Genomic DNA, 54,874 nt, shown 5'->3' on the forward strand with positions numbered 1-54,874 from the left:
GCGTTTCTTCTGTGGCTTGAAGACACCCTTAACAGCGAATTCATGCCGCACAAATGGCCGCAATTCGACATTCGGCCTGAGCATCTGCACACCCGCAGTGTCGAGCCCGGCCCAGTTCAAGTCACCGAGTTGAAACCTGAAATGCCCATCGCCATGCCCGGGTTGGGCGCTAACCTGGCGGCGCAGTTGCCGTCGATTATTTCGGACGAGTTGGCGGCGCGTGGTGGCTACCGTATGCCGGTGCATGCCTGTGGTTACAACTGGCTGGACTCCAACGAGGAGGCCGCTTCAAGGCTGGCTGTGCGTATTGATGAACTCATGCAGCAGTACGGTCGCAACTGCCAACAGGTGATTCTGGTTACCCACTCCATGGGCGGGCTGGTGGCACGTCGATGCGGGCAGCTACCGGGTATGGCCGACAAAATTGCCGGCGTCGTGCACGGCGTGATGCCCGCCATCGGGGCGCCGGTCGCTTACCGTCGATGCAAGGTCGGCATGCGCGACGAAGATCCCATTGCCGGCGCGGTCATTGGCCCCACCGGTCAGGAGGTCACCGCTGTATTCGCGCAGGCACCCGGTGCCTTGCAATTGCTGCCCACCCAGGATTACGCCCCGGGCTGGCTGCGGCTGATTGACGAACGTGGAGCCCCGGCTATGCCGCGTCAACCGGTAAAGGATCCTTACGAAGAGATTTATCTACGCCGTGACCGCTGGTGGGGATTGTTGCGTGAAGAGTGGTTGGCACCGAAGGATGGGGATCCGATTACGTGGGAAGATTTTGAGGAAAACATGTCGGAAGCGAAGCGGTTCCATCAGAAAATCGCTGGCTCCTACCACCCGCAAACCTATGTTTACTACGGCAACGACGATAAGCACCCCAGTTTCGAATCCATCACCTGGGAAATGCGTCGCGGGTCTCGCCTCAATGGCCCTTATGCCTCAAGCCCGGATGCTTTCACGGTGTCCAGCCTGCAAATGCATGAGGTGCGTGACGACGGGCGAAGCCCGTTGTACGTAGGCGGGCAAGCCGAAAGCGTAATGCCCCCGCGGGGTGACCCCAATGCACCAGTGAAGACCGTGCAGACCAGCTATTGGGAACTGCATTGCCGTATGCAGGACGGCGCTGGCGACGGCACCGTACCGGTGAGCTCCGGCCGCGCGCCGATCAGGCAGGTCCGCCAGGGTTCTGTCCGCCAGCAAGTGCAGTCCCCAGGGTTCGATCATGAAGCCTCCTACGCCAACCCGCTCACCCAACAATTCACCCTCTACTCCCTGATCAAGATCGCGGCGAAAGCCAAGAGGCCTCTATGCGCAGGCTGACCGTTTTTTTTACATGCCTGCTGCTTGGATCGCTTGCAGGGTGCACCACCTTCAAACAACCCAGTGAACAGGAGAAACAAACCGTGCACGAATTGACCAGCAACATGCGCACCTGGGCGCTGGGCCGTGGGCTGATAGATTTGCCCGCCAGCTGGACGGGGGGCGGGGATGTGAAGTTGTACTACGGGCTGGGGGCCGATCATGCATCCGTTGAAGTGCGGGTGTTAGGAGAGGGAGTGACGCGAGAGCGGTTTGATGCGGCTGTGTACGAGCGAGCGAGTCGGATTGCTTCCGTAAAAAACTACAATCATTCCGATGTGTCGATGCTGGTATCGGCGAAAGTCGTAACGGCACAACATAGGTTATTGCAGTACTACGAGAGCGTTGAAATTGCAGACTGGTTCGTGCATGAGTCCCATCTGTTGATTGGTGACGTTTACGTCATGGTCCGCGCTGACTCCTTCAATGGTAATACCGCCCCTGTTGAAGATCGTCTGTTAAAACTTTCAAAAGAGATCTTCAAAGTCACCCCTGAAACCGCAGGCGCAGGCTTTGCACTGGACTCCATTGTCATTCGCAGTCATCACGATCAGGAGATCGCTAGTTTCGACTTTAGCCCACCAGCCTCAGATGTCTCGCTGAGTATCTATATCAACGCTTTGTCGCCTGATGATGAAGAACGCTTGCACGTGCGCACTCCCAAAGACGGGCAAATTTTTCTCGCAGGGGATTACGAAAATTTGCGGGCAAGGAAAATTACGTTGGCCGGCATGCAAGCCGAAGAGTCCCTGATCGGCTTCAGCGATGACACTCACCGTCAAATACTCTTTGTGAGCGAAAACTACCGGGACAATCCTTCGCTGGCTCGGCCTGGCATGAGCATCCGTTTGTCGGCGGGTGGCATGAAAGGAGAGCCAGTTGATCCCAACGAACCCGAAGACCTAGTGCGCTGGACCCTTCCCCAATTCGCCAACAAAGGCTACGAACTGCCTCTCTGGCAACAACCCGCGTCACCAGAACCCGTCAACCCTTCCCTCACCGACTACGAAGCCATGGCCGTGTGGGACGCAATCCTCAAATCCGTACGCATCCGCTACGGCTCGGTCGCGCCCAAGCCGTACCCCTGGGCCAACATTCGCGGGCCCAGTGCCGAAGAAGCTGCCGAAAGCAAGCGCATCCTCGATGAGTTCATTGCCAGCTTGGAAAAACGTAAGCCGTGACAGGGAGAACAGCTAATAACATCGTGCGAATTTTAGCGTTCGCTCTGGGGCAGCAATTGGACGCCCAGGTACAAGGCAAGCATCCCATCGAGCGTCAGCGGGTCCACGCCGCTGAGTTCAGCGATTCGCTCCATGCGGTAGCGCAGGCTGTTGCGGTGAATGCCCAAGGCGTCGGCACACGCCTGGCTTTGCCCGTCGTGTTCACACCAACTGCGCAACGTGGCGAGCAGTTGCCCGTTGCTGTCCTTGGCCAACACTTTGCGCAACGGATTGAGCAGTTCGTCCAGGGCGTCGTCGTTGCGATGACGCCACAGCATCACCGGCAGGCGATAACGGTTGAGGGTCAACAGCCGTGATTGCGGCAGGATATCGCGGCCATAAGCGAGCAGATCACCGACCCGGCGGTAACAGCGGCGCAGCCCCGCCAAACCTTCCGCTTGCCCGCCGATGGCCACGCGCAGGACGTTCCAGCCCAGGCCGTCGAGCTTTTCCAACAAGCGGGGATTATCGACCTGCACCGCGGCGGGTCGGCACCACAGCAAGGAAAACTGCGCAGAACTGACGCACCAACTGTCCGGGTAACGGCTGGCGAGCCAGGCGCTCAAAGCCTCCGCCGTTTGGCCGGGGCCCAGTTCAAACAGGTACGGCGTGCGCGCCAGTTGTGGCTTGAGCCCCAGTTGCTGGGCTTCGTCCACCAAGCGTGGGGAGTCGCCGCTGTCGGCCAACAGCAGGGCCAGCAGATCATCGCAACGCTGGCGCCGCCATTGTTGCTCGGCTTGCTGGTGGCGTTGGCTGACCAGCATTTCAGCGGTCATGCGCACCAGTTCGGCATAGGTGCGCAGCCCATCCGGCTCGCCGGTGATACCCAGCACGCCGATCAGGCGTTGATCATGCAGCAGCGGCAGGTTAATGCCTGGTAGCACACCCTTGAGATGCTTGGCGGTCTGCCCGTCGATTTCCACCACCCGCCCATTGGCCAATACCAGTTGCGCCCCTTCGTGACGGGTATTGATCCGCTCCGGTTCACCGCTGCCCAGGATCAAGCCCTGGCTGTCCATGACATTGACGTTATACGGCAGGATCGCCATGGTGCGATCGACAATCTCCTGCGCCAGGGCATGATCCAGCTCGAACATGGGGCTAATTTCCTGAAAAAGGTTGTTCACCGGCACAGCGCAAAGATGGCTTGACTGTGCGCCAGCACAAAGACAGTTGCCCATCACGTCATCGAGACTGTTGGGGCGGTCAACGTTACCCTCGCACCGCGTAAAATCATAATAAAGAGAGAATCCCATGTCACAGAGCGCCACTGCCGCACTGGCCAGCGATGACGATAAAAACGCCATCTACAAGCGCGTTACCCTGCGCCTGATCCCCTTCATCTTTATCTGCTACCTGTTCAATTACCTTGACCGGGTAAATGTTGGCTTTGCCAAGTTGCAGATGCTCGATGCATTGAAATTCAGTGAAACCGTGTACGGCCTCGGGGCCGGGATTTTCTTTATCGGCTATGTGCTGTGCGGCGTACCGAGCAACCTGGCGCTGACCCGGTTTGGCCCGCGGCGCTGGATCGCGTTGATGATGATCGTGTGGGGTACGCTCTCCACATGCCTGCTGTTTGTAACCACGCCCACGCATTTCTACACCCTGCGCCTGCTCACCGGTGCCGCTGAAGCCGGCTTCTTCCCCGGTGTGGTGTTGTACCTTTCGCAGTGGTTTCCGACCTTCCGCCGTGGGCGGATCATGGCGCTGTTCATGTCGGCGATCCCGGTTTCAGGTTTGCTCGGCAGCCCGTTTTCCGGCTGGATTCTCAATCACTTCGCTGCCGGCCAAGGTGGCCTGGCAGGCTGGCAGTGGATGTTCTTGCTGCAAGGCATCCCCACCGTAATCCTCGGCGCCCTCGCCTACTTCCTGCTCAGTGACAGCTTCGCCAATGCCAAATGGCTCAAGCCCCATGAGCGCGCGGTGCTGGAAGCCGACCAGGCCACTGACCTGGCGAACAAGCCGAAAACCACCAGCGACTCCCTGGCCGAAGTGTTCAAGAACCCGGCGATCTGGGCATTCGGCCTGATCTACTTCTGCATCCAGAGTGGCGTGTATGCGATCAACTTCTGGCTGCCGTCGATCATCAAGAACATGGGCTTCAGCGACAACCTGGTGATTGGCTGGCTCAGCGCGATCCCGTATCTGTTGGCAGCGGTGTTCATGCTGCTGGTGGGCCGCTCCGCCGATTTGCGCAAGGAGCGCCGCTGGCATTTGGTGGTACCGATGTTGATGGGCGCCATTGGCCTGGTGATCGCCGTTAACTTCGCCACTACGCCCGCTATCGCCATTCTCGGCCTGACCATCGCCACCATGGGCGCCCTGACCGGCCTGCCGATGTTCTGGCCGGTGCCCACCGCGATGCTCAGCGCGGGCGCGGCGGCGGGTGGCTTGGCGTTGATCAACTCCATGGGCCAGATGGCGGGTTTTCTCAGCCCGTATATCGTGGGTTTTGTGAAGGATGCCACCGGGTCCACGGATATGGCGTTGTACCTGCTGGCGGCGGTGATTGTGGGTGGGAGTGTGCTGGCGTTGCGGATGACGCGTACGTTGAAAGCATGAGGACTATTTTGCGGTCATAAGGCTTGCCCTCGCCCGCAATCGGCAAGGCGCTCATCCTGATAACCAAGGATGGGCGCCTAAAGGGTCAAGCGCGCAGGCATAGCCGACTACGAATGATGGACATCGAAGGAGCCAACAGCGGAAAACTTATTGAGTTCATCGTTGAATTCGCACTCGAAGTTCCCCTTGGCATACCCCGTTTCAGGTACATGCTCTAAAACCACCTGACCACTGCGTGCCTCTAACAAGGCACGTTTTACGAACTGCGTGAACAACACTATTACCGCCGGATCGTCACCCCCCAACTGATAGGTGCCTGGCGGCGTTCCCTTGTTAACCACAATAGACAAAAGATCGTCTTGAGTCGGAATGGGGTCATAGTTATGAATGCGCCCTTTTATAGAATCGGCATCCTTGGGCAGCGGAAACAGGTCCAGATGATTTATCTCGACCGTTGTTGCTTCAAATGTCGGATACGGACGCGCTTCACCCCTAAAGTCCGCGTTGATAAAGCCAGTCCCGTTGCTGACCTCAAACGTGCCACTGGAGACCTCGATTTCATGAGAGGTACCGATTGCTTGTGCTTTGAAATTGAACGTTGCCGCCATCCGGTTATCTTTAAGCGATACCGTGATCTCCCCCGTCTGGGCAACGAAATTAAGCTGCTGCGTATAGAGCGAAATGACGGTGTTATGGCTGCCTATCAAGAAGGTTTGAGGTTTTCCGTCGTCACACAAGTTGCTAGGGACGTTGACGGTGAACACAATCAAACTACCGCCGGTTGAGGGGCGCCCGTAACTGATGAGTGTCCACACATCTTGATCCAGACGTAGTTCTTGGGTGGGATCGCCAACATAATCAAGCGCCAAGTAGCCGTTCAATGTGGCGGTGAAAGTGCCTTTCGACAACGGTAAAATAGGGACATGCAGTGACTGTTTCATGTTAACCAGCCTCGCCAATAAATAAGTTGATAAAAGAGTTTGTGGGAATGTTAGTACCCTGCTGGCTCGGGCGACACTGTCAACTTTGACAGGTATAAAAAATGATTCTCTTATAACAGAGTCCTATAGAAAGGTGCTCCTAGCGACTCTAGTAATCAATAAACGTTTTCTAGCCTGTAATTTCTAACAGTATCCAAACCTTATCCGTGCGCCTAGGCTGAGGGCTCAGTCACGCTTGGAGGGCTATCGAAATGAAAGGCAAAACAGCAGCTACTGAAGGTACTTTTAACGTTACGGTGACAGGCCAACATAACGTCGTTTTCATCGGCGACGCCGACAAGATGGAGCTATACCGTGAGACGAGTGGGTTATGGCATTTGGCTGCGACCCAGCGCTTATCGGACGTACCGAGTGATTTTCTAGGTATCGATATTTTGCTTCCTTCCGATTTACCTACGGACGGAAGTAAACACACCTACTCGTTTGCAGAAGGCGCAACCAGACTTCATTTCTCTACGTATGAAAACCAGGGAAATCCAACCTATGCCGCCACCGCAGGGAAAATAGAGGTGTCATTCGACGGTACGAATCTAAAGGCCTCTTTTGGGGCGAGCGCCGAATTTGGCAGCCAAAAAATAGAGCTGGTTGACGGCACGGCGGAACTGAGAGGCCTTTCAACTGGCCTGACTGCACAATACCCGGCAACGGGCGAACTGAAAGCGGTTTTCCAGGGTGGCCCATTACCGGATCCAAAGTTTGTCGCAACCGAATTCAGAATTGATAGCTCAGATTTCGGCGGCCACCGCCCTGATCACCGAATGTTTATCGGCGACCATTACGATGACGACCTATCGCGAACTCGAAATATTCTATCCATCGTGATCAATAAGGACACGAAAGGACTGACCCATGTTTTGGCCGGCAACAACAATGTCCGGGTTCAGTTTATGCGCCTCGACACGTACGGTGGGGTGACAGCCCATGCGGGTACGCTGAAACTGAACGAAGAAGTCACCGACGATCATGGCTCGGGGGAGTTTTCCTGCTCCTTTCGAAAAAATGACGGACCTGAGTTTACTGTCGAAGGGACGTTTCGACTGACCAGAGTCCGTCACTGAGCCAATCACCTTGCGGGCGGGGCGTTTACAGCAGTCCCCCGCCATCAATGTCGATGATGCTGCCAGTCAAGAAGCCATTTTCCATTGCCAACACATACCCCGCCGCCACCTCCTGAGCCTGCCCCACCCGCCCAACCGGCAATGCGCCGCCCGCCTTGGCAAACATCGCCATACGCTGCTCTTCTCCAAGCCCTGCATAGGCCGGCGTGTCAATTACCCCGGGGCTGATGACATTGACCCGACGCGGTGCCAGTTCCTTGGCCAACTGTTTGCCCAATGCCTCGGTCGCGGCGTTAATGCCCGTCTTGATGAACTGCCCTGCCGCCAACTTGCGCCCCAGTTGGCCCGAGGTCAGGCTGATGCTGCCCTGTTCATGCAAAAAGGGCAGTGCCTGCTGAATGGCACGTAGTGAGCCCCAGAGCTTCACATCGAAGTTGTCCTGAGCTTCATCCAGGTTGGTTTCACTCAAGGGTTTGGCCTGCACCGAAGGGCCCGAGGTGTAGACCAGATGGTCAAAGCGCCCTACGGTCTCGAACAGCCGCTGCAAGGAGGCGCTGTCAGTGACGTCCACCGGCTCACTGCGCAGGCCGTTGGCGGAGCTTGACGCCAAGCGGCGCCCGGCCACGACCACGTGCGCGCCGCGTGCCAAGGCTGCCTGGGCCACTGCCGCGCCGATACCGCTGCTGCCGCCGATGACGATGATGGTTTTACCGCTCAGAGAAGAGGTCATGAGAAAACTACCTGGGTCAGAAAGTGAGCGTTCATCTTCCCAGCTTGGTAATCGATGAAAAATCCGGGTAAAACGACAAGATCTTTAAAGGATTTTTATCAATGAGCTCGATTCTCGACCTTGAAGTCTTCGTGCGCAGCGCCGACACCGGCAGCCTCACGGCCGCCGCCCGTGGCCTGGGCCTCACGCCAGCAGCGGCGAGTATTGCGCTCAAGCGCCTTGAGACCCGCCTCGGCATCCGCCTGCTCGCCCGCTCCACCCGCAGCATGCGCCTGACCGAAGAAGGCCGGCGTTACCTGGACAGTGTGCGGGTGGCGCTGGAGGCGCTGTCGGAAGGCGAGCACGCCATCAAGCAACAGGGCCAGAGCCTCAGTGGTTTATTGCAGTTGGCCGCGCCCTCGGACTTTGGCCGCAATGTGCTGCTGGGCTGGCTGGATGAGTTCAAGCTGGAGCACCCTGATATCCGCTTGCAACTGTTGCTCAACGACAGCAATGCCGACTTGTTTCGCGACACAGTCGACATTGCCTTGCGCTTTGGCGTGCCGAGGGACTCCAGCCTCGTGGCCCTGCCGGTGGTACCCGATCACCATCGCATTGCCTGCGCCAGCCCTGAGTACCTGGCGCGCCACGGCACACCGCTTGAGCCCGAAGACTTGGCCCACCACAGCACGCTGCGCTATATGCGCCGGGGCCAGGCCAATAGCACCTGGTATTTCCGCCAGGGGGCGTTGCTTCAAGAAGTCGAGGTGAGCGGTGACTACCTCAGCGATGACGGCGAGATTGTCCGCCGCTGGGCGTTGGCGGGGCATGGCATTGCCTATAAGGCCAACCTGGATATGGCCCGTGATATCCAGGCTGGCCGGTTGGTACCCTTGCTACCCGACTGGCAAGGCGAACCCACGCCGTTCAACCTGATGTGCCCGCACCGCCTGCAAGTGTCGGAACGCGTGAAAGTGCTGCATCGTTTTTTACAGGCGCGCTGCGTGACTTTGCTACGCACATGAAGAAATGCGCTCAGGGCTTGTTCCAGAGCGCTCGGGTCTGGTATTGCATCACTTACATTTTGCCTGCCATGAGGAGCTTTGCATGATTTACCGCACATTGGGCCACTCCGGGTTGAAGGTCAGCGCTCTGACCCTCGGCACCATGATGTTTGGCGAACAGACCAGCACCGAAGATTCGCTGCGCATCATCGACAAGGCCTGGGACCAGGGCATCAATTTCATCGACACCGCTGACGTGTACACAGGCGGGCGCTCCGAGGAAATCGTCGGTGAGGCGATTGCACGCAACCGCCACGATTGGGTGGTGGCCTCCAAAGTCGGCTTCGGCCCTGCCGATGGCGTGCCCAACCGCAGCGGTTTGAGCCGCAAGCGTATGTTCACTGCGCTGGACGCCAGCCTGGCACGGCTGGACACCGACTACCTGGACATCTACTACCTGCACCGCGAAGACCACGACACGCCGTTGGAGGTCACCGTGTCCGCCATCGGTGACTTGATCCGCGAAGGCAAGGTTCGCTATTGGGGCCTGTCCAATTACCGGGGTTGGCGCATCGCTGAAGTGATTCGCGTGGCTGAACTCCTGGGGGTTGATAAACCCATCATCAGCCAACCGTTGTACAACATCGTCAATCGCCAGGCCGAGGTGGAACAGATCACCGCTGCAGCGGCTTATGGGCTGGGCGTGGTGCCTTACAGCCCGCTGGCCCGAGGGGTGCTCAGCGGCAAGTACGCACCGGACGTCACGCCTGAACCCGGCAGCCGTGCCGCGCGCCAGGACAAGCGCATCCTGGAAACCGAGTGGCGGGTTGAATCACTGCGCATTGCCCAGCAGATCCAGCAATACACCCAAGGGCGTGGCGTAGGGATCGTCGAGTTCGCAATCGCCTGGGTGCTGAACAATGCGGCGGTGAGCTCGGCGATCGTCGGGCCACGGACCGAGGCCCAGTGGGACGCCTACACCGGGGCGCTGGCGGTGCAGATCAGCGCCGAAGACGAGGCGTTCATTGATTCGTTGGTCACGCCGGGGCATTCGTCCTCGCCGGGGTTCAACGATGTCGGGCATTTTGTATCCGGTCGATTGGCACGCCTGTAGACTGCCGACGAAATAATCGGCTTTCGCGAGGACAGCGTGTCTAAAGGTGTGGTGTTATCGGTCTTGGCCTCGGTGTTGTTTGCGGTGATGTATTACTTCACATCGCTGCTTACCCCCCTGAGTGGCCTGGAAATTTTCGGCTGGCGCATGTTGCTCACCGTGCCCTGCATGACGGTGTTCATGATTGTCAGCGGTGAGTGGCGCAGGGTGTGGGAACTGCTGCGCAGGCTGGCGGCTAAGCCACGGCTGATTGGCGGCGTGCTGGTGTCTTCTGCCCTGCTCGGCGTGCAGTTGTGGCTGTTCATGTGGGCGCCGCTCAATGGGCGCAGCCTGGACGTGTCGGTGGGGTATTTCCTGCTGCCGTTGACCATGGTGCTCACCGGGCGCCTGGTCTACGGCGAGCGTCTGTCACGGTTACAACAGATCGCCGTGGTGTTTGCCGCGCTAGGCGTGTTGAACGAGTTGTACCAGGCCGGTGGTTTTTCCTGGGCAACGCTGGTGGTGATCATCGGCTACCCGGTGTACTTCGTGGTGCGTAAGTACCTGAGCACCGATCATCTGGGGGGGCTGTGGCTGGACATGGCGTTGATGCTGCCGGTGGCCTGGTGGTTTGTACAAAGCGGCGAACAAGGCTTTGCCGTGCTCGACGGCCATCCAAAGCTTTATGCATTGATTCCAATGCTGGGCCTTATCAGTGCCTCGGCGTTGGTGAGTTACATTATCGCCAGTCGCTTGCTCGCCTTCAGCCTGTTCGGGCTGCTGAGCTACGTGGAGCCGGTGCTGCTGCTGGCGGTGGCGTTGCTATTGGGTGAAGGCATCCAGGGTGGGCAATGGCTGACTTATATCCCGATCTGGCTGGCGGTGATGGTGCTGGTGTATGAGGGGTTCAAGCATTTGGTGCGCCAGCGTCGCGCTTGAATGGGAAGCTGGGAATGAACGGGTATTGCGGGGGTATCCGTACCCCTCTGTATGACAGCGAAGATTGATTCAGACCTTCACTTCGGGTGTCGCCTCTTCTGGGGTGCCCACCTTCCTTTCGATGACGTCAGCCACTGTGTTCAACCTATCCCGCCACTTGCCGTACTGGGGAATATTACTCTGGGCTTCATTGCCAAATTTCTCCAGCTGGGCATCCATCACTTCCTGGCTGACGCCAAATATCTTACCGAGCCGATTATCGTGATTCAACTGAAGCAGCGTGCCCTTTACGGGGTTTTTCAGCACCTCTTCGATGGAGGCCGCCACGTCGTCAGGAACTCCGAACTGTTGCAGTGCAGTCCCAAGACCGTCGCCCGGGTTTCTGAGCTGCTTGATGAGATAACCCCAAAAGTCGCTCAGATCATTAGGCCCCGTCTTGCTATAGGCTTGGGCTGCAACTTTCTGTTTGGTGAACTCAGCGATTGTGATGGGTTCGCCAAGCGGGTCCTTATTGTTCAGCCCGTTTCTGACGAAGTAATAACCGTCCTGACTGCCACCCCTGAAATTCCCATAAGCGTCGTAATCAAATAGGACGTTTTTTCCATCTTCCCGGGTACCGATATAGGTCGCTTGGCCATTGGACTCCAGCTTGTATAGCTTCACGTTGGATAGGCCATTGACCTCAACTGGCGGGACGGTCACGTCCTTGTTCAAACGCTCGAAAATATCGCCTCGCTCTCGACCAAAACTTCCCACCACCACGCTGGAGTCTTTTTCTGAGCCAAACTCGCTTAGTCGTGTCCTGACCCGTTCCTCCTGCTTGGGTGCTTCAGAATGAGAAAAGTGCCGCGCAAATCGGTCCAGCTCGGCAGGGTTTTTGGCTACAGCCTTAACCCATTCAGTTAGCTCTTCAACGGTGTTGAACTCATGAAACGACGTCACTTCATCTTCCGGCATATACACGATGACGTTAGGGCCTTCGGCCGTCGCGGGCACACGTTTGATTACCATCATGTCTTTGGATTGGACGCCATCGACGGCAAAAGTCGAAACGCTTACGTATGGCGCGCCGGGTTTGTCAGGTTTCACTGCCGCCTTCGTCATCTGATACCCCCCGGCGGTGAGTGTGCCGCCCAAGTATTCGGTTTCACCGTCATCGAGAAACTTTTTACGCGCCTGATCGACCGGGTCTGCATTGCCGGTTGAACGGACATTGCGCACAGGCCCTGCCTGCACCGTTGATACAGATGGGCCGATCGGGCGTTGAGGGGTAGGAGAATTTACATTCATAAGAGAGCCTCTGCATGGTTCAGACGCAGGCTTTTCCTGCGTCCTGCCCTCTATGTGATATGTGAAGAAACATCTGTTCCTATTTCACCGCCGTTCAATTGCGACAGAACGCAACGCACACGAAAAAGCCCGGTAAAAACCGGGCTTTTTCGTTATCCAGTCAATCAGTCGGCGGTCAAGACACCACGACGCACCTGGTCACGTTCGATCGACTCGAACAGCGCCTTGAAGTTGCCCTCGCCAAACCCATCGTCGCCTTTGCGCTGGATGAATTCGAAGAACACTGGGCCCATCAGGGTTTCCGAGAAGATCTGCAGCAGTAGACGCTTGTCACCGGCAACCGACGAGCCATCCAGCAGGATGCCGCGCGATTGCAACTGGTCCACCGGCTCACCGTGGTTCGGCAGGCGGCCTTCAAGCATTTCGTAGTAAGTGTCGGGCGGCGCGGTCATGAAGCGCATGCCGATCTTCTTCAGCGCGTCCCAGGTCTGGATCAGGTCGTCGGTGAGGAACGCGACGTGCTGGATGCCCTCGCCGTTGAATTGCATCAGGAACTCTTCGATCTGCCCGGCGCCCTTGGACGACTCTTCGTTCAAGGGAATACGGATCTTGCCATCCGGCGCGCTCATGGCCTTGGAGGTCAAGCCGGTGTATTCGCCCTTGATATCGAAGTACCGCGCTTCGCGGAAGTTGAATAGCTTCTCGTAGAAGTTGGCCCAATAAATCATGCGCCCGCGATAGACGTTGTGGGTCAGGTGGTCGATGACCTTGAGGCCCGCGCCTACCGGGTTGCGATCAACGCCTTCGAGGTACACGAAGTCGATGTCGTAGATCGAGTTGCCTTCGCCGAAACGGTCAATCAGGTACAACGGCGAACCGCCAATGCCTTTGATTGCCGGCAGGTTCAATTCCATCGGGCCGGTGTCGATGTGGATCGGCTGGGCCCCCAGCTCCAGGGCACGTTTGTAGGCCTGTTGCGAGTCCTTGACGCGGAACGCCATGCCGCACACCGACGGGCCGTGCTCGGCCGCGAAATAGGAAGCGAGGCTGTCGGGTTCGTTGTTGAGGATCAGGTTGATCTCGCCCTGGCGATACAGGTGCACGTTCTTGGAGCGATGGGTCGCCACTTTGGTGAAGCCCATGATCTCGAAGATCGGCTCCAGGGTGCCTGGGGTGGGCGCGGCAAATTCGATGAATTCAAAGCCCATCAGGCCCATTGGGTTTGCGAGTTGGTCGGTCATGTTCGGTGCCTCATCATTCTTGTAGGTAGCAATTGATTAGTTGCGAGCAAGGATGAGGCTGGAGGGTGGCGCACAAGAGAGGCCTCGCACGCTGCGGGCGAGGAAGTCACCAAAGATGAGGGGGGAGCCAAGTAGCTTCATGGTGTCATCAGTCTCTGACGGCCGAGGCTTGCGTGAGCGCAAGTCCATATTCTTGTATGCGTAAACTGATTCTACACAGCGTAACCAGGTTTGTCCGTACTCTTATCAAATCCCCATTGCCCTGCCCGGCGCAAGGGGTTTGTTGCACAGGTAGATACCCAGCAGGATGATTGCGCCGCCCGGTAACATCGGCATGCATATCGGTTCTGTGATGCTGGATCGGCGTCAGTCTTCCCCGGCTGCCCTGGCATTCATCGCGCTGGCACAAGGGCTGTACCCCTCGCCTACTTAGTTACCGGCCTATGCGCTGCGTGCTCTCATGCGTCGCGCCATAGTCATCCAATGTGGTGAAGCGCAGCGTCGGCGTACCTCGCCACGGTACAACCCAACCCGGCATGATCAACTCGGCCGTTGAGCGCGGTGCCAGCATCGGTGGGTTTTCATGGCGGTATTCGACGCCCTCAAGGTTGAGTGCCACGCTGGACAAGGTCACATGAAAGGCACTCGGGTTGCGCACCCGCAGCACCGGGCGGTCGTCTGCCAGTTGCCATTGCAACGCCGCCACGGCATCTTCCGCCCTGCCAGGCAACGCATTGGGGCGCAGGAACAGTTTGATACGCGTGCGAAACGCCAGTTGCAGTTGATGGCTTGCCGCGTCAGTAGGCCGTATCCCTAGCACATTCAGCCAATACACCACTTCCTGAGGATCGGTCATGGCTTGTCTGGGTACCGGGTGATAAATCACCCGCAACGCTTGAGCCTTGCCGGGGTCCATTCGCAGAATCGGTGGTGTGACAGTAAAGGGTACGTCACTCAATTCCGGCGCCATCTGGGGGTCGCCTTCATCGATCCATACCTGTACCAGCCGTGGGCTGTCCGCCTCGTTGCGCAGGGTGAGGGTTACCACCCGTGCCGCGGCCGGGTAAATAAGCCGGGTGCGATCAATGACGATTTCCGCTTGCACCATCGCCATAGATGCCGCCAGTGCCAGACCGGACACGCAGGTCAATAAGACTCGGATCATCACGCCGACTACCGATAGGCCAAAGTGAAGGTCGCCAGCCCGTTGGCCGTGCCCGGGCGGACGGTGGCGCCGGTTTGTATGTAGCGCGCGGTCAAGGGAATCTGGAAGGTGCCGTTGCCGGTGCTGCCTGCCAACCATTGATTCGGCGTGCCGATAGCGGCGGCGTCGGGGCCGTAGCTGATCAGGCGGTTGCCAAACAGCAGTTGCAGCGCCACGCCCTTGGCGGTGGAGTTGGCGGTCAATGTCAGTTGGTCACTGCGATTGGCCGGTTGGGTCTGGTCGGTCAAGGTCAACAGCACATCGCTCTCAGCGCCCCCGCCACCAGCGCACTGCAAGGTGATGGTGCGGGTGGCATTGCCGGCCACGCTGCCAATGCCCTTGAACGCCCTGCTCTCCACCGCCCCCAGCGGGATCGCCACGGAGGGCGTCGAGACCGTGCAGGTGGGTTTACTCGGCGGGCCGACTTCGACACTGCCGAAGTTGAACGCGTGGTGCGTGTCGCTGGTGTACAGGTACAAGCCCGCGAAGGTACGCGGCGTAATAGTGCCGCCCTGGATCGGGCCGGTTACCACGAAGAACAAGCGGCCGCGCAAGCCCCACGTAGGCAAACCGGGATGGATCGGTCCGCGCAGCACCGTGACTCCGGTGGTTACGGTTTGCATCGGCCCCACGTCACGGTCCTGCGCCATGAACGCAAACCCGACGCCTTGCACGCCGGTCAGATGAACCGGCATGACGACCCCTGAGTGGAAGAAGTTACGTCCTGTCCAGGGAATCTCCCGTGCAATCCGCGTGGACGACCAATAGCGAACAATAAGGTTGGGCGGATATGTGCACCTCAACCCGTGCGCTACCTCGACGGGGTAGCCACCCGGGTTGCCCAGGGCCTGGCCGACCACAGGGTTGGCGGGCACCGTAATGCGCGGCACCGACAGCACCGTCGGCGGCGCGGGCGTACACGTCGCCTTGGCCTGGGCATGGGGCGCGCTGGCGAGGGCGATGCAGGTCACCATTACAAGCCCTGCCAAACGTTGCGTACCAGGGCTGATCATCGGCTGCTGACCTCATCGTTGGCGGTGTTGGCGTGGCACCGGCTGACCAGTTGGTCGGCATTTTCCTGGCGGTGCCCCGGTGGCCGCGGTGGCAGACGGTATGGGATATAGCAGCGGTCACTTGCCGCCTCGGTCCAACGCACGGTCAGCGTGCCCTGGTCGGCCACGCCGCGCACAAACGCCTTGCCGGCTTGCCCAATCACCCCGACTTCCCTGCCCTGCTCGTCGAACACCTGAGCGGCAAAAGGCAGCGGCTGACCGTTGCGATGGGTCGCCTTGATCACCACCGCACGGCCACTGACGGTCTCGAACTTGACCAGCGACACTGCGCCCCCTGTCGGTACCACCGAGTGATTCGATTCCTTGAGATCCACATCCATGGGCATGCCTTCGGGGTCGATATCCACGTCATTGGGATGGTAGGCCCGCAAGCTCGGCAACACGCCATAGCCGTGTGAGTCGATGCGTACACCCCCACCGATCTGCGCGCCCTGGGCATCCGGTGCATACACCAGTGCCGACGCTTCACCGAGGCTTTGCGAGAGGGTCACGCCACCGCCATGGGCAATCAGCCCGCCGTCGGCGCCCATGGACACTTGTGCGTTGTTGCCACTCTGGCCGTAACCTGCGCGCAGGTTGGCCGTGCTGCTGCGATACCCGGCGTAGGCATTTAGGCTGGAACCTGCCTGGCTCCCCGTGCCCTGGCTGCCGGCCAGGCCGTAGTGCCCCTCTGACGCCTCGCCGAGCAAGCCATTGATGCCCACTTGCTGTTGACTGCCCTTTGATTCGCCGGTGTCGCGCGACAAAGCGCTGCTCAGGGTCGGCGCCGACGTGCCCTGGCCCAGCGGCATCGACAGGGTCAGCGCCAGACGATTATCGACGCGACCGGGTTGCAACGCGCGGCCGAAAAAGATCGCGTCACTGTGGTCACGATCGCTGGGTGGGTCGGCGTCGCTGACCCTTGAGCGCTGCGCCGAAATGTTCCAGTTGAGCTGCTTCCAGCGTGATCCATAGCTGAGGGTGAAGGATGTCTGGCGACCTTGCCGGCTCGCCCAGTAGTCAACAGAACTGCCGTACAGGCTCAAGGTGCCTTCCCCCAGTTGCTGGCTGATCGTCAGGTCGAGACGGCTTTTCTGGCGGGCATAGCCCTCGATGTTCCCATGCTGGCGGGCCAGCTCCTGCACATTCAAAGCATCCGGCAGGCTCAGATAGCCGGCCGTGGAGAAGCGGTAGGCGCCCAGCGCAAAATGGGTTCCGGAAAATGGCAGGTTTTTGTTGTAGGCCAGGCCCCAACTGTGTCCGCCAACCACCCCGTTGCCCTCAACGCGGGTGCGCGAGTGCGTGGTGTCCAGGGCAAACGCGCCGATGGGCGTACTCATCGCCAGCCCGGCCTTGCCCTGCAAGTATCCCCGGGAGACCGCGCTGCCGCCGTACAGGCTCAAGCCATCGGTAAGGCCATGCTGCAAGGTGCCCTGAAACACCATGGGGCTGGTCTTGCTGACCCCGCGTTGCTGCACTTGGCCCAACGTGGTGCTGTAGTGAGTGGCGCCCTGGCGCAATAATTGTGGGGCCACGGAATACGGCACGACAAAGGTGGTGCGGCGCCCGTCCACCTCGGTGACGCTGACATTAAGGTCACCACCGTAGCCCGTGGGATAGAGGTCGTCGATGACAAAAGGCCCCGGGGCAACCTGGGTTTCGTAGATCGTGTAGCCGTTCTGGCGCACCGTTACCGTGGCGTTGCTGTCGGCGATGCCGTGTATCTGCGGTGCATAGCCTTGTTGCGACGGCGCCAGCATGCGGTCATCGGTCGACAGAGTGATGCCCCGCACCCGCACGCCGTCGAGGACCTGGCGGTTACTGAAGCTGTCGCCAAGGGTCAGTTGCGAACGCCAGGCCGACAAGGGCCGTTGCAGGTACGTGGCGGTGTGTTGATAAGGCAACAGACCGCCACGGGAAGTCCAGGCCTGGCCGCCTTGGTGGCGCAGGCGCCAGTCGCCGAGGTTGACGCCGCCGTTGAGGCCCAGGTAACCCCGACCTTCCCCCGCCCCCGAAGTCACCGCTGCGGCGCTGAAGGTGTAATTGAGCAGCGCAACGTCGAGCCCCTTGTCCCAACGGGCCGGGTCAACGTAACCGCGCGCGGCTCGGCTGAGGTAAGCCTGCGGGATATTGACGTCGAGCGTCAGCGTCTCAATGTCGAGCTGGCTGCTGGCCAGGGGGATCCATTGGGTAAATTCACGGCACTGCGTGTCGGCGCTGCGTTCGTCAGGTGGCAGCACGACTCCGAGTTGGGCAAGTTCCAGGGCGCTCACGCAAGGCTGGACGTTGTCCTGGTCATCACGCGAGACAAAGCTGATTTCACGGCGCCCCGCGGATTGCCCATTGAGGAATACATCCACACGATAGACACCAGGCGCCAATGCATTGCCCGTATTGAAACGCGAAATATCCACCGCCGTGGACAAGCCGGTGGTAAACGCCTCGATATCAAACAATAGCGCCGCGGCTTCGGCCGGCAGGCATAAGGTCGTGAACACACCCAGCGACACCATCAGCCGCGAGTTGCACAACAGCCAGGCAAACACGGGATGCCCCGTAAATGGCAGGTAAACAGACATAATCAAAACTTCAGGGGGGCTCGCTGCGGCGCGGAGAATGCGCCGTAATCATTGATATATTTGAAATGCACCTGGGCGTCCGCGGGGATCGTCGGCAGGGTGCCGCGTACAGGCAGTTCAAGGCTGGCACCTGGCGGCACCATGCCTTCTTGTACCGGTATCAGGTGGGCGTCAGGCCGAGGGCCCAGCGCCAGTGCCACCTCGTTGAAGGTCACGTGAAAGGCCGTAGGGTTGTGTACGCGCAGTACGGCTGCGCGCTCGGTGCGCCTCAGACTCCAGCGCAGTTGCGCGGGGGCCTGGTCTGCACTGCCAGGCAAATGACGGGGGCGAAAAAACACTTTGGTGCGGATACGAAAAGCAAACTGCAGATGATTCCCTTCAGGGGCTTGTTCACCGAGTTCGGCCGCACTGATTTTCGGGGGGACCTCCAAGGCATTAAGCCAGAACAAGGACTCTCGATCTGGCGGCAACGGATCCTGGGTGTAGACCAGCCGCACACCCTGGCTTCTCCCTGGATCCAGGCGAAACACTGGGGGCGAGAGGCTGAACGGCACGTCGCTATGGGAGGGATCTGGAGTGGCATCGCCTTGATCCAGCCACACCTGGACCAGGCGCGGTGCCCGTTTATCGTCGTTGCTCAGGCGCAGGGTGATTTCACGGCGCTGCTGGGGGTAGATGTGCCGTGTGCCATCGATCACCACTCCCGCGTGGGCCGTGGACGGTAAGCCGGCGATGAGCGCAAAGGTAAGGCTCGCCAGTAATGTGCGAAAAAGCATGCGTCCTTCCTTCAAGGCAGGGCCTGGCAGGTCGCCAGGCCCACTGGCCTTGATCAGGGGAATGTCACGGAATACAGCACTTGCGTGCTGATCGGGCCGGCAGTCGCTGCCCCCGTGGCGAAGTACTGAGCTGCAAATGGCAGCGTCACCGCGCCGCCGTCAGGCACTGTCGAGGTACTCGAAGTCAGGCCCAGCCGCAGATCCAGGGGCTGGTTGGTGACGCCGTCTACAATCTGTACTTCCACGAACTTTGCCGGTTCGGGTGTGGCTGGCGCCTGATTGACCAGGTTACCGGTCGCCGGGTTGATGGCCGGGCTGCTGCTCTCGAATAACACCGCGACCACCGTGTCCTTCGGGCAACTGCCGACTTGGATAAAGAACGGCTTTACCCCCGCCGTCTGCCCGGCAGCCTTGAGTGCGCTGGCCTGGACCTTGTGCAGCGCAATGGCAAAGTCCGGCCCGGCGCCAGGCGCAGCGCCTGCCCCGCCACTGATGCTGCAGGTGGTGCCAGTGATCTCACCGGTCAGGGTGATAGTGCCGTCCGCCGCGAACGCCGGTAGAGCGACAACGCTGTTAGCCATCAACAAGGCAACGGCCAGTGCGATTTTTTTCATTGCTGCAAATTCCTGTGGAGTCGTTAAAAGGCTGCAAGGCGGCTTCCGACATTCGAAAGGCACGCGCCGACCGGCCCGCCAAAATTGGGCTAGCACGGCACTGAGAGAGGCTGGAGGGGTACGGTCCTGAGTCTCTTACTTCTTGCAACGATGTTTATGTTGCCTAGATGAAATCCCCGCCACAACTGACCGAACGGCTAGGTCAACCCGCTCAAAACAACTGAGCAGGCCTGCGTATTGCCATCTATCATCGGCTTATCTCACTCTTTTTCTCACGACTGACCGCCCCTATGCCCCTGACCGTCAAAGGCCCACGAAGCCGAGCCGCACGCTATTTCATCAGTGCAACCAGCGGCGTGTTGCCCATCTTGCTGGGGGTTGTGATTCTGTATTGGCAAGCCGAGCGCACCCTTGAACAAAGCACGGCGCAAACCGCTCAAGAAGCGGTGCGCCAGTTCGACCTGATGCTCGACAACACCGCCATCGCTGCCCAGGCTTTGCTGCCGCTGGCCGGTAAACCTTGTGACAGCGCCGCCAAGTTGGCGCTACGTGAACAAGTCACGCGTCGGCCGTTTGTGCGGGCCACCACGCTGTCCTGGCAGAAAAACATCTATTGCAGCTCGTTGTTTGGCGGTCGCTACCAATCGCCCGTCAACCCCGACGACTACGTGGATGGGCGCCTGTGGTTGATGAAAGGCAACCCCGTCACACCCGATACCGCCCTGCTGGTGTACCGCCTGGTCCAAGGCGATCAAGGCGCGTTTGCCTCGGTTGACGGTTACCACCTCACCAACGCCTTGCGCTTGATCAGCCGTTACGCGTATTTGGTATTGCACGTCGGCCCGAACTGGCTGGGTGCCGACGGCAAAGTGCATCAAGGCGCGTTGCCGACATTTGCCGTGGCGCCACAGCGCCTGGCTTCCGAGCGCTATCAATACAGTGTAGAGGCCGGAATGCCCGAGGGTGAAGTCTGGCGCTATATGCAGGCGCGGTATCCGGCCCTGTTCAGCCTGGTGGTGTTCTTCGGGATATTGGCGGGGCTGCTCGCTCACTGGCTGCAAAAACGTTCGTCAGCGCCAACCCACGAGTTACAACGCGCCTTGGGGGCCAATGAATTCATCCCCTATTTCCAACCGGTGGTACGCGGTGACACCCGCCAATGGGCCGGGTGTGAGGTGCTGATGCGTTGGAAGCATCCCAAAGAAGGGCTGGTGCGCCCGGACCTGTTTATTCCCCTGGCCGAAGACTCCGGCCTGATCGTGCCGATGACCCGTGCCCTGCTGCGCCAGACTGCCGCGCAACTGGCGCCTCATGCCGCGCGCTTCAGCCCAGGCTTTCATATCGGCGTGAATATCACTGCGCGCCATTGCCAGGACATGGCGCTGGTGCAGGACTGCCGGGAATTCCTCGCCGCGTTCCCACCCGGCCAGGTCACCCTGGTGCTGGAGTTGACCGAGCGGGAGTTGATCGAACCCACCGAGACCACCCGCCGCCTGTTCGAGGCGCTGCATCAAATGGGGGTCATGATTGCCATTGATGATTTTGGCACCGGCCACTCCAGCTTGGGCTATTTGCGCAATTTCAACGTCGACTACTTGAAGATCGATCAAAGCTTTGTCGCCATGATCGGTGCGGATGCGCTGTCGCGGCATATTCTGGACAGCATCATAGAGTTATCAGTCAAGCTGGATCTAGGCATTGTTGCCGAAGGCGTAGAAACAGCCCAACAGTGTGAGTACCTCGTGGCCCAGGGCGTGGATTTCCTACAGGGTTACCTGTTTGGCCGACCATTACCCTGCGATGAATTCATTAAATCGTTGGGCATCGTGGAATAGCCTTGCGCGGCCTATGATGAAAGATTGGTCTTTCTTTAAAAGACATGATTTACTCAGGATGAATTAACTACTACAATTTTTTCTGCCTGTGCAGAACTCGCAGAAGGGTCTTTTTCGTTGACGTGGCTTAACGTTCTTGGCTTATAGCTTTGTCTGCAGTTGATATCAGCAACTACATTATTGGAGTACAGATTTTGTCCAGACTCGCCGAATTTCGCGCAGCAGAAAAAGCCCTTCAAGAGCAGCTTGCACAGCTGGAATCCTTGAAGAACGACGCTGGCCTGAAGAAAGAAATCGAATTCGAAGAAAAGCTCAAGACGCTGATGGGCAAATACGACAAGAGCCTGCGTGATGTGATCGCTATCCTCGATCCCGCGCCACGCAAAGGCGGTGCACCGGCCGCCGCCGCGCCTAAACAGCGCCGCGCACGGGTGGTCAAGGTTTATCACAACCCGCACACCGGCGAACTGATCGAGACCAAAGGTGGCAACCACCGCGGCCTCAAAGCCTGGAAAGAAGAGTACGGCGCTGCCACTGTAGACTCCTGGCTTCGCGGCTGAAACATGTACTAAAAAATAGCCCCGCATACGCGGGGCTTTTTTTGCTCTAACGGTTCGGAATCGAACTTAACTCAGCGTTCATATTGTTCAAATTCGCTCAGCTTGAGCGGGTCAAAGTTTCAGACTGTTACGCACCAAACTGACTTCCTCCTTGCTCGCCTCGTACGCTTGCGCCTGGCCGGCGTATGAAAAAACATAGGCTTTGTCGACATCCAGCGCACCGACTAATGTTTGCGACAATACGTGTCGACCGTTCTCGGTAATCACGCAGGTAGTTTCCAACGCGTCAAGCCGACTCAATGTCGTGGGGTGCATTTTGCTGCACACGCTTTGATAACCGCCACGGGCAAAGTCTTTCTGGATGGACTTGCGCATCTCCAGCAACACGCCAGCAAGATTAACTTTATGGCCGGCCTCAATTGGCGTTCCGGTCAACTCCATGACCATCAACGTGGCGCCATTTTCATCATTCTTGATCGCTCGCTGCCGGGACACTGCTAGGGGTTTGGCAGGCGGCTCGCCGTCAGGCACGACTTCTTCGACCTGCCAACCGCTGGGCCAATGGACCTGCGGCTCGGCGGCCAGCACAAACGGGCTGCCCAACAACACGCACATAGCACTCAACAGCGGCCTACGAAACTCGATCATTGCGAAAAACACCCAAGGTTCCAGCGGCAAAGTGTGCGGCCCGGCGCGCGCTGACCGCAAGGGCCTGGCGCGCTTTTTCATTTGGCGCAGCCGGTGCGCCTTGCGTATCATGGCCCGTCTGCATGGAGGCAGACCGCAAGCCAATGGACCGCTCATCTCACATTTTTTCTGGAGGGCCCATGAGCCTGCACGAATTGAACACCTTCCCGGGCGTCACCGCCCAACCCGACAACGCCACGGCGAACTTCGTGTTCAACCACACCATGTTGCGGGTCAAGGACATCACCAAGTCGCTGGACTTCTACACGCGCATCCTGGGTTTCTCCCTGGTCGAGAAACGTGACTTCCCGGAAGCCGAATTCAGCCTGTACTTCCTGGCCCTGGTGGACAAGGCCCAGATCCCGGCCGACGCCGCCGAGCGTACCCAGTGGATGAAGTCGATTCCGGGCATCCTCGAACTGACCCACAACCACGGCACCGAAAACGATGCCGACTTTGCCTACCACAACGGCAACACCGACCCACGTGGCTTTGGCCATATCTGTATCTCGGTGCCGGACATTGTCGCGGCGTGCGAACGCTTCGAAGCCTTGGGCTGTGATTTCCAGAAGCGCCTGACGGATGGCCGCATGAAGAGCCTCGCGTTCATCAAGGACCCGGATGCTTATTGGGTCGAGATCATTCAGCCGGCGCCAATGTAATAAGCACTGCGTGACGCGGAGCGTCACCGGATGCATTCCCACGCGGAGCGTGGGAACGAGAAAAACCCCATGATCGCTCATGGGGTTTTTCATTTTCAGCTCAGGATGATTTACGCCGGAGCAGAGGTACGGATCAGGTGATCGAACGCGCTCAACGAAGCCTTGGCGCCCTCGCCTACTGCAATCACGATCTGCTTGTACGGCACGGTGGTGACGTCACCGGCGGCGAACACGCCAGGCAGTGAAGTCTCGCCACGGGCATCGACAATGATCTCGCCGCGCGGCGACAGCTCTACGGTGCCTTTGAGCCAGTCAGTGTTGGGCAGCAAGCCAATCTGCACAAAGATGCCTTCCAGGTCGATGGTCTTGAACTCACCAGTGTCGCGGTTCTTGTAGGCAAGGCCGGTGACTTTCTGGCCATCGCCTTTGACTTCACTGGTCAATGCGCTGGTGATCACATCCACGTTCGGCAGGCTGTAGAGCTTGCGTTGCAACACGGCATCGGCGCGCAGCTTGCTGTCGAACTCAAGCAAGGTGACATGGCTGACGATACCGGCCAGGTCAATGGCCGCTTCCACGCCGGAGTTACCGCCGCCGATCACCGCCACACGCTTGCCCTTGAACAACGGGCCATCGCAGTGCGGGCAGAAGCACACGCCACGGGCTTTGTATTCCTGCTCGCCGGGCACTCCCATTTCTCTCCAGCGGGCGCCAGTGGCCAGGATCACGGTCTTGGACTTGAGTGTGGCACCGCTTTCGAAGCGAATTTCGTGCAGCTCACCGGCATTTTTTGCCGGTACCAGGCTGCTGGCGCGTTGCAGGTTCATGATGTCCACGTCGTACTGACGCACATGGGCTTCCAGTGCGCTGGCCAGTTTCGGCCCTTCGGTTTCCTGTACCGAGATAAAGTTCTCGATGGACATGGTATCCAGCACCTGGCCACCAAAGCGTTCAGCCGCCACACCAGTACGAATACCTTTACGTGCTGCGTAGATGGCAGCGGAAGACCCGGCCGGGCCACCGCCTACCACCAGGACGTCGAAGGCGTCCTTGGCGCTGATTTTCTCTGCGGCTTTCTCGATACCGCTAGTGTCGAGCTTGGCGAGGATCTCTTCGAGGCCCATGCGGCCCTGGCCAAAGTTGACCCCGTTCAAGTAGACGCTCGGCACCGCCATGATCTGGCGCTCATCGACTTCGGCCTGGAACAACGCACCGTCAATCGCGACGTGGCGGATGTTCGGGTTGAGCACGGCCATCAGGTTCAACGCCTGGACTACGTCCGGGCAGTTCTGGCAGGACAGCGAGAAGTAAGTCTCGAAGCTGAACTCGCCTTTGAGGGCGCGGATCTGTTCAATCACCTCGACACTGGCCTTCGACGGGTGGCCACCGACTTGCAGCAGGGCCAGCACCAGCGAAGTGAATTCATGGCCCATGGGGATGCCGGCGAAACGCAGGTTGATATCGGCACCCGGGCGGTTGATGGAGAACGATGGCTTGCGCGCATCATTGCCATCGGTGTTCAGGGTAATCAGCGTGGAGAGGCTGGTTACGTCCTGCAAAAGAGCAAGCATTTCCTGGGATTTCGCACCGTCGTCGAGGGAGGCGACGATCTCGATCGGCTGGGTGACCCGTTCCAGGTATGACTTCAACTGAGCTTTAAGATTGGCGTCCAACATACGGGCGATTTCCTGTTCATTCGGTTTATTGCAGACAAAAAAACGCCCGAGCGAATCTCGCCCGGGCGTTTTGAGGGCGGATGCAGCTTACTTAAGTGCGGATACCCGCCCTTGATACGCGTTCACAGACTTAGATCTTGCCGACCAGGTCCAGAGACGGCGCCAGAGTGGCCTCGCCTTCTTTCCATTTGGCTGGGCAGACTTCACCTGGGTGGGCAGCAACGTACTGAGCGGCCTTGATCTTGCGCAGCAGCTCGGAAGCGTCACGGCCTACACCACCGTCGTTCAGCTCAACGATCTTGATTTGACCTTCTGGGTTGATCACGAAGGTGCCGCGGTCTGCCAGGCCAGCTTCTTCGATCAGCACGTCGAAGTTGCGGGAGATGGTCAGGGTTGGGTCGCCGATCATGGTGTACTGGATTTTGCCAATGGCTGGCGAAGTGTTGTGCCAGGCAGCGTGGGCAAAGTGGGTGTCGGTGGAAACGCTGTAGATTTCGACGCCCAGCTTCTGGAATTCGGCGTAGTTGTCAGCCAGGTCTTCCAGTTCGGTTGGGCAAACGAAGGTGAAGTCGGCTGGGTAGAAGAATACAACCGACCACTTGCCTTTCAGGTCAGCGTCGGTCACATCGACGAAGCTGCCGTTTTTGAAAGCGGTAGCTTTAAACGGTTTTACTTGGCTGTTGATGATAGGCATCGTTGACTCTCCGTCAGGGGTTAAGAAGTTGATGAGATGAATCCTACCGGCTCTTTCGGTCGATGGCTCATTGGCAAACCTGATGCTGGCGATTGGTTTTCTCTATCAGGTAACTGTATTAATAGAAGAAATCTCAAATCAGTGGTTGGGTTGCCAGGGTCATGCCTAGAAACGGCGTCGCTTCAACATAGCGCATCGCAGATTTCATGTCGTTCCAACCGACGTAACTCATCAGCGACTTCAAATCCCAGCCACTGCGATGCGCCCAAGTGGCAAAGCCCCGCCGCAGCGAGTGGCTGGTGTATTGCTCGGCGGGGATGCCTGCGCGCTCAAGGGCCTGGCGCAGTAGCGGGATCACACTGTTGGGGTGCAAGCCCTCCTCGCCCAGGTTGCCCCAGCGGTCAATGCCACGGAATACCGGCCCGCGCACCAAAGCCGAGGCGCTGAGCCACTCGCTATAAGCCTGCACCGGGCACAGCCGCAACAACGCCGGGGTCTGGTAGGTCTTGCCGAGGTTATCGCGGTCACTTTTGCTGCGCGGCAAGTACAGACTGATGCCTGCGCCGGGCACGGCTTGCACATGCTCGATGCTTAACCGGCACAGTTCATCACTGCGAAAGCCGCGCCAGAAGCCCAGCAGAATCAGCGCAGCATCGCGCTTGGCCCGCAGCAAGCGCGGTTGGTCGTGATGCTCGCTGGCCTGTTTGGCTTCAATGTCCAGGGCGGCGATCACCTGTTCCAAATGCTGGAGCTGCAAAGGCTCGGCCTGTCGCTCTCGCGCCGGGTGCACGGCGCGGATGCCCTTGAGCACTTTGCGTACCACTGGCGCCTTCGTCGGGTCGGCAAACCCTTGGCTGGTATGCCATTGCGCAAGTGCCGAGAGCCGCAGCTTCAAGGTATTGACCGCCAACACTCCGGCATGCGCCACCAAGTAACGCGCCACGCTGTCACTGGTGGCCGGCAGGAACCCTCCCCAACTGACTTCGAAATGCTCGATGGCTGCGCGGTAGCTGCGGCGCGTGTTGTCACGGGTGGCGGCGTTGAGATATCGGTCCAGGTCGCTCATAGGCGTCTTTTCGTACTGCTGACAGATGGATGGCGGAGGAAAACACAGATGACACGGGATAATACGCCAATATCCCATCTGTTAAATCATGAATTTAAACGAGTTTTTAATCATGATATGGTATGTATCTACATACCATGTACCACAGTACTAAATCGACGGAGACCCCATGGCTCGTGGCGGCATAAACAAAGCAGTAGTGCAGACGGCACGCCTGGCGATCCTCGCCCGCGGCGAAAACCCCAGCATCGATGCAGTGCGTATCGAAATGGGGAATACCGGCTCGAAAACCACGATTCATCGCTATTTGAAAGAGCTGGACGAAAGCGAATCACGACAAACCATCACTCAGGCGCCAATTGACGATGAGCTTGGCGAACTGGTCGCACGCCTGGCGCAACGCCTGAAAGAGAAGGCCCAAGAGCCGATCGACCTGGCCCTGGCGCAATTCGAGCAACGCAAAGCCGCCCTGCTCGCCCAGGTAAAAACCCTGGAAGAGGCGCACACCCAGCTCAAACAGCAATTTGATATCCAGGCCGCGGCCCTGGCCGAAGAAAGCGCGGCGCTGCAAACCGCCAGCACCAGCTTGCAGACCGAGCAAACCCGTAACGCCGGGCTGAGCCAGGCATGCAGCGACTACGAGCTAAGGCTCAACGACAAGGACGAGCAGATTCGCTCACTGGAAGAAAAACACCTGCACGCCCGTGATGCGCTTGAGCATTACCGCACTGCCATCAAGGAGCAGCGCGAGCAGGAACAGCGTCGCCATGAAGGCCAGTTGCAGCAGGTTCAGGCCGAATTGCGCCAGGCACAGCAAAGCGCGCTGGTGCGCCAGGATGAGATCACCCAGTTGCATCGCGATAACGAGCGTCTGCTGAGTGAGCAGCGAGCGACCGCCAAGGAATTGAATGCGCTGCAGGAGCAAACTCGTCAGGACCAGGCGCTACAGCTGAAACTCAAGGAACAACTCAGCCAGATCGACAGCGAACGCGCCCTGCTCCAGGAACGCCTGCGCGTGGCCGTGCAGGACAGCCAATCACGCCAAGCTGCGCTACTGGAACATCAGCAGCACAACAAAGCGCTTGAGCTGGACCTGATCAAGGCCCAGGCAAGCATCGAAGCGCTGCGCCTGGCGGCCGTCGTTGCAACGGCGCCAGAAGCAGCAGAGCCAACCTGATCAGTCCGCCACGGGCGTGCGCATGGTGACGAATTCTTCCGCCGCCGTAGGATGCACGCCGATGGTTTCGTCGAAATGCTGCTTAGTCGCGCCCGCCTTGAGCGCGATCGCCAGCCCTTGCACGATTTCACCCGCATCCGGGCCGACCATGTGGCAACCCAGCACTTTGTCGGTGTCGGCGTCGACCACCAGCTTCATCAGGGTCTTTTCCTGGCAATCGGTGAGGGTCAGCTTCATCGGCCGGAAACGGCTTTCAAAGATCTGCACGTTGTGGCCGTGCTTGCGTGCATCCTCTTCCGTCAGACCGACTGTGCCGATATTTGGCAGGCTGAACACCGCCGTCGCGATATTGGCGTAATCCACCGGGCGGTATTGCTCGGGCTTGAACAACCGCCGCGCCACGGCCATGCCTTCAGCCAGAGCCACCGGCGTCAGCTGCACACGACCAATCACATCGCCAATCGCCAGGATCGACGGCTCGGCGGTCTGGTAGAGATCATCCACCGCGACGAAACCGCGCTCGTCCAGTTTGACCCCGGTGTTTTCCAGGCCCAGGTTATCCAGCATTGGGCGGCGGCCGGTGGCGTAGAACACACAATCGGCTTCCAGCACGCGACCATCCTTCAACGTGGCCTTGAGGCTGCCGTCGGCTTGCTTATCGATGCGCTCGATGTCGGCATTGAACTGCAAGTCCAGGCCGCGCTTGGTCAGCTCTTCTTGCAGATGCTTGCGCACCGAGCCATCAAAGCCGCGCAAGAACAAGTCGCCGCGATACAGCAATGAAGTTTGTGCACCCAAGCCGTGGAAGATGCCGGCGAACTCGACGGCGATATAGCCACCGCCCACTACCAGCACGCGCTTAGGTAGCTCTTTGAGGAAGAATGCCTCATTGGAACCAATGGCGTGCTCGCGCCCTGGAATCTCAGGGATCTGCGGCCAGCCGCCGGTGGCGATCAGGATGTGCTTGGCAGTGAAGCGCTCACCGTTAATCTCCACCTGGTGGGCATCAACCAGGCGTGCATGCCCTTCATGCAGGGTCACGCCGCTGTTGACCAACAGGTTGCGATAGATGCCATTGAGGCGGTTGATCTCGCGATCCTTGTTGGCGATCAAGGTCGCCCAATCAAAGTTCGCCTCGCCCAGGGACCAGCCAAAGCCACTGGCCTGCTCAAAATCCTCGGCAAAATGCGCGCCATACACCAACAGCTTCTTTGGCACACAGCCGACGTTCACGCAGGTGCCACCCAGGTAGCGGCTCTCCGCCACGGCCACCTTGGCGCCAAAGCCAGCGGCAAAGCGCGCCGCGCGAACACCGCCAGAACCGGCGCCAATTACATACAGGTCAAAATCGTAGGCCATTTCACTCTCCTCGGCAGGACACCAGCATACCGACTTACATGGGGCTGAAAAACGAAAAAGCCACCCGAGGGTGGCTTTCGCTTAAAACGTACCGGCAAGCGTGAATCAGTAAGCCTTGCCCGTCTTGTAGAAATGCTCGTAGCAGAAGTTGGTCGCTTCGATGTAACCCTCAGCACCGCCGCAGTCGAAACGTTGGCCCTTGAACTTGTAGGCAATCACGCAACCGTCTTTGGCTTGCTTGAGCAGAGCGTCGGTGATCTGGATCTCGCCGCCCTTGCCTGGCTCGGTCTCTTCGATCAGCTTGAAGATGTCCGGGGTAAGGATATAACGACCGATGATCGCCAGGTTCGACGGTGCATCTTCCGGTGCTGGCTTCTCGACCATGTCGCGTACACGGATCAGGCCATCGCCAATATCATCACCGGCGATAACACCGTACTTATTGGTTTCGGTTGGGTTGACTTCCATCACCGCAACGATGGTGCAACGGTATTTCTGGTAGAGCTTGACCATCTGGGTCAGCACACCGTCGCCTTCCAGGTTGACGCACAAGTCATCCGCCAGGACCACGGCGAACGGTTCGTCACCGATCAGCGGGCGGCCGGTAAGGATGGCGTGGCCAAGGCCTTTCATTTGAGTCTGACGGGTGTAGGAGAACGAGCACTCGTCGAGCAATTTACGGATACCGACCAGGTATTTTTCCTTGTCGGTGCCCTTGATCTGGTTTTCCAGCTCATAGCTGATGTCGAAGTGGTCTTCCAGCGCGCGCTTACCACGACCCGTGACGATGGAGATCTCGTTCAAACCGGCATCCAGAGCCTCTTCCACACCGTACTGAATCAGTGGCTTGTTCACCACTGGCAGCATTTCTTTGGGCATGGCTTTGGTCGCTGGCAAGAAGCGAGTGCCGTAACCGGCTGCTGGGAACAAGCATTTCTTGATCATATGAGTCCTTACAAAGGGCTGTGCGTACGGAATTCGGCGCAGTCTAATCAGGCCGCAGTCACCTTACAATGGGTCCTGCTGGCGTTGCGATGTCATCATAGAGAAAAAATGTCGGCGTAAGTTCCGCTGATCCTGCAAAGGGTGTCACCAACGGTCAGTCAGCACCCGACTTGGCCCCTTGTTTAAAAGGGCTGCAATGGTTTTAGCACGCTTTTGCCCCTCTGGCACTGACCCGCAACAACTTGCGCCCTGCCCCGGCATTTGGCGCTATCATGAGCGCCTTGAACCAAGACCACGAGATTGCCAACAGATGTCAGAACCCAAAGGTGTAAACGGCTACCTGATCACGAAGCGAGCAGATGGCTGGCACTTGATCAATTTTCACGGCGACAGCGTTGCCGGTGTATTCGAAACCGAGAGCATGGCGATTGCCGTCGCTGAAGTGTTTGTGGATGAGGCGGGCCATGCATCGAGCAAGCGGCCGAAAACCAAGTAAGCCTCATGTGTTGCGCAAGAAGCCCCGTGAAAGGGGCTTTTTTGTTTGTCTGTACCTAGATGGCCGTTCGCTATAACCTTCGACAACGCCACGACAGTGTCAGCGCGCCCTTCCAATACCTCGATGACGAACCTCTATGAAAAAGATCCTGGCACTGACCGCAGTACTGGCACTCGCCGGCTGCACTACCGCTTCCGACACCTTGCTGAAAAATGGCGAACAAGGCTTGACCATCGACTGCTCGGGCGAGGCCAATTCATGGGCCAGTTGCTACGAGAAAGCGGACGCATCCTGCGCGGGCACCGGTTACCGCATCGTCGGCACTAACGGAACGCCGGCGCTCAAGGAGAGCGACAAGACCTTGGGCCAGGACGTGGGCAACTTCAAAGGCCGCAGCGTGGTGGTGGTCTGCAAGTAAGCCTGCTACAGGTGCACTTCAGCAAACTTGATCCCCAGGCCACGCAGGGTTTCGATCAGGTCATCCAGGCGCGCAAATGATTCGACCTCATCCTGCTCGTCCACCAGGAAGTAGCTGCGCCCGCCGCTCTTCTTGAAAAAAACGATCCACTCGCCCAAGTCGGCGGGGTTCTGGATGACATGGGTGGCTGAAATCTGGCCTTCAGCATGGCGGGCTTTGACGTGTTCTCGTTTCATAACGGGCTTTCCAGAAAAACAAATGCCGCTCAAACCCAGGGTTTGAGCGGCATCTTTGTAGTGAATGCCCGACAGTTTAACGGATGCAGGCCGTCCCTGCAGGGTGATGGCTTTTTTTATCGGGTTTGAGGGATGAGCCTGTGGCTCAACCGGAAATGCACTCTTCCCCTGCCTTCTTCACGTCGCCCGGGCGGATGGGCACATTGGACATGCTTTCATAAAGCTTGATGCTGCTACCGCTGGAGCGGTCTTCAATTTCAAAGATTGCCGAGGGGTCTGCCGAGAATTTCTGCGGCACGATCACCTGAATACCGTCTTTATGGGGCTCGATCTGCGGCGGCCGACGGGTCGCCTCCAATTTGCGCACCACACACGCCGCATATTCCTGCGGTTTCTTCCCTGAGATGACCACCAATGTTGGCGGGGTCTGCTTGATATCTGCAACCGAAGCACACCCACCTATTGCCAAGGCCAGCACCAACACACTCCACTTCATACAAAAACCTCCGATAAAGACCCTACGACAGCGGGGATGGTAATTTTCTCCCACCAACGTAGGATTTATCTGTGATAACTCGGTAAATAACTGTTTTAAATTGTCGAAGTCGTCGACGACGGCCCGATAATAAACGCGCTGGGGCTGATAAACTCCATCTTAACCTACGTATCGTTCTGATTTTTCAGAAAAAGCCCTTCTGGAGACACCCCATGAAATTCATCCACCAGCGTGAGCACCTCAACGAGGGAGACATTGTCGTCATCGAATGCTCGCAGACCTGCAATATTCGCCTGATGAGTGATGCGAACTTTCGCAGTTTCAAAAACGGCGGCCGCCATACCTACCACGGCGGCGCATTTGATAAATTCCCGGCCAAGATCACCGCACCGAGCACCGGCTTCTGGAACATCACCCTGGATGTGGTGACCCGTCGCGCCATCAGCGTGACCCGCAAGCCTGCGTTGTCCCACAAGATCCGTATCGTTCGTCGTACCAGCAGCAAGCTGAGCTGACCCGAACACCTGACAGGAAAAAAGCTGTGACCACCACAACCAAATACGTCATCAAGTACAAGCTCAACGGCGAACGCCGCTTTGAATTCGCCCAGTTGCATAGCAACAGCGTCGATGAAGCCAAGCAAGCCTTGGCGAAAATTCATGATGCCAGCGACGAAATCACCGACATCAATGTGAGCAAGGCGCTGTAAGCCATGCCGGGCCCTACCGCCGATTTGTTTGCCGATGATGCCTTGCAACAGCCTGCCGGGGGCGAGCAAATTGGCGAAGAATCCTACGTACTGAAGGGCTATGCCCTGCCCTGGATCGAGCGGTTATTGCCTGAACTGCGGCGTGTCCTGGCTCAATCACCGTTTCGGCAGATGGTCACCCCCGGCGGCTTTACCATGTCGGCGGCGCTGAGCAGTTGCGGCGAGCTGGGCTGGACCACCGACGCCCGTGGCTATCGCTACAGCCCACTCGACCCGCGCAGCCAGCAACCCTGGCCCGTCATGCCCGCCACATTGCGCCAGCTGGCGGTGGCAGCGGCTACCGAGGCCGGTTTCAGCGGTTTTCAACCCGATGCCTGCCTGATCAACCGTTACGTACCGGGGGCGAAAATGTCCCTGCACCAGGACAAGAATGAGCGCAGCTACAGCGCGCCCGTGGTCTCGGTGTCCCTGGGGTTGCCGGCGGTTTTCCTGTTCGGTGGCCATTCGCGCAGCGACAAAACCCAAAAGGTTTCGCTGTTTCATGGTGATGTGGTGGTGTGGGGCGGCGTTGATCGCCTGCGCTTTCATGGCGTGATGCCAATCAAGGACGGCGTGCATCCGGTCATGGGCCCGCAGCGCATCAACCTGACCTTTCGCACCGCTGGGTAATTTGACCGCAAGCTTCGGAGTGTCGGGCGCGAGCGGCGGGCTTAATCTGCTCCGGAACCGTCAAGAGTGCAGGCCATGAACAACGAACACGATCCGCGCTGGGCTGCGATTATTGCCCGTGATGCCAAGGCTGACGCGCTATTTGTCTACGGCGTGAAAACCACCGGCGTGTATTGCCGCCCCAGCAGCGCCTCGCGCTTACCGCGCCCGGAAAATATCGAGTTCTTCGACACGCCGGCGCAGGCCGAGGCCGCCGGTTATCGCCCGAGTAAACGCGCTGCCGGCGACCAGACCCAGTTGGCCGCTCACCATGGGCAACTGGTGGCCGAGGCCTGCCGGCAAATCGAACAAGCCCAAACCCCGCCTAGCCTGGACATGCTCGCCCAATGCGCCGGGTTGAGTTCGTTTCACTTCCACCGCGTATTCAAAGCCAACACCGGGTTGACCCCAAAGGGTTACGCCAGCGCCCTGCGTTCGCGCAGAGTGCGCGACGGCCTCAAGGGCCAGCATTCGGTGACGGACACCCTGTACAACGCGGGCTTTAATTCCAATAGCCGCTTTTATGAAGCCGCCGACCAAGTGCTCGGCATGAAACCCCGAGACTACAAAGGCGGCGGCGCCAATAACACCATCCGCTTTGCCGTTGGCCAATGCTCGCTGGGGGCGATTCTGGTGGCGCAAAGCCAACGTGGCGTGTGTGCGATTTTACTGGGCGATGATCCGGACAAACTGGTGCGCGACCTGCAAGACCAGTTTCCCAAGGCTGAGTTGATCGGCGCGGATCAGGGTTTCGAACAACTGGTGGCCCACGTCGTCGGCTTTGTCGAAGCCCCTGCCGTGGGCCTGGATTTGCCCTTGGATCTGCGCGGCACGGCCTTTCAGGAGCGGGTGTGGCAGGCGTTGCGCGAAATCCCTGCGGGCAGCACCGCCAGCTATGCGCAGATTGCCGAGCGTATCGGTGCACCCTCCTCCTTTCGCGCCGTGGCCCAGGCTTGCGGTGCCAACCACCTGGCGGTGGCGATTCCCTGTCATCGCGTGGTGCGCAGCAATGGCGAGCTGTCGGGCTACCGCTGGGGCGTAGAGCGCAAGCGCCAGTTACTCGAGCGTGAAACCCAGCCCCACAAAACGCCGCTTCCGTCCAGTGAATAAAACAGACTGGCCGGGTGCTGATTGCCCTGCTAAAACAGCGAAAAGCCCTACTAACGCTGGAGAAGCACCCCATGAGCACCTGGCCAGACACCCGCATCCTTGACCTGTTGGGCATTGAGGTGCCGATTATCCAGGCGCCGATGGCTGGCGCGACGACCACCGCCATGGTCATCGCCGCCCAGCAAGCCGGTGCCCTGGGCTCCATGCCTGCGGCGGCGCTGAGCCAGGAGCAACTGCGCGAGGCCTTGGCCCTCATTCGCCAGGCCAGTCATGCGCCGCTAAACGTCAACTTCTTCTGCCATCAACCGCCCGATGTCGATGACGCGCGGGACCAGGCTTGGAAGGCCTTGCTGCAACCTTACTACCATGAACTGGGCGCCGACTTCGATGCGCCAACGCCGGTATCCAACCGCGCGCCGTTCAACGACGCAGCCTGCCAAGTGGTAGAAGAGTTTCGGCCAGAAGTAGTGAGTTTTCACTTTGGCTTGCCAGAGAAGTCCTTACTCGACCGGGTAAAAGCCACCGGTGCCAAGGTGCTGTCATCGGCCACCACCGTCGAGGAAGCCGTGTGGCTGGAACAGCACGGCTGCGACGCGATTATTGCCATGGGTATTGAAGCCGGAGGGCATCGTGGCCTGTTCCTCAGCGATGACCTCAACAGCCAGATCGGCTTGATGGCGCTGCTACCGCAGATTGTCGACGCGGTCAGCGTGCCGGTGATTGCTGCGGGCGGAATCGGCGATGCGCGTGGCATCGTTGCGGCCTTTGCCCTCGGCGCTTCGGCCGTGCAGATCGGCACGGCCTACCTGTTCACGCCCGAAGCCACTGTAAGCGCCTCCCATCACCATGCGCTGCGCCATGCCCAGGCCAGCGAAACCGCGCTGACCAACCTGTTTACCGGCCGCCCGGCGCGGGGCATCGTCAACCGGGTGATGCGTGAACTCGGCGCCATCAACCCGGCGGCCCCGGCGTTCCCCAAAGCCGGAGGCGCATTGATGCCGCTCAAGGCCAAGGATGAGGCCGGTTTCAGCAACCTGTGGGCAGGCCAGGCCCTGGGGCTGGGCAAAGACCTGTCCACCTACGACCTGACCCGCCAATTAGCCGAGCACAGCTTGAGCAAACTCACCCGCGGCTGATTTGAGCAGCAACTTGGCACTGTACCGGCAATGGCCAACCGCTATATATTCCCATACATAGCGGTAAGCCCTCTTTCCTACACCCTGCCGTACACCTTCAAGGAGTTGCCTCATGATGACCCGCGTTTCGCGCCTGGCCCCCCTGCTTGCCGCCTTTGCCTTGGGTACGGCCCATGCCGATGAAGTTCAGGTGGCCGTGGCCGCCAACTTCACCGCCCCGATTCAGGCGATTGCCGCCGACTTCGAGAAAGACACCGGCCATAAACTGGTCGCGGCTTACGGTGCCACGGGGCAGTTCTACACCCAGATCAAAAATGGCGCGCCTTTTGAAGTGTTCCTCAGCGCCGATGACACCACCGCGCAAAAACTCGAAAGCGAAGGCGCTACCGTCAAGGGCTCACGCTTTACCTACGCGGTCGGTACCCTGGCGCTGTGGTCGGCCAAAGAAGGCTATGTGGATGCCAAGGGCGAGGTGCTAAAGAAAAATGAGTTCAAGCATTTGTCCATCGCCAATCCCAAGGCTGCACCCTACGGCTTAGCCGCCACCCAGGTGCTGGCCAGAGAAGGCTTGACTGACAAGGTCAAGGACAGGCTCGTCGAAGGCCAGAACATCACCCAGGCTTATCAGTTTGTTTCCACCGGCAACGCCGAGTTGGGCTTTGTCGCCCTCTCGCAGATCTACAAGGACGGCAAAGTCACCAGCGGTTCGGCGTGGATTGTTCCGGCCTCCCTGCATGACCCGATCAAACAGGACGCCGTGATCCTCAACAAGGGCAAGGACAGCGCCGCCGCCAAGGCCCTGGTGGACTACCTCAAAGGCCCGAAAGCCGCTGCCGTTATCAAATCCTACGGTTACGAGCTGTAAATGCCCCTGTCGAGTGCTGATTTTTCTGCGATCTGGTTGACCCTCAAACTGGCCTCGCTGACCACTCTGATCCTGTTGATCATCGGCACACCGATCGCCCTGTGGCTGTCGCGCACCCGTTCCAAGTGGCGCGGCCCCATTGGAGCAGTGGTCGCACTGCCGTTGGTGTTGCCGCCAACGGTCATCGGTTTTTACTTGCTGTTGGCCATGGGGCCCAACGGCTACGTCGGCCAGTTCACCCAGTGGCTGGGCCTGGGCACCCTCACCTTCAGCTTCGCCGGGCTGGTGATCGGCTCGGTGATCTACTCCATGCCCTTCGTGGTGCAGCCGTTGCAGAACGCGTTTTCGGCCATCGGCACGCGCCCGCTGGAAGTGGCCGCGACCTTGCGCGCCAACCCGTGGGACACGTTTTTCACGGTGATCCTGCCGCTGGCACGCCCTGGGTTTATCACCGCCTCGATCCTGGGCTTTGCCCATACCGTCGGTGAGTTCGGCGTGGTACTGATGATCGGCGGCAATATCCCGGACAAGACCCGTGTCGTCTCAGTGCAGATCTACGACCATGTCGAATCCATGGAATATGCCCAGGCCCATTGGCTGGCCGGGGCCATGGTGGTGTTCGCGTTTCTCGTGCTGCTGGCGCTCTATTCCAGCCGCAAAACCAAGATGGGCTGGAGCTGATCGCCATGATGGATATACGCCTGCAGCTGAAGTACTCCGCTTTTGCATTGGATGTGGACCTGCAATTGCCCGGCCGTGGCGTGAGCGCGCTGTACGGGCATTCTGGGTCCGGCAAGACCACCTGCCTGCGCTGCATCGCAGGTTTAGAACGCGCCGAACACGGCTTTGTGCAAATCAACGACGAGGTCTGGCAAGACAGTCGCAAAGGGCTGTTTGTGCCGCCACATAAACGCGCTTTGGGCTATGTGTTCCAGGAGGCGAGCCTGTTTCCTCACCTGTCGGTGCGCGCCAATCTGGAGTTCGGCCTCAAGCGTATTCCACGCCCGCAGCGGCGCGTGGGCATGGCCCAGGCCACCGAACTATTGGGCATCGGGCACTTGCTTGAGCGTCACCCGCAACACTTGTCCGGCGGCGAGCGTCAGCGCATCGGCATCGCCCGTGCCTTACTCACCAGCCCCAGGCTGTTATTGATGGATGAACCGCTGGCGGCCCTGGACAGCCCGCGCAAAAGCGAGATATTGCCTTACCTGGAACGCCTGCACGACGAGCTGGATATCCCGGTGCTCTACGTCAGCCACGCCCAGGACGAAGTGGCGCGGCTGGCTGACCATATCGTCTTGCTCAGCGACGGCAAAGCCCTGGCCAGCGGCCCTATCGGCGAAACCCTGGCGCGCCTCGACCTGCCCCTGGCGCTGGGCGACGATGCCGGCGTGGTGATCGCTGGTAGCGTCGTCGCCTATGACGCGCACTATCAGTTGCTCACCCTGCAGTTGCCCGATTGCCCGTTGCAGATACGCGTGGCCCATGCCCCGCTGGCGGTGGGCAACCCACTGCGGGTCAAGGTCCAGGCGCGGGATGTGAGCCTGAGCCTGCAGGCCGAAGAACACAGCAGCATCCTCAACCGCTTGCCGGTGACCGTCATCCAAACTGTCGGCGCGGACAACAGCGCCCATGTGCTGGTGCGCCTGGACGCCGGCGGCACGCCCTTGCTGGCGCGCATCACGCGCTTCTCCCACGACCAGTTGCAACTGCATCCGGGCCAGACGCTGTGGGCGCAAATCAAGGCGGTGGCAGTACTGGCTTAAGCATTTGGCACGACCGCAGGGCGCTGCGGTCAATCAGACATACCGGCCTGATTTGTTGCCAAGGAACCCGCCCCATGCCTGACTCTTCGTTACCCGCCGACCTGCCCCGCGACCTGCATTATGTGGATGACACCCAGCCCGGCATCCGCCGTAAAAAAGTGCGAGGCACGTTCCAGTATCTGAACGCCAAGGGCGAGCGCATTACCGACGCGGACGAAATCAAACGCCTGAACGCCTTGGCGGTGCCACCCGCCTACACCGACGTTTGGATCTGCGCCGACCCTCGCGGCCACCTGCAAGCCACCGGCCGCGACGCCCGTGGCCGCAAGCAATACAGCTACCACCCACGCTGGCGCGAGGTGCGTGACAGCGACAAGTATGCGCGCTTGCAGGCCTTTGGCGCCGCCTTGCCCAAATTGCGCAAACAGCTCGAAGCGCAAATCGCCGAACCCGGGTTTACCCGCGAAAAAGTGCTGGCCACAGTGGTGATGTTGCTGGACGCCACGCTGATCCGCGTCGGCAATACCCATTATGCCCGCGAGAACAAGTCCTACGGCCTGACCACCCTGCGCAACCGCCATGTGGACATCAAGGGCAGCGAGATCCAGTTCCAGTTTCGTGGCAAAAGTGGCGTGGAGCATCAAGTCAGCGTAAAGGATCGGCGCCTGGCCCGGGTGGTCAAGCGCTGCATGGAATTGCCGGGGCAAAACCTGTTCCAGTACCTGGACGAAGACGGTGAGCGGCATACCGTCAGCTCCCAGGACGTCAATGACTACCTGCACAGCCTGACCGGCGAAGATTTTACCGCCAAGGACTACCGCACCTGGGCCGGCACGGCGATGGCGCTGGCGGTGTTGCGCGAGTTGGCGTGGCAGCCCGAGTCCGACGCCAAGCGGCATGTGGTGGCGATGGTCAAGGATGTCGCCCGGCAGTTGGGCAACACGCCGGCGGTGTGTCGCAAGTGCTATATCCACCCGGCGGTGCTTGAGCATTTCAGCCTCGGCCAATTGTCGAAGTTGCCCAAGCCGCGGGTGCGCAAAGGCCTGAAAGCCGAAGAGGTCGCACTGGCGATGTTCTTGGAAAAACTGGCCGAAGACTTGCCGCACAAAGTTAACGTGGGTTAGGCTCTGCCTCCCTTCTGACTCACGGGATGACCGCCGACGTGAACATCTAAGCCTTCCAGAATGTATCTGCAACGAGCCGCCTGGCGCGCTTGTTGGCCTGTTCGACATTTTTTGGAGGTGCTGATGACTGACGTCAAACGGCTGCCCGCGCTTGTTTCCCTGCAACACCTGTCTTTCCAGTTCGCCAATGGCGAAACCTTGCTGGCGGACGTAAACCTGTCCGTTGATCAAACGCCTACCGGTATCGTGGGGCGCAATGGACGGGGCAAAAGTATCCTGGCGAAATTGATGGCCGGCGTGCTACTGCCCTCCTCCGGCACCCTGAAAAAACCCGCCAATGTTGCCTATGTGCCCCAGGCCATCGCGGTTCAAGCAGGGCAAACCATCGCCGATATCACCGCAACTGCCGCTGCCTTGGCAGCCCTTGCACGTATGGCCCAGGGCGATGCACGCCTCGGTGATCTGGAGCTGATCGACGATCGCTGGGACCTCGCCGAAGGCCTGCGCCAGGCGCTGGATGCAGCGGGTTTGCCGACCCTCAGCGCCAGTACCCCGGCCGATCAACTCAGCGGCGGCCAAATCGCCAGGGTCGCGCTGATCGGGGCGTTGTTAGCTGCGCCGCAGTTGCTGATTCTGGATGAACCCAGCAATCACCTTGACGCTGCCGGACGCGATTGGCTGTTGCATGTGTTGCGCGATTGGCGCGGCGGGCTGGTAGTGGTCAGCCATGATCGACAGTTGCTCAACGTCATGGGTCGCATCATTGAGCTGTCGCCCCTGGGCATTCAGGTCTATGGCGGCAACTACGATGCCTATCGCCAGCAACGCGATACTCACCAGCAGGCCGCGATGGCCGCGTGGGAGCAGGCGCGTCTGGCCCGCAGCCGCGAGCGTCGGCGCCTGCAAAAAGATCACGACGACCTGCAGCGCCACGCCGCACGCGCACGTAAACAGGCCGAGACCGCCAACGTCGACCGTTTTACCAGGGCACGCTGGAAAAGCGCGGCAAAGGAAGTCGTCAGCAACGTGCGCAGTGCCCATCATGCGTGCAAAAACCAATTCGACGCCCAGGTACGCCAAGCTTACGAGCGCGTGGTGGATGAGACGCCCACACTGCTCGCATTACCAGGCTCGAGCGTCCCCAATGGTCGCCAGGTACTGGTGCTGGAACAGGCGCAGTTGCCTTGGCTCGATCCGCTGGCACCCGCCAGCTACCTGACGCTCAACCTGACAGGCCCGGCTCGCGTTGCCGTACGTGGGCCAAACGGTTGCGGCAAATCGACCTTGCTCAAACTGCTTGCAGGCCTTTGGCGGGCGGTCAGTGGCGAATGCACCGTGGCGGTGCCGAGTGCCTATATCGATCAACACCTGGCGCTGCTGGATGACCGGCGCAGCCTTGTCGAGCAACTTAACCTGCTCGACACGCCCCTGGCCGAAGCCGAACTGCGCACACGCCTGGCGTTATTGCAGCTGGACGCGCTGCGGGTTACGCAGCCCGCAGGGCAACTCAGCGGCGGCGAGCGCTTGAAAGCCGCGATGACCGTTGCCCTCTGGCGTGAGACACCGGCGCAATTGCTGTTATTGGATGAACCCACCAATCACCTGGACCTGGAATCGGTGCTGGCGTTTGAGCAGGCATTGAAGGGGTTTACCGGCGCGCTGCTGGCCGTGTCCCATGACGAGGCATTCTTGCAGGCGATCGAGCCGACTCACCATCTGACGTGGCACGCCACCGGCTGGCAACTGGAGCGTGTCTGAGGTCATTGCGCGGACAGGCAAAGCATCCTACGGTAGTGGCCGGATAATCTCACCGAGGAAACCGGCCCCATGCTGCCTTCGTCCCGCAAGCCTTACGCCAATGCCACGCTCGCCCATCGACAGCGCTGGCGTGGGCGCGTGGGCTTGATGCTGGTGGCCTGCCTGTCAGTGCTGGCGGGCATGACCGATGCCATCGGTTTTATGGCCAGCGGCGATTTCGTCTCGTTCATGAGCGGTAACACCACGCGCCTGGCGGTGGCTATCAGCGTGGGCGACCTGGGGCTCACCGGACGGCTGGTGTTGTTGGTCGTCACCTTCGTGGTCGGCAATGCCTTGGGTGTGCTGGTCAGCCGTTTCAGCAAGCGCCATGCGTTGCCCTTACTGCTGTGCATCGGCGCCTTGCTCTGCGCTGCGGCGTTGTGGCCTGCCACCGACACCTTGCCCGCATTGCTCGCGGCGATCATTGCCATGGGCATGCTCAACGCGGCCGTCGAGGAGGTGAACGGGTTACCGGTGGGGCTGACCTACGTCACTGGGGCGCTGTCACGCTTTGGTCGCGGGCTGGGCCGTTGGTTATTGGGCGAGCGCCGCAATGGCTGGCGCGTGCAATTGATTCCGTGGGGTGGGATGTTCATTGGCGCTGTGATCGGTGCGCTGCTGGAACAGCAGATGGGCCTGCGCGCATTGTGGGTCAGTGGTGCGTTGGCTGGGGCCTTGGGGGTGGCGACACTGTTGATTCCGCGACGCTGGCACTTGGGTTTCATGCCCCGTTGAGGTGGGGTGGAGGAGCTCGTTCGACGTTTAAGCCTCGACATCCGTGTACTGGTAAAGAGCCATCACGTCGAACGAGCGAGTGAATCATAAGCCAATGCCCGGCGGCTGTCCCGCCAGGCGTTTCGGAATATGACTAAGGCAACCGACTTACAGACAAGTGGCCAGTGCTGCCAGGCGACGTTTGGCCGGCATATTGTCCTGAGCAGCATAATAGTTGACCGTAGAACCCGCGCCGGTGCTGAGTACATCGACAAAGTAATCGCCACCGGTGGTGTACACCGTGAAACCACCCGCCTCGGTCGCTTCCTTGAAGCCGCCGGCATCGACGCCGAACACGCTTTCATCCTGCCAGCCGAACTGGATGCACTGGGCAACGACCAGGGTGGCCTTGTCTGACGCCAGGGTCTTGTAGGGGCTGCCTGCGCGCGCCTCTTTCATCTTCGAACCTGCGCAACCGGCCAGTGCCGCCAGTATCAATACGCCCATTACCACTTTGTGCATGCCATTGCTTCCTTGGAAAAACCGTGACTCTACCACTGTGCCGAGGCCAACTGACGCGCCCATGAACTTTGTTTCACTGTGAAGAGCCAACACGCCGCCTATAGTGGCCAGGCTCATTTTTTAGAAGTCTCCCTTCTGCCCGCCACCCCGCGGGCTTTTTTTTGCCCGGGTATCAGAGCCACCAACGCAGCAGATAGAACAGCGCCATGCTCAATAACACGGTGGTCAATACGCTGCGTGTCCAGTACATCAACGCCACGGCGCAGATACCGGCCAGCAGGTAAGGGTTGGTCGGGCTCAGGTTGAGCTGATGGTCCGCCAGGAAAATAATCGGCCCGCAGATCGCCGTGAGCATGCCCGGCACGGCGAAGCCCAAGAATTCACGCGCGCCGCGATTGAGCCGTACCGGCAAGCGTGGCTCGATAAACAGGTAACGGTTGAAGAACACCACCAAGCCCATGGCCACAATCATCAGGTAAATCATCGTTGCCCCACTCCCAGCCGCTTGCAGGCAAACCCCGCGCTCATCCCCAACACACCAGAGACCACCACCGCCGATTCCCAGTGCAAATAACTCAGCCAGACTGAGCACAGCAGTGCCACCGCCACGCATACCACCGTGGGTACATCGCGCACCACGGGGGTGATCAAGGCGATAAAGGTGGCGGCAATCGAGAACTCCAGCCCCAATTGATCAAGGCCGGGAATGCTCTTGCCCAGCACAATGCCGGCAAGGGTGAAGAGGTTCCAGATGATATAAAACGTCAGGCCGACGCCCAGGGCATACCAGCGATTGAAGGTCTGGCGGTCATAGTGGTTGACCAGGGCGAAGAACTCATCGGTCAACAAAAACCCCAGGCTCATGCGCCAGCGGGTGTTGAGCGAAGAAAGGGTAGGACGCATGTGCATGCCATAAAGCAGATGCTGGGAGGTCAGCAGCAAGGTGGTCAACACAATGGAAATCAGGCTGGCACCGCTCTTGACCATGCCAATGGCGACCAGTTGTGCGGCGCCGGCAAACACAATGGCAGACAAGCCTTGGGCTTGCAGCGGGGTAAATTGCGCGTCGATAGCCATCGAGCCGGCCAGCAAACCCCAGGGTGCGCAGGCCAGGGACAAGGGAATGACGGCGATGGCGCCGCGGGTGAAGGCGTAATGAGGTAATGCAGTGGACATGGAAACGGCTCATCGACAGACAGTCGACAAGCATGCCAGCACGAACGAGGGCGTGTCTTGAACGATCTTGCTCAGGCGAGCTTGACCGACACCTGCTCCACCGAATCCCGGGCCTCGCGCAATTCGTAGGCATCCTGGTTCAGTCGGTGGATGGTATTGAGCAGGCGTTGGCGCAGCACTTCATCGCCGAGTTTTTCCACGGCGCGCATCAGGTCAAACGCCGCGGTTTCGTTATTTTCCGCGACGGAATCCAGGGTCTTGCGCAGGTTGCGGGTGGCTCGGGTCACGCGGGGTCTTCCTTCATCAGCAATGGGCAGGCACGTTAGGACATTTGTGTTTCATTTTAATTTCAAACAGTTGTGGCGGTTTCAAAGGCATTTGATCCATATCAATTGAAACAAGATTTGACCGATATATATGGAAATACGTATATTCGAATGTACCTACTTGAAAAGTCCTTGATCATGTCAGACCTCCTCATCCCGACCGCCCTGTTCAAATGCCTGGCCGATGGCACCCGTGCACGGGTGACCTTACTGATCCTGCGCGAGGGCGAACTTTGTGTGTGTGAGTTGATCCATGCCTTGGACGACAGCCAGCCAAAAATCTCCCGCCATCTCGCGCAATTGCGCAGTTGCGGCCTGCTGGTGGACCGTCGTCAAGGGCAATGGATCTACTACCGCATCAATCCGGCACTGCCCGCTTGGGTCACTCAGGTGCTGGACATCACTCTGCAAGCCAACCAGCCATGGTTGCAGGACGACGCACTGCGTCTGAATGCAATGGGCGACCGACCACAACGGGCCAGCACCTGCTGCTGAGCCATCGGAGCTTTTATTCATGCTTGTCGCAATTGCGATTTTCCTCGTCACCATCGTGCTGGTCATCTGGCAACCCAAGGGCCTGGGCGTCGGCTGGAGTGCCACGTTGGGCGCCATCCTCGCGCTGGCCTGCGGAGTGATCAGCCTGGCGGACATTCCGGTGGTGTGGCACATCATCTGGAACGCCACCGGTACCTTTGTCGCGTTGATCATCATCAGCTTGTTGCTGGACGAGGCAGGCTTCTTCGCCTGGACAGCCCTGCATGTGGCGCGTTGGGGCCGTGGTCGCGGGCGGCGGTTGTTTGCTTATATGGTGCTGCTGGGTGCGCTGGTATCGGCGCTGTTTGCCAATGACGGTGCGGCGTTGATCCTGACGCCTATCGTGATGTCGATGCTGTTGGCCTTGCGATTTTCGCCGACGGCGACCCTGGCCTTCGTCATGGGCGCCGGGTTTATCGCCGATACGGCGAGCCTGCCATTGGTGGTGTCGAACCTGGTGAATATCGTTTCGGCGGACTATTTCAAGATCGGCTTCAACGAATATGCTGCCGTGATGGTGCCGGTGAACCTGGTCAGCGTGGCTGCGACCCTGGCAGTGCTGCTGTGGTTTTTTCGCCGGGACATTCCCCAAACCTACGACCCGGCTGACCTGGAAGACCCCAGCAGTGCCATCCATGACCCTGCGACGTTCCGCGCTGGTTGGTGGGTACTGGGTATTCTGCTCATCGGCTGTTTCGCCCTGGAACCTCTGGGTATTCCCATCAGTGCGATTTCCGCCGTCTGCGCCGTGCTGCTGCTGGTGATTGCCGCCAAGGGCCATAAGATTTCAACGCGCAAAGTCCTCAAGGAAGCGCCTTGGCAGATCGTGATTTTTTCCCTGGGCATGTACCTGGTGGTGTATGGCCTGCGCAACGCCGGCCTGACCGACTACCTGGCCACCTGGCTCGACTCCTTCGCCACCTACGGCGTGTGGGGCGCGACCATGGGCACCGGGGTACTGACGGCGCTGCTCTCCTCGGCCATGAACAACCTGCCGACGGTACTGATTGGCGCGTTGTCCATCGAGTCCAGCCATGCCGTGGGCGTGGTCAAGGACGCGATGATCTACGCCAATGTGATCGGCAGCGACCTGGGCCCGAAAATCACGCCTATCGGCAGCCTGGCCACCTTGCTGTGGCTGCACATCCTGGCGCGCAAAGGCATCACCATCACCTGGGGTTACTACTTCAAGGTCGGGATCGTGCTGACCTTGCCCGTGCTGCTGATCACCCTCGCCGCCCTCGCCTTGCGCCTGAGCCTCTAAAGGAACGCCCCATGAAAGTCCTGTTCATGTGTACCGCCAACAGCTGCCGCAGCATCTTGTCCGAGGCGATGTTCAACCACCTGGCACCGTCGGGCTTCGAGGCGATCAGCTCTGGCAGCTTCCCCAAGGGGCAGGTGCTGCCACGCAGTCTGACCACGTTGCAGGCGGCGGGCATCAGCACTGACGGCCTGTACAGCAAAGGCAATGACGCCTTTGAAGACAGCCCGCCGGATGTAGTCATCACCGTATGCGATAAAGCGGCCGGTGAAGCGTGCCCGGTGTATTTCGGCCCAGCGGTGAAGACGCATTGGGGCTTGGAAGACCCTTCCGAGGTGCAGGGTAACGAGGCGCAGTTAGAGGCGGCATTCACGGCCACCCTCGACATTATCGCTGCACGCTGCAAGGCGTTTTTTGCACTTCCGTTTGCGAGTTTATCGTCGGATGAATTGAAGGCTGAAATCGACCGCATTGCCTCAACACCGCAGCCTTTGTAGGAGCGAGCTTGCTCGCGAAAAACTCATAAGCACCGCGTTCATTCAGGAAACGCGCGTTATCGTTGACGCTTCTCGCGAGCAAGCTCGCTCCTACAGGGACCTGTGACAGACGCTGATTCTGTGGGCAATGCATGGCTAGTGTGGGAGCTGGCTTGCCTGCGAAGGCGGTGGTTCAGTTGAAGATTGAGTGGCTGACACACCGCCATCGCGAACGTTCCTACAGAGGACGTGGTATCCCCTTCCCGGACTGACGTATGCTCTGGCACTTTCTCGAAAGGAACTGAGCATGCTGTCGATCTTTGTTTATGCGCTGGTATTCGGCTTCGTATTTTGCCTTTCCCCCGGCGCCGTACTGGCAGAGACCCTGCGCCGCGGCTTGCTCCATGGCTTCACACCGGCCCTGCTGGTGCAGTTCGGCTCGCTGGTGGGCGACGCCGTCTGGGCCGTGATTGGCCTCACCGGTATCGCACTGCTGATCCAGCATGATGCAGTGCGGGTACCACTCACAATCATCTGCGCGCTGTACCTGGCTTGGTTGGGCATCCGCAGCCTGATCGATGCCTGGCAGCTACCCGCAACCGGCAACGCCCCTGCCAGCTCAGGCAAAAATGCGTTGGCGGTGGGCGCGGCGATTTCCCTGGCCAACCCGAAGAACATCGTCTACTGGGGCGCCCTGGGCAGCGCCCTGTCGGGGATTGTCGGCACCACCCCCAGCCACGGGCAAACGCTGATGTTTTTTGCCGGCTTCATGCTGGCGTCGGTGCTCTCGTGTTTTCTCACTGCCGCCTTGGTAAACCTGCTGCGCAAAAACGCATCACCGACTTGGCAACGCGTGAGTTATGCGGCCTGCGGTTTAGTATTGATCTATCTGGCACTCCTCGCCGCGCAAGGTATATGAAGTTATTCAACCTACAACTTACGCGCGCCTCTTATCTGAACGAACTCTGAACACCGGATAATTTAATTAATCATACGTTGACATTCACTGACGCCCTGAGTAGATTGCCCGTGCCCGCAACTGGGGCCTTTTTTAAACCTCACAAAAGAAGCCAATGGACACAGTATCTAGTCGCTGTCCGAGCACCGCCTCTGCGGGCGTCGGGCGCCAAACCCAGAATATGACAGGACTCGCGTTCCAGGTCCGGTAAGCTGCGCTAGAGCTTGATGCTCCACCGTAACTGCCTCACCGGTCGCCCGTCCGGTCCCGAGGTGTGTTATGACCTTCCAACTCCTTGTTTTGCCCGATACACGCACACTGGTCGCCGCCCTGCGCGCCAAGCTGTGCCGCGAGCCCGTGGGCTTTTCGTCAACCCGCTCGACCTTTGCCATACCCTCCCCTCAAGTGCGTCCGGCACCGCCGCTGGCCCACTGGCGTATCTGCCCTGAAAGCGGCCACCTGGTGCAGCACTGGGATCACGCCGACCCTCAAGACCCACAGAGACCCCAGGTTTCCAGCCTGGCGCAAGCCCGCTTGCTGTTCGGTCTTTACCTGAGCGCTCGCGCCGCCTGACCTGGCTGCAAACTACAACTTTCTTATTGATACCCCTGGAGTTCTTTATGAACAAGTCCAGTAGTAGCCCGCTGCACGTTAGTTAATTAACGCACTGTTAGCGGGCCCTTCAGAAGTTACGTGAACACTTTATCTAAACCGATCGCGAAGTCCGCGACTCGGCATGCTTTCGCTCGCCTGTCTACAGGTAAGTACCGGGTATGTTTTGTCGAGAATTGGCGACAGGAGTACAGACAATGAGCGCCGTAAAAAACACGCCTCTGCACAAAAAAAATGGCACCGCCACCGACACCAAGCTGTCGATGCGTGCCGCCCGTGAAGCCCACAATGGCCTAGCAGCCACCCTCGCCAATGTACGGGCCACCCAGGACGGCCTGACCGAACTGGACGCCTCGGCGCGCCTGCAACGGGAAGGCTATAACGAAGTCGCCCATGACAAGCCGCCACACGCGATCATCCAGTTCCTGCAGGCCCTGAACAACCCGTTCATCTACGTGCTGTTGACCCTGGGCGGCATCAGCTTTGTGACTGACTGCTGGCTACCGATGCAGGAAGGCGAAGAGGCTGACCCGACCAAGGTCGTCATTATCATGACCATGGTGTTGCTCAGCAGCCTGCTGCGTTTCTGGCAGGAACACCGTTCGGCCAAATCCGCCGAGGCCCTCAAGGCTATGGTGCGTACCACCGCGACCGTGCTGCGCCGCGAGCAGGTTGGCGCCCAGCCCACCTTGCGCGAAGTGCCGATGCGCGACCTGGTGGCCGGCGATATCGTGCAGTTGTCTGCCGGCGACATGATCCCTGCCGACATCCGCCTGATCGAATCCCGTGACCTGTTTATCAGCCAGGCCGTGCTGACCGGTGAAGCCTTGCCGGTGGAGAAGTACGACACCCTGGGCGATGTCACGCAAAAATCCGCCTCTACCCTCGCCGCCGACCAAGGCAACCTGCTGGACTTGCCGAACATCTGCTTCATGGGCACCAACGTGGTCAGCGGTCGCGCCAAAGCGGTGGTGGTGGCAACGGGGCCGCGCACTTACTTCGGCTCCCTGGCCAAGGCGATTGTCGGCTCGCGGGTGCAAACCGCCTTCGACCGCGGCGTGAACAGTGTCAGCTGGCTGTTGATCCGCTTCATGCTGGTGATGGTGCCCATCGTATTTTTCCTCAATGGCTTCTCCAAGGGCGATTGGGGCGATGCCTTCCTGTTTGCCCTGGCGGTGGCCGTCGGCCTCACCCCGGAAATGCTGCCGATGATCGTCAGCGCCAACCTGGCCAAGGGCGCCACGGCCATGGCCAAGCGCAAAGTGGTGGTCAAGCGCCTCAATGCGATCCAGAACTTCGGTTCGATGGACGTGCTGTGCACCGACAAGACCGGCACCCTCACCCAGGACAAGATCATCCTCGAGCATCACGTCAATGCCTTCGGCCAGCGCGATGACGCCGTGCTGTCCCTGGCCTGGCTCAACAGCTTTCACCAGAGCGGCATGAAAAACCTGATGGACCAGGCGGTGGTGCAGTTCTCGGAACAGAACCCCAAGTTCCAGGTGCCGTTTGCCTACAGCAAGGTTGACGAATTGCCGTTCGACTTTGTACGCCGCCGCCTGTCGATTGTGGTCAAGGATGCCGCCGGTGACCATCTGCTGGTGTGCAAAGGCGCGGTGGAAGAGATGCTGAGCATTGCCACGCACGTCATGGAGGCCGGCGAAGCCTTGCCCCTGGATGAGCGCCGTCGTGACGCCCTGCTGACACTCGCCAATGACTACAACGAAGACGGTTTCCGCGTACTCGTAGTGGCGACCCGCAATATCCCCAAAGCACTGGCACGCCAGCAGTACACCACCAGCGACGAACGCAACCTGGTGATCCAGGGCTTCCTGACCTTCCTGGACCCACCAAAGGAAACCGCAGGCCCGGCCATTGCGGCGCTGCAACAGATTGGCGTGGCGATCAAAGTGTTGACCGGTGACAACGCCGTGGTCACCAGCAAGATCTGCCGCCAGGTTGGACTGGAACCCGGCCAGCCGCTGCTGGGCGTGGAAATCGAAGCCATGGACGACGCCACTTTGCTGCGCCGTGTGGAAGAACGCACGGTGTTCGCCAAGCTCACGCCGCTGCAAAAATCCCGCGTGCTCAAGGCCCTGCAAGCTAACGGGCACACCGTCGGCTTCCTCGGCGACGGTATCAACGATGCACCGGCGCTGCGCGATGCCGATGTGGGCATTTCGGTGGACAGCGGTACCGACATCGCCAAGGAATCGGCGGACATCATCCTGTTGGAAAAGAGCCTGATGGTGCTCGAAGAGGGCGTGCTCAAGGGCCGCGAAACCTTCGGCAATATCATGAAGTACCTGAACATGACCGCCAGCTCCAACTTCGGCAACGTGTTCTCGGTGCTGGTGGCCAGTGCGTTCATTCCGTTCATGCCGATGCTGGCGATCCACCTGCTGCTGCAGAACCTGATGTACGACATCTCCCAGCTGGCCCTGCCGTGGGACAAGATGGACAAGGAATACCTGGCCAAGCCGCGCAAGTGGGATGCGAAAAACATTGGCCGCTTCATGATCTGGATCGGGCCGACCTCGTCGATCTTCGACATCACCACCTTTGCGCTGATGTGGTACGTGTTCTCGGCCAACAGTGTGGAAATGCAGACGCTGTTCCAGTCCGGCTGGTTTATCGAGGGGCTGCTTTCGCAAACCCTGGTGGTGCATATGCTGCGCACCCGCAAGATCCCGTTCTTCCAGAGCACAGCCGCCTGGCCGGTGTTGATGATGACCTGCATCGTGATTGCCTTGGGCATCTACGTGCCGTTCTCGCCGCTGGGCAACCTGGTGGGTCTGCAACCGCTGCCGATGGCGTACTTCCCATGGCTGGTAGGCACGTTGCTGGCTTACTGCTGCGTCGCCCAACTGATGAAGACGATCTACATCCGCCGCTTCAAGCAGTGGTACTGACCCTCCCCGCCGTTCAAACGCTGGCGGCCGCCCGGTCCCAGCGTGCAATACAAGGATTTGCTCATGCGCGTGTTGATCTGTGCAGGTCGTCATTACGCCGACACCAAAAAGTCCCGCCATGTGCTGGACGCTTACCACCGCCTGCGCCCGGTGCAGGTACTGATCCACGGCGGCAACCAGTTCCTGGGCAGTGAGATCGAGGAATGGGCACGGGAAATCGGTATCGACGTGGTGCGCTACCCACCCAATTGGCAGCGCCACGGCAAACAGGCCGAACGCCAGCGCAACCACTTCATGCTGGCCGACAGCCGCCCCGACCTGATCATCGCCCTGCCGGGCGGTGACGATACCTCGGAGCTGGTTTGCCAGGCCAAAGCCAGCGGCATTTCGGTGCTGACCGTAGAAAGCTGAATTCAAGCGAGGTGCATCATGCACAAAAAACACACGCCGGCACGCCGCGACGGGTTTGCCAAATATCGCGCACGCCACTCTCGCGGTGCTCGCCCAACTTTGCTGTTACTGCCACCGGCCAAGCGCCGTGCATTGCAGCGCAACTTGATCTTTATCGGCATGACGCTGGGCCTGGTCTTTGTCGTCGCGTTGATTTCAAAAGCCCAAGCCGCAGGCGGCGCTTATGTGGTTGATGACGGCGCGATCAACGCGCCGGGGGAATGCAACGTCGACGCCTGGTACAGCGCCCAGCGGCACGCGGGGAGTACCCACAACAGCAACGTGTCGCCCGCCTGCACGTTCAGCGCCATGCCTGCCGTGCAATGGGGCGCCGCGTTGTCACGGGCCACGGATGCAGGCAAAGGCGAGACGCAGATCAGCCCGCAAGCCAAGGTGCAGGTGCTGTCACGGCAAGACTTGGGCTTGGAACTGGCGGTTGCTGTCGGGGCGCATGTCGCGCTGGATCGCCATCACGGGTTTGATGGCGCAGACCTGAACATCCCACTCACATGGCAACCCCTGGCGCCCCTGCGGCTGAACCTGAACGCCGGCTGGAGCCACGCCTACAACGAGGGTGATCAACAGCATCGCCTGACGTGGGGCACGGGGTTCGAATATCAGTTGGCAGACGCGCTCACATTGATTGGCGAGCGCTATGGCCAGGAAGGCGGCGAACAGGCCTGGCAGGCTGGGCCGCGTTTGCACATCGGCGAATTTGTCGACGTGGACGTGCTGGTCGGGCGCAGCCTGATTGGCGATCGCGCCCAGTGGCTGACCACTGGGGCGACGCTGAGGTTCTAGGCTTTGGCCTGCTGCTCCAGATGCACCTGCAATTGCGGATCGATTTGCAACTGACCGGCCAGGTCGTCGAGGTAATTACGCTCGGCGTCCTGTTGGTCATCGACCAGCATCACGCTCGCCAGATAAATCTCCGCTGCGATTGCCGGGTCATTGGCATACTCGGCAAAATCGGCGGCATCCAGGGGCTTGGCAACTTCGGCGTCGAGCCACTGCTGCAATTGTGGGTCGTCGGTATGACGGCCGATCTCGGCGGAAATCATCTGCTGCTCTTGTGCATCGATTTCGCCATCGGCCTTGGCCGCCGCGATCAACGCACGCAGTACGCCGTGGCTATGGGCTTCGGCTTCAGGCCCGTCAAGCTGGTCAACGGTCTGGATAGCTTGCTGCGGTGCCGAAGCCTGTTGGCGTTGCCAGGCTTGGTACGCCTGGAAGGCCGCCATCCCCAGGGACGCCAGCGCCGCGTAGTTCATCCCACCGCCGCTGCGCGTCTGGGCAGTACCACCTGCCGGCGCGCCGCCCAACAAGCCACCCAGACCACCTAATAAACCACCCAAGCCGCCGCCCGCCGAAGACGCATTGCCGGTGCCGGCGCCCTTCAACAACCCTCCAAGCAACCCGCCCAGGCCGCCGCCCGAAGCCCCGCCGCCTTGCTGCCCTGCACGCAACAGTTGTTCCAGTAGATCGCTGGTATTCATGGTGTCGCCCTCCGGGGCGCAATAGTGGCGTTGATCAAACATAGTCCTCCCGCGATGGAACACCATGACCGTCGGGCGGGCAAGCTTTATGATGGCGCCATCACGCCGACAAGGGAGAACAGCGGTGAACCGCATCGAGCATATTGCGTTGATGGCCTCCTACAACCAATGGATGAACCGCAAGGTCTACGACGCTGCCAGCACCCTGACGCACGCGCAATTGACCCTGGACCGCGAGGCGTTTTTCGGCTCGATCCTCGGCACCTTGAACCACCTGATGCTGGGTGACACCGTCTGGCTCAAGCGCTTTGCCGAACACCCGGCCAACTTTGCGGCCTTGGCGCCGCTGAACGGGGTGGCCACGCCCAGCGACCTCGAACAAGTAGCCTTCCCCAGCCTTTCCGAACTAGCGGCCCATCGCGCCTGGCTGGATCAACTCATCATCGATTGGGCCCACAGCCTGCAAGAGCCCCACCTCGACCAACGCCTGCGCTATCACAACATGCGCGGCGTGGCCGCCGAGAAACCCTTCTTCGGTTTGCTGGTGCACTTTTTCAACCACCAGACTCACCACCGCGGCCAGGTGACGACACTGCTGAGCCAGGCGGGTGTGGACGTAGGGGTCACCGACTTGCTGGCGCTGATTGACTGAAGGCCGACACGGTCAATGTGGGAGCTGGCTTGCCTGCGATGGCGGTGTAACAGATTCAAACCTGTGACTGACACATCGCTATCGCAGGCAAGCCAGCTCCCACAGTTGCCCTATATTGCCCACACTATCAGTGCCGTCACTTCACCTTGCTGCTCAAATTCTCCACACTGCGCTTCAAATCATCCAGGCTACGCTTGAGCCCGTCGATCTCGCTTTTCTGCCGCTCTATCGTGCTCTTCTGCTCATCCACCGTACGCTTGAGACTCGACAGCTGGCTGTCACTGCTACTGGTACTCGAACCGTCCTTGCGCTTGAACTCATCAAACGCACGCTCCTGCCCTTCCACCTTACTTTTCAAGCTTTGCAGTTCGCTTTGACTCTGTTTTTGCCCGGCCTGCAGCGCCTCGACATCCCCCACGGAAACACCCGACGGCTTCAACACATAGGCACCGCCCACGTCCATCGAGCCGGCCGTTAACTTATCTGAAGACGACGCACTAAACTCACCCCACTGCACCGCACTCCCCGCCTGCGCCGAGCTGAACACGGCAGTGCCCAACAAACCCGCCACACCCACGGCCATGATCCAAGCCTGCTTACGGACACTGAGCATCAAACGACTCCTGGCGAAATGCCGAAATGGCATATCGCTATGACTGTCATTTATGGGGCTTGTTCCTGGGTTGCTTGCGTTCATCAGCACTTGGCACAAAGGCCCTGTAGATCACTGATCTGCCAAGCTTTTTCCTGCGCATCTTTATGCGGGAAAACCGGCCTGGAGGTTGCGCTGAAGCGGCTAGATCTATATATTCCCAACCCTGTTACACCGCGCTACCGCCCGAATGGCGAAACTGGTAGACGCATGGGACTTAAAATCCCCCGCTCGTAAGGGCGTCCCGGTTCGATTCCGGGTTCGGGCACCATGTATATCAAGGGCTTGCCGGGGAAACCTGGGCAGGCCCTTATCTTTTCTGTTCCGCAATTCCCTCGCCTGGCGTCCTGCCGAACGAATTCCCCACCTCTTTATTCAGACCGAACTACCGTCTTGTACTAACGTTCTATCGAGATAGGCTTGGGCGCTTCCAAGTCATCCCGCATGGAGCTAAATATGTCTGACGATTTGAAAAACCGTGGCCCGCAAGATCGCGCTCGAGTAAACACCTCGGAAGCTTGGGAGGTGAAGTACTGGACCAAAGAGTTCGGTGTAACCGAGCAACAGCTCAAGGATGCAGTGAGAGCTGTTGGTCCGATGGCTGACGACGTACGCAAGAAACTCGGTAAGTGAAGAGTGGTGACGCCCCGCGCGCAAGCGGGGCTGTTTACTGAACCTCATTGTGGTTATTACGCCGCTAGACTACGGTAAAAATGAGTGAATCCGTCAGGCTGAAAAGCGTAATTGGCGATTACTTATTTGGCTCGAATTTCGCAAACATCAGGCCGAAGAAAAAACCTCCGACCATGGCCAGATAGACCGACTTGTAGCCTGCGACGTTATAGGCCAGCCAGTAGTTGACCGCAGTGATGACGGCGAACGCCACGAAGAACTGTTTACGAGAAAA

59 protein-coding genes, 1 tRNA gene and 1 pseudogene (2 of these 61 only partly in view) are annotated in these 54,874 nt (G+C 59.3%); 35 read left to right on the forward strand and 26 right to left on the reverse strand.

Annotated features, from left to right (window positions below; translation table 11 throughout):
* On the forward strand, window positions 1-1,320 hold the 3' portion of the coding sequence (locus TX24_RS23460; protein ID WP_057711313.1) for an esterase/lipase family protein. The gene continues 477 nt to the left of window position 1, outside the view; 1,320 of the gene's 1,797 nt are visible here — the last part of the coding sequence; its start codon lies beyond the left edge, outside the window; it ends in the stop codon at window positions 1,318-1,320.
* On the forward strand, window positions 1,308-2,540 hold the full coding sequence (locus tag TX24_RS23465) for a T6SS immunity protein Tli4 family protein (RefSeq protein ID WP_057711316.1): 1,233 nt from the start codon (window positions 1,308-1,310) through the stop codon (window positions 2,538-2,540). Before TX24_RS23460 ends, TX24_RS23465 begins: the two co-directional genes overlap by 13 nt.
* A gap of 32 nt (window positions 2,541-2,572) precedes the next feature.
* On the opposite strand, the gene TX24_RS23470 is transcribed toward TX24_RS23465, so the two are convergent.
* Complete coding sequence (locus TX24_RS23470; protein ID WP_057711317.1) at window positions 2,573-3,676, reverse strand: sugar diacid recognition domain-containing protein; 1,104 nt, start codon at window positions 3,674-3,676, stop codon at window positions 2,573-2,575.
* A gap of 157 nt (window positions 3,677-3,833) precedes the next feature.
* Here TX24_RS23470 and TX24_RS23475 point away from each other — a divergent pair, with 157 nt between their 5' ends.
* Window positions 3,834-5,144 (forward strand): MFS transporter, encoded by a 1,311-nt coding sequence (locus tag TX24_RS23475; RefSeq protein ID WP_057711319.1) that lies wholly within the window; start codon window positions 3,834-3,836, stop codon window positions 5,142-5,144.
* A gap of 107 nt (window positions 5,145-5,251) precedes the next feature.
* Here TX24_RS23475 and TX24_RS23480 read toward each other — a convergent pair whose 3' ends face one another.
* On the reverse strand, window positions 5,252-6,085 hold the full coding sequence (locus TX24_RS23480) for a hypothetical protein (protein ID WP_034135024.1): 834 nt from the start codon (window positions 6,083-6,085) through the stop codon (window positions 5,252-5,254).
* A 251-nt stretch (window positions 6,086-6,336) separates the two neighbouring features.
* Here TX24_RS23480 and TX24_RS23485 point away from each other — a divergent pair, with 251 nt between their 5' ends.
* The gene (locus TX24_RS23485; RefSeq protein ID WP_034135025.1) at window positions 6,337-7,203 is read left to right on the forward strand and encodes a hypothetical protein; all 867 of its coding nucleotides are present in this window, start codon (window positions 6,337-6,339) and stop codon (window positions 7,201-7,203) included.
* Window positions 7,204-7,228: 25 nt separating this feature from the next.
* Here TX24_RS23485 and TX24_RS23490 read toward each other — a convergent pair whose 3' ends face one another.
* Window positions 7,229-7,933, reverse strand: coding sequence for an SDR family oxidoreductase (locus tag TX24_RS23490; RefSeq protein WP_003191279.1), 705 nt, complete (start codon window positions 7,931-7,933; stop codon window positions 7,229-7,231).
* A gap of 101 nt (window positions 7,934-8,034) precedes the next feature.
* Between TX24_RS23490 and TX24_RS23495 the strand changes: the two genes are divergently transcribed.
* From TX24_RS23495 to rarD, 3 genes are all read left to right on the forward strand, one after another.
* Window positions 8,035-8,937 (forward strand): LysR family transcriptional regulator, encoded by a 903-nt coding sequence (locus tag TX24_RS23495; protein ID WP_057711321.1) that lies wholly within the window; start codon window positions 8,035-8,037, stop codon window positions 8,935-8,937.
* Between the two features lie 82 nt (window positions 8,938-9,019).
* Window positions 9,020-10,030, forward strand: a complete 1,011-nt coding sequence (locus TX24_RS23500) for an aldo/keto reductase (RefSeq protein ID WP_057711323.1) — start codon at window positions 9,020-9,022, stop codon at window positions 10,028-10,030.
* 36 nt (window positions 10,031-10,066) lie between these two features.
* Window positions 10,067-10,948 carry an EamA family transporter RarD gene (gene rarD, locus TX24_RS23505; protein WP_057711325.1) on the forward strand — a complete coding sequence of 294 codons (882 nt, stop codon included), beginning with the start codon at window positions 10,067-10,069 and terminating at the stop codon, window positions 10,946-10,948.
* A gap of 69 nt (window positions 10,949-11,017) precedes the next feature.
* Here rarD and TX24_RS23510 read toward each other — a convergent pair whose 3' ends face one another.
* The 8 genes and pseudogenes from TX24_RS23510 to TX24_RS23540 all read right to left on the reverse strand — a co-directional run bounded on the left by TX24_RS23510 (window position 11,018) and on the right by TX24_RS23540 (window position 19,704).
* Window positions 11,018-12,238, reverse strand: a complete 1,221-nt coding sequence (locus tag TX24_RS23510; RefSeq protein ID WP_082628861.1) for a dermonecrotic toxin domain-containing protein — start codon at window positions 12,236-12,238, stop codon at window positions 11,018-11,020.
* Window positions 12,239-12,402: 164 nt separating this feature from the next.
* Window positions 12,403-13,479 (reverse strand): 4-hydroxyphenylpyruvate dioxygenase, encoded by a 1,077-nt coding sequence (gene hppD, locus TX24_RS23515; protein ID WP_003191286.1) that lies wholly within the window; start codon window positions 13,477-13,479, stop codon window positions 12,403-12,405.
* A gap of 246 nt (window positions 13,480-13,725) precedes the next feature.
* Window positions 13,726-13,827, reverse strand: a pseudogene (locus tag TX24_RS32985) (EamA/RhaT family transporter); the annotation flags it as partial.
* A gap of 85 nt (window positions 13,828-13,912) precedes the next feature.
* Entirely contained in the window at window positions 13,913-14,644 is a 732-nt protein-coding gene (locus TX24_RS23520) for a fimbrial biogenesis chaperone (protein ID WP_082628862.1), read from the reverse strand.
* An 8-nt stretch (window positions 14,645-14,652) separates the two neighbouring features.
* A complete protein-coding gene (locus TX24_RS23525; RefSeq protein WP_157255565.1) occupies window positions 14,653-15,657 on the reverse strand; it encodes a fimbrial protein in 1,005 nt (334 codons plus the stop codon).
* A 35-nt stretch (window positions 15,658-15,692) separates the two neighbouring features.
* Window positions 15,693-18,314: a fimbria/pilus outer membrane usher protein gene (locus TX24_RS23530; protein ID WP_057711331.1), complete on the reverse strand. Its 2,622-nt coding sequence runs from the start codon at window positions 18,312-18,314 to the stop codon at window positions 15,693-15,695.
* A 2-nt stretch (window positions 18,315-18,316) separates the two neighbouring features.
* On the reverse strand, window positions 18,317-19,090 hold the full coding sequence (locus tag TX24_RS23535; protein ID WP_034135032.1) for a fimbrial biogenesis chaperone: 774 nt from the start codon (window positions 19,088-19,090) through the stop codon (window positions 18,317-18,319).
* A gap of 53 nt (window positions 19,091-19,143) precedes the next feature.
* Window positions 19,144-19,704 carry a fimbrial protein gene (locus TX24_RS23540; protein ID WP_003191294.1) on the reverse strand — a complete coding sequence of 187 codons (561 nt, stop codon included), beginning with the start codon at window positions 19,702-19,704 and terminating at the stop codon, window positions 19,144-19,146.
* A 290-nt stretch (window positions 19,705-19,994) separates the two neighbouring features.
* Here TX24_RS23540 and TX24_RS23545 point away from each other — a divergent pair, with 290 nt between their 5' ends.
* Both TX24_RS23545 and TX24_RS23550 read left to right on the forward strand, forming a co-directional pair.
* Window positions 19,995-21,539, forward strand: coding sequence for an EAL domain-containing protein (locus TX24_RS23545; protein WP_003191295.1), 1,545 nt, complete (start codon window positions 19,995-19,997; stop codon window positions 21,537-21,539).
* Window positions 21,540-21,733: 194 nt separating this feature from the next.
* Window positions 21,734-22,099: a histone-like nucleoid-structuring protein, MvaT/MvaU family gene (locus TX24_RS23550; protein WP_003191298.1), complete on the forward strand. Its 366-nt coding sequence runs from the start codon at window positions 21,734-21,736 to the stop codon at window positions 22,097-22,099.
* Window positions 22,100-22,210: 111 nt separating this feature from the next.
* Here the strand turns inward: TX24_RS23550 and TX24_RS23555 are convergent, their stop codons facing one another.
* Entirely contained in the window at window positions 22,211-22,747 is a 537-nt protein-coding gene (locus TX24_RS23555; RefSeq protein WP_003191300.1) for a DUF4946 domain-containing protein, read from the reverse strand.
* Window positions 22,748-22,926: 179 nt separating this feature from the next.
* Here TX24_RS23555 and gloA point away from each other — a divergent pair, with 179 nt between their 5' ends.
* Window positions 22,927-23,448, forward strand: coding sequence for a lactoylglutathione lyase (gene gloA, locus TX24_RS23560; protein WP_003191301.1), 522 nt, complete (start codon window positions 22,927-22,929; stop codon window positions 23,446-23,448).
* 110 nt (window positions 23,449-23,558) lie between these two features.
* Here the strand turns inward: gloA and ahpF are convergent, their stop codons facing one another.
* From ahpF to TX24_RS23575, 3 genes are all read right to left on the reverse strand, one after another.
* A complete protein-coding gene (gene ahpF / locus TX24_RS23565) occupies window positions 23,559-25,124 on the reverse strand; it encodes an alkyl hydroperoxide reductase subunit F (RefSeq protein ID WP_057711332.1) in 1,566 nt (521 codons plus the stop codon).
* Between the two features lie 130 nt (window positions 25,125-25,254).
* Window positions 25,255-25,818: an alkyl hydroperoxide reductase subunit C gene (gene ahpC, locus TX24_RS23570; protein WP_003191303.1), complete on the reverse strand. Its 564-nt coding sequence runs from the start codon at window positions 25,816-25,818 to the stop codon at window positions 25,255-25,257.
* A 133-nt stretch (window positions 25,819-25,951) separates the two neighbouring features.
* Complete coding sequence (locus TX24_RS23575; RefSeq protein ID WP_003191304.1) at window positions 25,952-26,884, reverse strand: site-specific integrase; 933 nt, start codon at window positions 26,882-26,884, stop codon at window positions 25,952-25,954.
* A gap of 169 nt (window positions 26,885-27,053) precedes the next feature.
* Between TX24_RS23575 and TX24_RS23580 the strand changes: the two genes are divergently transcribed.
* A complete protein-coding gene (locus TX24_RS23580) occupies window positions 27,054-28,061 on the forward strand; it encodes a DNA-binding protein (RefSeq protein WP_057711334.1) in 1,008 nt (335 codons plus the stop codon).
* Here TX24_RS23580 and gorA read toward each other — a convergent pair whose 3' ends face one another.
* Window positions 28,062-29,420, reverse strand: coding sequence for a glutathione-disulfide reductase (gene gorA, locus TX24_RS23585; RefSeq protein ID WP_003191308.1), 1,359 nt, complete (start codon window positions 29,418-29,420; stop codon window positions 28,062-28,064).
* Window positions 29,421-29,525: 105 nt separating this feature from the next.
* Entirely contained in the window at window positions 29,526-30,365 is an 840-nt protein-coding gene (gene galU / locus TX24_RS23590) for a UTP--glucose-1-phosphate uridylyltransferase GalU (RefSeq protein WP_003173830.1), read from the reverse strand.
* A 310-nt stretch (window positions 30,366-30,675) separates the two neighbouring features.
* On the opposite strand from galU, the gene TX24_RS23595 reads away from it, so the two are divergent.
* Window positions 30,676-30,861 (forward strand): hypothetical protein, encoded by a 186-nt coding sequence (locus TX24_RS23595; RefSeq protein ID WP_003191311.1) that lies wholly within the window; start codon window positions 30,676-30,678, stop codon window positions 30,859-30,861.
* 136 nt (window positions 30,862-30,997) lie between these two features.
* Window positions 30,998-31,279, forward strand: a complete 282-nt coding sequence (locus tag TX24_RS23600) for a hypothetical protein (protein WP_003191312.1) — start codon at window positions 30,998-31,000, stop codon at window positions 31,277-31,279.
* A gap of 5 nt (window positions 31,280-31,284) precedes the next feature.
* Here TX24_RS23600 and TX24_RS23605 read toward each other — a convergent pair whose 3' ends face one another.
* Both TX24_RS23605 and TX24_RS23610 read right to left on the reverse strand, forming a co-directional pair.
* Window positions 31,285-31,515: a hypothetical protein gene (locus tag TX24_RS23605; protein ID WP_003191314.1), complete on the reverse strand. Its 231-nt coding sequence runs from the start codon at window positions 31,513-31,515 to the stop codon at window positions 31,285-31,287.
* 145 nt (window positions 31,516-31,660) lie between these two features.
* On the reverse strand, window positions 31,661-32,011 hold the full coding sequence (locus TX24_RS23610) for a hypothetical protein (RefSeq protein ID WP_003191317.1): 351 nt from the start codon (window positions 32,009-32,011) through the stop codon (window positions 31,661-31,663).
* A gap of 212 nt (window positions 32,012-32,223) precedes the next feature.
* Here TX24_RS23610 and TX24_RS23615 point away from each other — a divergent pair, with 212 nt between their 5' ends.
* From TX24_RS23615 to TX24_RS23660, 11 genes are all read left to right on the forward strand, one after another.
* On the forward strand, window positions 32,224-32,526 hold the full coding sequence (locus TX24_RS23615) for a DUF1883 domain-containing protein (RefSeq protein ID WP_003191319.1): 303 nt from the start codon (window positions 32,224-32,226) through the stop codon (window positions 32,524-32,526).
* A gap of 26 nt (window positions 32,527-32,552) precedes the next feature.
* Window positions 32,553-32,720 (forward strand): hypothetical protein, encoded by a 168-nt coding sequence (locus TX24_RS32200; protein ID WP_003191320.1) that lies wholly within the window; start codon window positions 32,553-32,555, stop codon window positions 32,718-32,720.
* 3 nt (window positions 32,721-32,723) lie between these two features.
* Window positions 32,724-33,389 (forward strand): DNA oxidative demethylase AlkB, encoded by a 666-nt coding sequence (gene alkB / locus TX24_RS23620; protein WP_057711336.1) that lies wholly within the window; start codon window positions 32,724-32,726, stop codon window positions 33,387-33,389.
* 75 nt (window positions 33,390-33,464) lie between these two features.
* Window positions 33,465-34,538: a bifunctional DNA-binding transcriptional regulator/O6-methylguanine-DNA methyltransferase Ada gene (gene ada / locus TX24_RS23625; protein ID WP_057711338.1), complete on the forward strand. Its 1,074-nt coding sequence runs from the start codon at window positions 33,465-33,467 to the stop codon at window positions 34,536-34,538.
* A gap of 71 nt (window positions 34,539-34,609) precedes the next feature.
* Window positions 34,610-35,674, forward strand: a complete 1,065-nt coding sequence (locus tag TX24_RS23630; RefSeq protein WP_057711339.1) for an NAD(P)H-dependent flavin oxidoreductase — start codon at window positions 34,610-34,612, stop codon at window positions 35,672-35,674.
* A gap of 112 nt (window positions 35,675-35,786) precedes the next feature.
* Entirely contained in the window at window positions 35,787-36,539 is a 753-nt protein-coding gene (gene modA, locus TX24_RS23635; RefSeq protein ID WP_003191327.1) for a molybdate ABC transporter substrate-binding protein, read from the forward strand.
* Window positions 36,540-37,220: a molybdate ABC transporter permease subunit gene (gene modB, locus TX24_RS23640; protein ID WP_034135039.1), complete on the forward strand. Its 681-nt coding sequence runs from the start codon at window positions 36,540-36,542 to the stop codon at window positions 37,218-37,220.
* A gap of 5 nt (window positions 37,221-37,225) precedes the next feature.
* Window positions 37,226-38,305: a molybdenum ABC transporter ATP-binding protein gene (modC, locus tag TX24_RS23645; RefSeq protein ID WP_057711341.1), complete on the forward strand. Its 1,080-nt coding sequence runs from the start codon at window positions 37,226-37,228 to the stop codon at window positions 38,303-38,305.
* Between the two features lie 74 nt (window positions 38,306-38,379).
* Complete coding sequence (locus TX24_RS23650; RefSeq protein WP_057711343.1) at window positions 38,380-39,429, forward strand: DNA topoisomerase IB; 1,050 nt, start codon at window positions 38,380-38,382, stop codon at window positions 39,427-39,429.
* 123 nt (window positions 39,430-39,552) lie between these two features.
* The gene (locus TX24_RS23655) at window positions 39,553-41,187 is read left to right on the forward strand and encodes an ATP-binding cassette domain-containing protein (RefSeq protein WP_057711345.1); all 1,635 of its coding nucleotides are present in this window, start codon (window positions 39,553-39,555) and stop codon (window positions 41,185-41,187) included.
* A 69-nt stretch (window positions 41,188-41,256) separates the two neighbouring features.
* Window positions 41,257-41,961 (forward strand): YoaK family protein, encoded by a 705-nt coding sequence (locus tag TX24_RS23660; RefSeq protein ID WP_057711347.1) that lies wholly within the window; start codon window positions 41,257-41,259, stop codon window positions 41,959-41,961.
* Window positions 41,962-42,108: 147 nt separating this feature from the next.
* Here TX24_RS23660 and TX24_RS23665 read toward each other — a convergent pair whose 3' ends face one another.
* The 4 genes from TX24_RS23665 to TX24_RS23680 form a co-directional block, all read right to left on the reverse strand.
* The gene (locus tag TX24_RS23665; protein ID WP_057711349.1) at window positions 42,109-42,462 is read right to left on the reverse strand and encodes a hypothetical protein; all 354 of its coding nucleotides are present in this window, start codon (window positions 42,460-42,462) and stop codon (window positions 42,109-42,111) included.
* A gap of 172 nt (window positions 42,463-42,634) precedes the next feature.
* Complete coding sequence (locus tag TX24_RS23670; RefSeq protein WP_003191337.1) at window positions 42,635-42,946, reverse strand: AzlD domain-containing protein; 312 nt, start codon at window positions 42,944-42,946, stop codon at window positions 42,635-42,637.
* A complete protein-coding gene (locus TX24_RS23675) occupies window positions 42,943-43,638 on the reverse strand; it encodes an AzlC family ABC transporter permease (protein ID WP_003191338.1) in 696 nt (231 codons plus the stop codon). The genes TX24_RS23670 and TX24_RS23675 overlap by 4 nt, the downstream gene beginning before the upstream one ends.
* A 71-nt stretch (window positions 43,639-43,709) precedes the next feature.
* Window positions 43,710-43,925, reverse strand: a complete 216-nt coding sequence (locus TX24_RS23680) for a hypothetical protein (protein WP_003191339.1) — start codon at window positions 43,923-43,925, stop codon at window positions 43,710-43,712.
* 177 nt (window positions 43,926-44,102) lie between these two features.
* Here TX24_RS23680 and TX24_RS23685 point away from each other — a divergent pair, with 177 nt between their 5' ends.
* From TX24_RS23685 to TX24_RS23720, 8 genes are all read left to right on the forward strand, one after another.
* The gene (locus tag TX24_RS23685; RefSeq protein WP_003191341.1) at window positions 44,103-44,459 is read left to right on the forward strand and encodes a metalloregulator ArsR/SmtB family transcription factor; all 357 of its coding nucleotides are present in this window, start codon (window positions 44,103-44,105) and stop codon (window positions 44,457-44,459) included.
* A gap of 19 nt (window positions 44,460-44,478) precedes the next feature.
* Window positions 44,479-45,762, forward strand: coding sequence for an arsenic transporter (locus tag TX24_RS23690; protein WP_003191342.1), 1,284 nt, complete (start codon window positions 44,479-44,481; stop codon window positions 45,760-45,762).
* An 11-nt stretch (window positions 45,763-45,773) separates the two neighbouring features.
* Window positions 45,774-46,256 (forward strand): arsenate reductase ArsC, encoded by a 483-nt coding sequence (locus TX24_RS23695; protein ID WP_057711351.1) that lies wholly within the window; start codon window positions 45,774-45,776, stop codon window positions 46,254-46,256.
* Between the two features lie 286 nt (window positions 46,257-46,542).
* On the forward strand, window positions 46,543-47,154 hold the full coding sequence (locus tag TX24_RS23700; protein WP_003191345.1) for a LysE family transporter: 612 nt from the start codon (window positions 46,543-46,545) through the stop codon (window positions 47,152-47,154).
* A gap of 318 nt (window positions 47,155-47,472) precedes the next feature.
* Entirely contained in the window at window positions 47,473-47,766 is a 294-nt protein-coding gene (locus TX24_RS23705) for a hypothetical protein (protein WP_003191347.1), read from the forward strand.
* 236 nt (window positions 47,767-48,002) lie between these two features.
* Window positions 48,003-50,717 carry a magnesium-translocating P-type ATPase gene (mgtA, locus tag TX24_RS23710; protein ID WP_034135046.1) on the forward strand — a complete coding sequence of 905 codons (2,715 nt, stop codon included), beginning with the start codon at window positions 48,003-48,005 and terminating at the stop codon, window positions 50,715-50,717.
* Window positions 50,718-50,780: 63 nt separating this feature from the next.
* Complete coding sequence (locus TX24_RS23715; protein ID WP_003191350.1) at window positions 50,781-51,128, forward strand: DUF2493 domain-containing protein; 348 nt, start codon at window positions 50,781-50,783, stop codon at window positions 51,126-51,128.
* An 18-nt stretch (window positions 51,129-51,146) separates the two neighbouring features.
* Window positions 51,147-51,968 carry a hypothetical protein gene (locus TX24_RS23720; RefSeq protein WP_057711353.1) on the forward strand — a complete coding sequence of 274 codons (822 nt, stop codon included), beginning with the start codon at window positions 51,147-51,149 and terminating at the stop codon, window positions 51,966-51,968.
* On the opposite strand, the gene TX24_RS23725 is transcribed toward TX24_RS23720, so the two are convergent.
* The gene (locus TX24_RS23725; RefSeq protein WP_003191353.1) at window positions 51,965-52,663 is read right to left on the reverse strand and encodes a tellurite resistance TerB family protein; all 699 of its coding nucleotides are present in this window, start codon (window positions 52,661-52,663) and stop codon (window positions 51,965-51,967) included. The two genes, TX24_RS23720 and TX24_RS23725, sit on opposite strands and share 4 nt — an antisense overlap.
* 124 nt (window positions 52,664-52,787) lie before the next feature.
* On the opposite strand from TX24_RS23725, the gene TX24_RS23730 reads away from it, so the two are divergent.
* On the forward strand, window positions 52,788-53,315 hold the full coding sequence (locus TX24_RS23730) for a DinB family protein (protein WP_057711355.1): 528 nt from the start codon (window positions 52,788-52,790) through the stop codon (window positions 53,313-53,315).
* A gap of 136 nt (window positions 53,316-53,451) precedes the next feature.
* On the opposite strand, the gene TX24_RS23735 is transcribed toward TX24_RS23730, so the two are convergent.
* Window positions 53,452-53,928, reverse strand: coding sequence for a hypothetical protein (locus TX24_RS23735; RefSeq protein WP_057711357.1), 477 nt, complete (start codon window positions 53,926-53,928; stop codon window positions 53,452-53,454).
* Window positions 53,929-54,151: 223 nt separating this feature from the next.
* Here TX24_RS23735 and TX24_RS23740 point away from each other — a divergent pair.
* Together TX24_RS23740 and TX24_RS31300 are read left to right on the forward strand one after the other, a co-directional pair.
* Window positions 54,152-54,238 (forward strand) — tRNA-Leu (locus tag TX24_RS23740).
* Window positions 54,239-54,423: 185 nt separating this feature from the next.
* Window positions 54,424-54,600, forward strand: coding sequence for a DUF3606 domain-containing protein (locus tag TX24_RS31300; protein ID WP_003191493.1), 177 nt, complete (start codon window positions 54,424-54,426; stop codon window positions 54,598-54,600).
* Window positions 54,601-54,718: 118 nt separating this feature from the next.
* Here the strand turns inward: TX24_RS31300 and TX24_RS23745 are convergent, their stop codons facing one another.
* Window positions 54,719-54,874, reverse strand: partial view of a hypothetical protein gene (locus TX24_RS23745; RefSeq protein WP_003191494.1) — the 3' portion only. It continues 51 nt past the right edge of the window; 156 of the gene's 207 nt are visible here — the last part of the coding sequence; the start codon falls outside the window, past its right edge; the stop codon is at window positions 54,719-54,721.

Source organism: Pseudomonas lactis (assembly GCF_001439845.1).
GTDB lineage: Bacteria > Pseudomonadota > Gammaproteobacteria > Pseudomonadales > Pseudomonadaceae > Aquipseudomonas > Aquipseudomonas lactis.

What these genes read in the sequence shown, in the direction of transcription:
- TX24_RS23665 (WP_057711349.1), bottom strand. Translation starts at nt 42,462, where the DNA reads ATGCACAAAGTGGTAATGGGCGTATTGATACTGGCGGCACTGGCCGGT.
- TX24_RS23650 (WP_057711343.1), top strand. Translation starts at nt 38,380, where the DNA reads ATGCCTGACTCTTCGTTACCCGCCGACCTGCCCCGCGACCTGCATTAT.
- TX24_RS23655 (WP_057711345.1), top strand. Translation starts at nt 39,553, where the DNA reads ATGACTGACGTCAAACGGCTGCCCGCGCTTGTTTCCCTGCAACACCTG.
- ada (WP_057711338.1), top strand. Translation starts at nt 33,465, where the DNA reads ATGAACAACGAACACGATCCGCGCTGGGCTGCGATTATTGCCCGTGAT.
- TX24_RS23690 (WP_003191342.1), top strand. Translation starts at nt 44,479, where the DNA reads ATGCTTGTCGCAATTGCGATTTTCCTCGTCACCATCGTGCTGGTCATC.
- TX24_RS23685 (WP_003191341.1), top strand. Translation starts at nt 44,103, where the DNA reads ATGTCAGACCTCCTCATCCCGACCGCCCTGTTCAAATGCCTGGCCGAT.
- TX24_RS23735 (WP_057711357.1), bottom strand. Translation starts at nt 53,928, where the DNA reads ATGCTCAGTGTCCGTAAGCAGGCTTGGATCATGGCCGTGGGTGTGGCG.
- TX24_RS23465 (WP_057711316.1), top strand. Translation starts at nt 1,308, where the DNA reads ATGCGCAGGCTGACCGTTTTTTTTACATGCCTGCTGCTTGGATCGCTT.
- TX24_RS23705 (WP_003191347.1), top strand. Translation starts at nt 47,473, where the DNA reads ATGACCTTCCAACTCCTTGTTTTGCCCGATACACGCACACTGGTCGCC.
- TX24_RS23615 (WP_003191319.1), top strand. Translation starts at nt 32,224, where the DNA reads ATGAAATTCATCCACCAGCGTGAGCACCTCAACGAGGGAGACATTGTC.
- TX24_RS23715 (WP_003191350.1), top strand. Translation starts at nt 50,781, where the DNA reads ATGCGCGTGTTGATCTGTGCAGGTCGTCATTACGCCGACACCAAAAAG.
- TX24_RS23520 (WP_082628862.1), bottom strand. Translation starts at nt 14,644, where the DNA reads ATGATCCGAGTCTTATTGACCTGCGTGTCCGGTCTGGCACTGGCGGCA.
- TX24_RS23530 (WP_057711331.1), bottom strand. Translation starts at nt 18,314, where the DNA reads ATGTCTGTTTACCTGCCATTTACGGGGCATCCCGTGTTTGCCTGGCTG.
- TX24_RS23605 (WP_003191314.1), bottom strand. Translation starts at nt 31,515, where the DNA reads ATGAAACGAGAACACGTCAAAGCCCGCCATGCTGAAGGCCAGATTTCA.
- modA (WP_003191327.1), top strand. Translation starts at nt 35,787, where the DNA reads ATGATGACCCGCGTTTCGCGCCTGGCCCCCCTGCTTGCCGCCTTTGCC.
- mgtA (WP_034135046.1), top strand. Translation starts at nt 48,003, where the DNA reads ATGAGCGCCGTAAAAAACACGCCTCTGCACAAAAAAAATGGCACCGCC.
- ahpF (WP_057711332.1), bottom strand. Translation starts at nt 25,124, where the DNA reads ATGTTGGACGCCAATCTTAAAGCTCAGTTGAAGTCATACCTGGAACGG.
- TX24_RS23595 (WP_003191311.1), top strand. Translation starts at nt 30,676, where the DNA reads ATGTCAGAACCCAAAGGTGTAAACGGCTACCTGATCACGAAGCGAGCA.
- gorA (WP_003191308.1), bottom strand. Translation starts at nt 29,420, where the DNA reads ATGGCCTACGATTTTGACCTGTATGTAATTGGCGCCGGTTCTGGCGGT.
- TX24_RS23510 (WP_082628861.1), bottom strand. Translation starts at nt 12,238, where the DNA reads ATGAATGTAAATTCTCCTACCCCTCAACGCCCGATCGGCCCATCTGTA.
- TX24_RS23580 (WP_057711334.1), top strand. Translation starts at nt 27,054, where the DNA reads ATGGCTCGTGGCGGCATAAACAAAGCAGTAGTGCAGACGGCACGCCTG.
- TX24_RS23540 (WP_003191294.1), bottom strand. Translation starts at nt 19,704, where the DNA reads ATGAAAAAAATCGCACTGGCCGTTGCCTTGTTGATGGCTAACAGCGTT.
- TX24_RS23675 (WP_003191338.1), bottom strand. Translation starts at nt 43,638, where the DNA reads ATGTCCACTGCATTACCTCATTACGCCTTCACCCGCGGCGCCATCGCC.
- galU (WP_003173830.1), bottom strand. Translation starts at nt 30,365, where the DNA reads ATGATCAAGAAATGCTTGTTCCCAGCAGCCGGTTACGGCACTCGCTTC.
- TX24_RS23525 (WP_157255565.1), bottom strand. Translation starts at nt 15,657, where the DNA reads ATGGTGACCTGCATCGCCCTCGCCAGCGCGCCCCATGCCCAGGCCAAG.
- TX24_RS23545 (WP_003191295.1), top strand. Translation starts at nt 19,995, where the DNA reads ATGCCCCTGACCGTCAAAGGCCCACGAAGCCGAGCCGCACGCTATTTC.
- hppD (WP_003191286.1), bottom strand. Translation starts at nt 13,479, where the DNA reads ATGACCGACCAACTCGCAAACCCAATGGGCCTGATGGGCTTTGAATTC.
- TX24_RS31300 (WP_003191493.1), top strand. Translation starts at nt 54,424, where the DNA reads ATGTCTGACGATTTGAAAAACCGTGGCCCGCAAGATCGCGCTCGAGTA.
- TX24_RS23600 (WP_003191312.1), top strand. Translation starts at nt 30,998, where the DNA reads ATGAAAAAGATCCTGGCACTGACCGCAGTACTGGCACTCGCCGGCTGC.
- TX24_RS23630 (WP_057711339.1), top strand. Translation starts at nt 34,610, where the DNA reads ATGAGCACCTGGCCAGACACCCGCATCCTTGACCTGTTGGGCATTGAG.
- TX24_RS23725 (WP_003191353.1), bottom strand. Translation starts at nt 52,663, where the DNA reads ATGAATACCAGCGATCTACTGGAACAACTGTTGCGTGCAGGGCAGCAA.
- TX24_RS23470 (WP_057711317.1), bottom strand. Translation starts at nt 3,676, where the DNA reads ATGTTCGAGCTGGATCATGCCCTGGCGCAGGAGATTGTCGATCGCACC.
- TX24_RS23495 (WP_057711321.1), top strand. Translation starts at nt 8,035, where the DNA reads ATGAGCTCGATTCTCGACCTTGAAGTCTTCGTGCGCAGCGCCGACACC.
- TX24_RS23700 (WP_003191345.1), top strand. Translation starts at nt 46,543, where the DNA reads ATGCTGTCGATCTTTGTTTATGCGCTGGTATTCGGCTTCGTATTTTGC.
- TX24_RS23695 (WP_057711351.1), top strand. Translation starts at nt 45,774, where the DNA reads ATGAAAGTCCTGTTCATGTGTACCGCCAACAGCTGCCGCAGCATCTTG.
- TX24_RS23475 (WP_057711319.1), top strand. Translation starts at nt 3,834, where the DNA reads ATGTCACAGAGCGCCACTGCCGCACTGGCCAGCGATGACGATAAAAAC.
- TX24_RS23490 (WP_003191279.1), bottom strand. Translation starts at nt 7,933, where the DNA reads ATGACCTCTTCTCTGAGCGGTAAAACCATCATCGTCATCGGCGGCAGC.
- TX24_RS23575 (WP_003191304.1), bottom strand. Translation starts at nt 26,884, where the DNA reads ATGAGCGACCTGGACCGATATCTCAACGCCGCCACCCGTGACAACACG.
- gloA (WP_003191301.1), top strand. Translation starts at nt 22,927, where the DNA reads ATGAGCCTGCACGAATTGAACACCTTCCCGGGCGTCACCGCCCAACCC.
- TX24_RS23720 (WP_057711353.1), top strand. Translation starts at nt 51,147, where the DNA reads ATGCACAAAAAACACACGCCGGCACGCCGCGACGGGTTTGCCAAATAT.
- TX24_RS23535 (WP_034135032.1), bottom strand. Translation starts at nt 19,090, where the DNA reads ATGCTTTTTCGCACATTACTGGCGAGCCTTACCTTTGCGCTCATCGCC.
- TX24_RS23610 (WP_003191317.1), bottom strand. Translation starts at nt 32,011, where the DNA reads ATGAAGTGGAGTGTGTTGGTGCTGGCCTTGGCAATAGGTGGGTGTGCT.
- TX24_RS23660 (WP_057711347.1), top strand. Translation starts at nt 41,257, where the DNA reads ATGCTGCCTTCGTCCCGCAAGCCTTACGCCAATGCCACGCTCGCCCAT.
- ahpC (WP_003191303.1), bottom strand. Translation starts at nt 25,818, where the DNA reads ATGCCTATCATCAACAGCCAAGTAAAACCGTTTAAAGCTACCGCTTTC.
- TX24_RS23670 (WP_003191337.1), bottom strand. Translation starts at nt 42,946, where the DNA reads ATGATTTACCTGATGATTGTGGCCATGGGCTTGGTGGTGTTCTTCAAC.
- TX24_RS23485 (WP_034135025.1), top strand. Translation starts at nt 6,337, where the DNA reads ATGAAAGGCAAAACAGCAGCTACTGAAGGTACTTTTAACGTTACGGTG.
- modC (WP_057711341.1), top strand. Translation starts at nt 37,226, where the DNA reads ATGATGGATATACGCCTGCAGCTGAAGTACTCCGCTTTTGCATTGGAT.
- TX24_RS23555 (WP_003191300.1), bottom strand. Translation starts at nt 22,747, where the DNA reads ATGATCGAGTTTCGTAGGCCGCTGTTGAGTGCTATGTGCGTGTTGTTG.
- alkB (WP_057711336.1), top strand. Translation starts at nt 32,724, where the DNA reads ATGCCGGGCCCTACCGCCGATTTGTTTGCCGATGATGCCTTGCAACAG.
- TX24_RS23480 (WP_034135024.1), bottom strand. Translation starts at nt 6,085, where the DNA reads ATGAAACAGTCACTGCATGTCCCTATTTTACCGTTGTCGAAAGGCACT.
- TX24_RS23500 (WP_057711323.1), top strand. Translation starts at nt 9,020, where the DNA reads ATGATTTACCGCACATTGGGCCACTCCGGGTTGAAGGTCAGCGCTCTG.
- modB (WP_034135039.1), top strand. Translation starts at nt 36,540, where the DNA reads ATGCCCCTGTCGAGTGCTGATTTTTCTGCGATCTGGTTGACCCTCAAA.